This window comes from Mesorhizobium sp. 2RAF21 (assembly GCF_052115345.1).
Taxonomy (GTDB): Bacteria; Pseudomonadota; Alphaproteobacteria; order Rhizobiales; family Rhizobiaceae; genus Mesorhizobium; species Mesorhizobium terrae.
Genome location: NZ_JBFRGM010000011.1, coordinates 284,448 through 329,953, shown reverse-complemented (window position 1 = coordinate 329,953; position 45,506 = coordinate 284,448). Strand labels below are relative to the sequence as shown.

Here is a 45,506-nt window from a genome sequence, read left to right as displayed (position 1 = left end):
CCGCCATTCGCGGCAGCCGGGTTTTTCCAGGGCCCGGACTTAGGGCTCGTCACCAGACAGCGCCACCGTTAGCGCTGCCAGTCYGGCACCGGCGCCCTCCCTGATACCCGGTGCGCACCAGGTTCCCGTGAGGGCGATGGGCCGATTGTGGCGTGTGCCCCGAACGTGTGGACAAATCCGGGCGTGGTTTTCGTGCGGTTTTCGGCAAGGGACTGAACGGACAACGTTCTTTCTTTGAGCTTGCGTCTTCCTCCACGCATCCAATCCACATCCTGCACCGCGCCGACGCATCAGCGCTCCGGCATGGATTCCCGACACGCTCCGCTCGTTCCTCGCTCACGCGGTCGGGAATGACGGAGTTTTGCGGGGTGCGCCACGTGGCGCCACGCTTGTGCGGGGGGGAGTCGCGTCCGCCGCGTCGGTCCGCGGCGACTGCCTGCGCGGGCCGTCGCCCACGTCGGCAAAGCCCGCGACGCGCCGCCGCGCTTGTCTGCCGCTGCCGCCCGTCTATCCTGCCGCGAAACAGGGGAGACGATGATGGACTGGAAACTGCCGAGACAAGGCGCCTGCCGCTGCGGGCGCGTCAAGATTACGGTGAGTGCGGCACCCTTGGTGACCATGGCCTGCCACTGCACCGGCTGCCAGAAGATGAGCTCTTCGGCCTATTCGCTGTCGGCCGCCATTCCGGCCGAGGGTTTTGCCGTCACCGAGGGCGAGCCGGTGATCGGCGGCCTGCACGGCGCCGACGCGCACCATTATTTCTGCAGCCACTGCATGAGCTGGATGTTCACGAAAGCCGAGGGCATGGACTGGTTCGTCAATGTGCGCCCGACGCTGCTCGAAGGCGCGGGCGACTTCGCGCCCTATATCGAGACCTGGGTGGGTGAAAAACTGCCCTTCGCCGAGACGGGCGCGGTGAAAAGCTACGAGGCGCTACCGCCGATGGAGGATTATGAGGGGTTGATGAAGGAGTTTAGGGAGTGGGGGTGAGTAGATAGAAAGCGTACTAAATCCCTACATAGAAATCAATCAATCTCGGTATAATCCAGGTAAATAAACTATACTACATCTCTGCGCACCCAATTGATTGTAGCTTATATAGTATTATTGGTGAAAATTAACCGACGAGATAGCTGTATTAATTTTCAAGTACCTACAAAAAAAGCTCATGCATTGAGAACTATTTCGGCTACTAAATGATTCATGCTGGATGAATTGCCAAAATACTTAAGTCTATGATTTCGAGAGATTTTCTTCAGCCCTCTCGATCCCACTGCAGATGACCATGCCAACCAATCAGATTGCCCGCTGACGAGATAATCATTTCGTAACTCCGGCAATCCAAATCGTGTATCCGGTATCTCTAGAATCTTTGCCTTGGATATAGAAGTTGCGGAGGTGTGATTGAACAATTTGTCTATTAATTCTGCCGTGTTTTTCGTTTGCATTAAGAAATCTTCAAGTATTGAAGATATCCAAAATAGTTGAAATTCCATTAGTCTCCTTTTTGGCTTTAATACGGAAAGTATTGTTTCAGAAAGAAGCTCTTTATCTTTGACCGATGCGCAAAAATTATAAACGCTCTTTGTGAGGTGTGGAAATCTTTCCAATATATACGGAAGTCTTTTCTCGACTTTACCGGAATTTTCTCTCATAATTGTTAGTATTAATTCTGCATCTTCTTCTTCTATGGTTTGATTTTCGAGTATTGTATTTATGTAGTCCATTTCCTTTTCGCTTAAGGGGGATTTGAAAAGATGTTCCTTCAGTATCTCGTTGCCGGACTCGTCGTATCCTTGCGTTATAAGTATCCTTCGTCTCTCTAGGAGTTTCTGTTTTACCTCATCGATTTCGTTCTCCATTTTTAGGAGAGTGGCGTTGCCCTTGTGGGTCTTAAGCGGGTTTACTGATAAGTTCTTATCGCCGAGGAGGCGTTGAATGGCTTGGAAATCGTCGTCAAGGTCTTCAGCTCTATCGGAAAACAGATAGAAGTCATCCATAAAGCGAACAATTTTCTTGGATCTAAGCCCGTGATAATTATCAACAAATCGAATGAAGTCGTTTCCAATCATTTTGGTTGGGTATAAGCCCTGCGGGAGGCAGTCGACAGATATCCCAGATTTTATCTGTCTGAGCATCTGGCCTAGGCCTTCGGCGTCCGCATCGGATGCGCCAAGTTCGGAAAACCAACTTACGAGGTCGTGATGGTAGATGTTGTTAAAATATGACGCAACATCGAAGCTCATAGAGTATTCGTATTCACTCGTATACTCAGATATAGCGCCCTTGAAGGCTTTGTAAGCGGACGTCGGCGATATCGGCGCCCCTTCCTGAAAACGGTATCCGTAGTGAGACCTGCTTATTATGTGAGGTTTGCGAAATAAATTCTTATTCCGAAATATTATGTCATATATATAATATTCAGATATAGCATCCAATTTTACAGTTCTTCTCAGGTGATTTTCCGGTTTCGCACCGTAAACTCTTATTTGTGATATAAAAGAGTAATGATTATTGTCCTTATCTAGGCATTTGTTGATATAATCTTTAACTAAGCTCTCTCCATTGTTGATAAGAAACTTGTTCGTGTTCAATGGAAACAGTGTTCTGCCGAAATCTTCGTTGTAGAACTCCAGCGTGCTTCCCATCGGTATAGTAGGCGATTTCGACGAGAGGGTTTTCGCTGGTTTAGCGGGTTTCGATTTTGCTGCTGTATTTGACTTGGCAATCATACGGAACTCCACGAACATTAATCCCAATGTATCCGACCTATTTTTCCCTATCAAGTTTTATAAATACTGATGTTTTACTTGGTGATGATGGGTGCCCCCCCCTCTTTGCGTTCCAGGTACCTGTCACGGGCTTGATCGTTCGCGGCACGAGTATCCGTTGGATGAATGAGCACCCTACGTACATTCTATACGAACGCTACTTTCCAGCCTTGTAGATTCGGGACGTTCATCGCTCGAAAAGCCAAGCAACTGGCTTTTCGTTCGCTGCGCAGACCGCTCTTCACCTCGTGAAATGAGGCGCTCACGGCGCTCTTCCTCCTCCCCTTGTGGGAGAAGGTGGCTCGACGCGTTAGCGTCGAGACGGATGAGGGGTGTTGGACGGAGCGCTTGCTCGAAAGATCGAGGCGATGTGAGGTGCCGTTGCGAAACGTCCCGTTTCTTCCAGCACCCCTCATCCGACTTCGCCAGCGGCGGCTTTGCCGCCGGGCTCGGTCACCTTCTCCCGCAAGGGGAGAAGGGAAAGGGCTCAAAAATATTCCTGCAGCGGCCGCACTTCCAGCGAGCCGGCGCGCAGCGCGGCGATGGCTTCGGCGACGGCGCCCATGCCGGCGAGCGTCGTGTAATAAGGCACTTTCTGCATCAGCGTGGCGCGGCGCAGCGATTTTGAGTCCGACACCGCCTTCTGGCCGTCGGTGGTGTTGAAGACGATCTGCACCTGGCGGTTGCGGATGGCGTCCTCGATATGCGGGCGGCCTTCCAGCACCTTGTTGATCTTCTCGGCCTCGACGCCGTTTTCCTTCAGGTAGCGCGCGGTGCCCGAGGTGGCGAGCACCCGGAACCCCTGGCCGGCCAGGCGCTTGACCGCCGGCAGCATGCCTGCCTTGTCCTCGTCGCGCACCGACACGAACAGCGTGCCCGAACGCGGCAGGTCGACGCCGGCGCCGAGCTGGCTCTTGGCGAAGGCCATGGCGAAATCGCGGTCGAGGCCCATCACCTCGCCGGTCGACTTCATCTCCGGCCCGAGCAGGATGTCGACGCCGGGGAAGCGGGCGAAGGGGAACACGGCTTCCTTGACCGCGACATGGCCGGGCCGCCTGGGGTCGGGCTTTTCGCCGTAATGGGCGAAGGCGGCGTCCAGGGTCTCGCCCGACATGATGCGCGCGGCGATCTTGGCGATCGGCTTGCCGACGGTTTTGGCCACGAACGGCACGGTGCGCGAGGCGCGGGGATTGACCTCCAGCACGTAGATCACGCCATCCTTGATGGCATATTGCACGTTCATCAGGCCGCCGACATTGAGGGCGCGGGCGAGCGCCGACGTCTGCCGCTCCAGTTCGTCGACCAGTTCGGTCGACAGCGAATAGACCGGCAGCGAGCAGGCGCTATCGCCCGAATGGATGCCGGCCTCCTCGATATGCTCCATGATGCCGGAGACGAAGGTGGCGTTGCGGTCGCACAGGCAGTCGACGTCGACCTCGATGGCGCCCGACAGATAGGTGTCGAACAAAAGCGGGTTTTTTCCCAGCAGCGTGTTGATCTGGCCGGTCTTGTCGTTGGGGTATTTCTGCTTGATGTCCTCGGGCACGAGGCCGGGCACGGTGTCGAGCAGATAGGTCTGCAGCATGCCCTCGTCATGGATGATCTGCATGGCGCGGCCGCCGAGCACATAGGAGGGGCGCACGACCAGCGGGAAGCCGAGCTCGCCGGCGACGGTGCGAGCCTGTTCGACCGAATAGGCGATGCCGTTCTTCGGCTGCTTCAGGTCGAGCTTGTGCAGCAGCTTCTGGAAGCGGTCGCGGTCTTCGGCCAGATCGATCATGTCGGGCGAGGTGCCGAGGATCGGGATGCCGGCCTTTTCCAGCGCATCGGCCAGTTTCAGCGGGGTCTGGCCGCCGAACTGCACGATGACGCCGTGCAGCGTGCCGGCGGCCTTTTCGGCGCGCAGGATTTCAAGCACGTCCTCCGCCGTCAGCGGCTCGAAATAGAGGCGGTCGGAGGTGTCGTAGTCGGTCGACACGGTCTCCGGGTTGCAGTTGACCATGATCGATTCGTAACCCGCCTCGCGCAGCGCGTAGGCGGCGTGCACGCAGCAATAGTCGAACTCGATGCCCTGGCCGATGCGGTTCGGCCCGCCGCCGAGGATGACGACCTTTTTCCGGTCCGAGACCTTGGCCTCGTCGGCCAGCGCGCCGGCGAAAGGCGTCTCGTAGGTCGAATACATGTAAGCCGTCGGCGAGGCGAATTCGGCCGCGCAGGTGTCGATGCGCTTATAGACCGGGTGCACGCCTAAGGCGGTACGGCGCTTGGCGACCGCGTCGGCGTCGGTGCGGGTCAGCGAGGCGAGGCGGGCGTCGGCGAAACCCATGGCCTTCAGCATGCGCAGATTGGCGGCGTCTTCCGGCAGGCCGTGTTCGCGGATGCGCGCTTCCATGGCAATGATGCCGGCGATCTGCTCGAGGAACCACGGGTCGATTTTCGAGATGTCGTGCACCTCTTCCAGCGAGGTGCCCATGCGGATCGCCTGCGCCACCATGCGCAGCCGGTCCGGCGTCGGCGTGCCGAGGGCTGCGCGAATAGCGTTGCGGTCGTCGGCGCCGCCATTGCCGCCGAGGCCGGGGATCTCGATCTCGTCGAGGCCGGTGAGGCCGGTTTCCAGTCCGCGCAGGGCCTTCTGCAGCGATTCCTGGAAGGTGCGGCCAATCGCCATCACTTCGCCGACCGACTTCATGGCGGTGGTCAGCACCGGCGAGGCGCCGGGGAATTTTTCAAACGCAAAGCGCGGGATTTTCGTGACGACGTAGTCGATGGAGGGCTCGAACGAGGCGGGCGTAGCACCTCCGGTGATGTCGTTCTCCAGCTCGTCCAGCGTGTAGCCGACCGCGAGCTTGGCGGCGATCTTGGCGATCGGGAAGCCGGTCGCCTTGGAGGCCAGCGCCGAAGAGCGCGACACGCGCGGGTTCATTTCAATGACGACAAGGCGGCCATCCGCCGGGTTGACGGCGAACTGCACGTTGGAGCCGCCGGTTTCGACGCCGATCTCGCGCAGCACCGCGATCGAGGCGTTGCGCATGATCTGGTATTCTTTATCCGTCAGCGTCAGCGCTGGCGCGACCGTGATGGAATCCCCCGTGTGCACGCCCATCGGGTCGATGTTTTCGATCGAGCAGACGATGATGCAGTTGTCGGCGCGGTCGCGCACGACTTCCATCTCGTATTCCTTCCAGCCGAGCACCGATTCCTCGATCAGCACTTCGGTGGTGGGCGAGGCGTCGAGGCCGGAGCCGACGATCTCGAAGAATTCGGTGCGGTTGTAGGCGATGCCGCCGCCGGTGCCGCCCATGGTGAAGGAGGGGCGGATGATGGCCGGCAGGCCGACATGGTCGAGCGCCTGGGCGGCGATCGCCATGGCGTGGTTGATGTAGCGCTGCTTGCGGTCGCCTTCGCCGAGGTTCCACTGGGTTTCCAGCGCATCGAGCGCCGCATCGAGATTGGCGGCGCCCGAAGCCTTCAGCGCGGCGCGCTCGGCCTCGTGCTTCTTGCGGTCCTCGTCCTTGACGGCGGACGCATTGGCCAGCATCGAGCGCGGCGTCTCCAGGCCGATCTTGGCCATCGCCTCGCGAAACAGCGAGCGGTCCTCGGCCTTGTCGATGGCGTGCGCATCGGCGCCGATCATCTCGACATTGTAGCGGTCGAGCACACCCATGCGGCGCAGCGACAGCGCCGTGTTGAGCGCGGTCTGGCCGCCCATTGTGGGCAGAAGCGCGTCGGGGCGCTCCTTGGCGATGATCTTGGCGACGACCTCGGGCGTGATCGGCTCGATATAGGTGGCGTCGGCCAGCTCCGGGTCGGTCATGATGGTGGCCGGATTGGAGTTGACCAGGATGACGCGGTAACCCTCCTGCCGCAGCGCCTTGCAGGCCTGGGTGCCGGAGTAGTCGAACTCGCAAGCCTGGCCGATGACAATGGGACCGGCGCCGATGATCAGGATGGACTTGATGTCGGTGCGTTTTGGCATTGTCTCGGTCCGTTCTAACTCTTTGTTTTGTCACATGATCTTGTCCGAAAAGTCTGCAACTTTTCGGGATCATGCTCCAGCCTGCGCCAAGAACCGGGACGGGGGCTTCTCCATTTCGCGCGCTGGCGCGCGCAGAGACCCGGCCGGGTTGCGCAGGAAAGGATTCTTGTATCAGGCTAGGCGGGCCTTATAGGCGAGAGTTTCGGCCGATGTAACCCCGAAAATGACAAGGGCGCGATGGTGTTGTTGACGCATGCCGGCGTGCGGCGCATCGGCGGCGGGCAGGTGCCTTTCAACGGTGGCATCGCGGCAGGCTGGCTGCCGGGTATCTTGTGCCATGGGCAGTTCACATCGTTCGCTGCGGTGGCCGGCCGCCGGTCGTCATCGAGCCAGACGTGATGGCGTCCGTGCAATGGCGCTTCCGATCGGGATCGTTGAGATGTGGATCGGCGATCTCTTGTTCGAGGCGACTGCCAAGTGAGTGAGGTCAGAAGCGGCGAGTTGATCCCGCTCAATCTAGCAACGTTGAAGGAGCAGCACCACTCAGCTAACACTTCACCATAAATGCAGTGGGAGGCAATGTTGTCGAACGGTGTCCGTGACAGTTTTCGCGGAGTGTTAGTTTGGCTCTACGAACGCAAGGCCCTGCTGCTTGCCGCAGCTTTCGTGGCCCTCTGTAATTTCTACTATTTTGATATCAGGTATTTTTCCGCGCTTCATCCCGGTCTTTGTCAGCCTCCTGAGCCCGTTTGGTCCCGGTTTAACAATAGCCCAGATGCGGTAGCTCTACCTCGCGCCTTTCTGTTCCTGCTTTTGGCTGTCGCAATGTTTGCAGTCTATCGGGGCGGCAGAAGCTATCCTTCGTTCTGGAGGTTTGTGTTTCCCAGATTGTATGAGTGGTTCATGACGCTCCCTCGCGTGCGGCCAATTGCCCTAAGTACATCGTTGACATTGTTTGCTCTGGGATTGTCGTCCATGGCCGCCATGGTCGCCGCTTGTTCGTAGACAGGTCACAGTCATCTATGCGGACCAGCTCAGCTTCGGCTGGATAGATGTTTTTCGTTTGTGGATCGGGTTTCTGGTCCGACGTGTGCCAACGACGGTCATGGATTGGAGTACGGGCCGGTCGGCTGGGTCCAGTCTTTAGCCGGCCACCCCGGCAGCGGCTGATCTGATGGTTCGGCTGCGTGATTTTCACGACAAGCCTCTCCGACATTGGGGCTGAGCCCAATTAGTTGCGATCCGTCTTTTTTGTTCGCGCAGGGGAGCGATCGAGATTTGACATCGCTTGGCAAGATCGCCGCTTCAGTTGCGTCATTCGATAGCTTGGGCTTGTCCGCAGGAGGCATTATCGTCCTGCAATTTGCCGGCAATGGATTGTTGCTGCAGACTTGCTTCCCGGTCAGCAGATCAAGTGAATCCAGACTGGTAACCAGCTTCATCTTCAGCATGTTCTGCGGCACCAACTGATGAATGGCGCTGGCCGGGGTGTTTTTCATCGTAACGAGCACATCCTGTTCGACGCCCATCTCTTTTAGGTAGGCACCAAGCTTTTTCTCCAGCGACTTGCTCATCTTGTAGGTTTTGTAGCTGCCGGCATTGTCTTGGGTGCTCGTTTCCGTGGTGATTTTGTACCTTTTGCCCCGCACGGTACGATAGGTGGTTCGGTAATGTCTTATGATGCGGGTGTGGGTCGTCGTAACTTGGTGGACGCCGAGAAAGGCTTGGTTGCCGACCAGACGCCTGTTGCCGCCGGCAAACATCAGCGGACAGGCGGAATTGCATATGGCACCGTGGTCAAAAAGGTTGCCAACATACTGAGTAATCACACCTTCGCCGGTTGCGATGCAGCTTGAGCTGTAGGACGAGCTACCGTCGCAATGGGTTTTGCCAACGGCGATATCGAGCTTGTTCTTGCGGATCAGTCGGCCTAGCGCCATCGCGGCATTAACATCGCCGCCGGGAGAATCGATGATGATCGGCAGCTTTCTTCCATCGAGTATCTTGAGAACGCGCTTGAACAGAGCCGGTGTGCTTGCCTGAATTGCGCCTTCGGCCGATATCCATTCAGGACAGGTCGGCTCACAACCCGGCGCATTGCTCCGGACAATGCCGAATTGCATTGTTGAGCCTATAAAGTCAGGCAAATCTTCCGCGGATGCAGCATTTCCCGTTACCAGCGGCGCCAGAAGCCAGACATGCCGCAGTGACCACAATAGCCAACGATGCAAAAAAGCCCCCCCCTCAGTACCCCGACTAACGCCCCATAATGCAACCAGAATAATCTACGGTTAGGCGCTTGCAATCTGCGTCTCGACTTCGCGGCAATCTGGCGGTGTAAAAATGAATCGTTGTGCAGCTAAGGCAGGGAAGAGTGGTTGGAGAGCCGTTCGAATGGCCGCCTGATCGCGGAGGAGGAGCCCCGACCTTTCGACCGGGGTTCCCAAGCTTGCGGCTACCAGCGTGGACCCCAGCCCCGTTCGCGCCAGCACCGAACGTGCGTTCGGCCGTGGCGCCAGTATCGGCGGCATACACGCCGCCAGCCTGGGCGCCTCGGCCGGTGATGCCCGTGCCGTCGACCCCAATGGCGGCGATCCCAGTGTCGTCGGTGGCCTCGGCCATGATCGACCAACTCGACTTCGGCGCTGTCTTCGCCATCGAATACGGCGGGTTCTGCTTTATCGAGTTCATCCAGGATGCCGCCACGAGCGGAAGGCACGCCGGCAAGGGCCTCGCCTGGGCGAAGTGTCACCGCAACCGCAGCGGCGCCGGCAAGGCCGAGTATTCCGGTCAGAAATAGCCGTCGATCCATTTTCTCCTCCGTCAACTGCACCCCCAACATACCACTCAACCCGGGGCCTGCTGAATGGTTCCTGAACGTATCGGGACGATAGGGCACACGAACCTGTGACGGGCGCATTCCGGACGGAGCCAAGAAGGACTGAATAGCGGGCCAGCGGGAAACCAAGTTGCCGGTCCATGACGCATCCGATATTCGGGATGTCGGGCGCTCTGGCCCGCCAACGGGAATGGGAGAGGCCCACCATGACACGCACGACGGTTCTCAAGTTCGGCAAGGTGGAAAACGCCGATACCAGCGACCTGCCGGGCTGGGTTGTGGTCGAGGGAAAGCCCACGATGAAGACCGCCGTCCAGCACACCACCAAGGACGGCAAGGTTCTGTCGGGAACCTGGCAGGCGACCCCGGGGACCTATCACGCGACCTACACGGACTATGAATTCGTCCACATGATCGCCGGCCGTATCGTCATCACTCCCGATGGCGGCGAACCGGTTGAGGTCGGGCCCGGCGACGCCTTTGTCGTGGAAGCGGATTTCAAAGGCACATGGAAGATCGTCGAGCCGGTGACGAAACATTTCGTCGTCACGGTTGGATCGTAAAAGCGCTCCGCTTTCTGGTGGCGCCGTTGGCGCTACACCTTAAACCGCTTCCCTTTCAGCCCCCTGGGCTTCATGCCGTCCGCGGTTTCCACGAATTGAGCCACGGTGTCGATCCACGCCGCCGTCTTTGGCGGGATCTCCGCTTCTTCCGTCAGCCACGCCTTGCCTGCGACACAAGCTGAACGACCAGGCGCTCCTGCGTTCTGGTGCTTCCGACCCAGGAGCGCCGGCAGTCATCTTCGGCTGTAGATGCCGCTGGCCTCGCCTCCGGGGTCGACCAGCGACAATTGCCCGTCTTCCAATTGCCAGTCGAACGAGACAGGCTTCAGGTCGCCGGTGCCGAATTTCCAGCTGCCGGTGAGGTCCGGCCGGCAGCCATTGACGGATTTGTAGCTTCCCGCCTTGGGCATGAAGAGCAGGGTCGAGCCGTTCACCGTCACCGTGCCGGTCTTCAGCGTCAGTGTCTGGACCTGGCCGCAACCGTCGATCAGCGACGATTGAAACAGCGAATATTCGGCGCGGCCGTCCTGGCGGAAGGTGAAGGAGATGCTGCCGCCGCTGCCGGGCGCGCAGGCGCCGAGAGGGTCGCAATATTCGCCGGAGGTGGCGGCAAAACCCCATTTGCCGACAAGTGCCACGGGCACCGCCCCATGGCGGGCGCGTATCGCCGGTCCCTTGCCCAGGCCGGCGGCCTCGGTCGCGCCGAAGGTCAGCCACCCGGCCAGGACGATGAGCGCCGCGCCGTATGCATGGTGCGACAGGCCCCTCAGCATCCCTTGCTCCCGATCAGCTGTTTCAGATAGGCAAGCCGGGTGCCGATGACCTGATTGACGATCGCCATCTTGCCGGCCGGCGCCATGCCGCCATATTTCTTCGGCGCCGGGCCAGCACCTTGGGCCATCTCGTAGTTTGACGTCAGTTGCCGCAAATCCGCACAGGACATGTTGGCATATTTCGCCTGCTCCTGCGGGCTGATGACGGCCGACTGCGCCATGCCGATCGAGTTGGCGGCGGCCATGCCGGCCATGCCGACGACGGCCGAGACAGGATTGACGCCGACGCAACCGGCAAGGCTGAAACAGACAATTGGAGCCGCCAGGACTGTACCTCTCAGGCTCATGGCTGACGCTCCCCGACGCGCGGCGGCAGCTTGAGGTCGCGATGGTCGGCGACGGTTTTGCCCAACGCGATGGGAAGCAGGTAGACACGCGCATTGAAGCCCGCCGAGGCGAGGGCTGACAGCGTCTTGACTATTTGCAGATAAAACATCGGACTCCCTTGTGATCGTTGCCAATGCGCTCCGGGTTTGGAAACGCGCCGCAAACTAGGTTGAGTGGGAGGAGGCGGCTTGGACGGAACGGCCCTAAAAGCGGCCAGAACGGCCCTGTATTGACGTTTTGAGGGGCTGGGCGCATATCAGCGCGCTTCTTGGCAGGGGATGCGACAGTGGGCCCATCCGCCTCGTTTCGGCTGGTGACGGACGCAATTCCGGCGCGGGATCGTGTCGAGATCATGCGCGAGGTCTACGGCCGCACGGTCTTGAAAGTTGACCTCGATCCGCTTGCGCCGACACAGGTCGACATGCGGGTGCGCGCTCTACCAGGCCTCGGCATCGCCACCGGCAGCTGTTCGGAATTCAGGGTGCATCGTTCGACGCCGTTGATCGACAATGACGACTTCGTCCTGCTGGCGGCGCTCGACGGGGTGAGCGTCATGAAGCATCGCGGCCGCGAGGAGCCGGTCGGCAACGGCCAGGCGCTGATGATGAGTGGGGACGAGGTTGGCCTCAATGTGATCCAGCCCGGCGGTCTTCGCTTCGTCAATATGAGCTTTTCGCTGAAGCAGCTTTCACCGTTGATCGGCGATCCCGCAGCGGTGCTGATGCAGCCGCTGGCGACCGGCGGCTGGGCGATGCGGCTTCTGCTCGACTATGTCCAGGCGGTCCAGGATGCGGGCGACGGGCTGACGCGCGAAGCGTCGCATCTGGCGACGACGCATATTTTCGATCTTGCCGCACTTGCGATCGGCGGGACCAGGGATGCGGTGGAGATCGCGCGCGGCCGTGGCGTGCGCGTGGCGCGGCTGCGCGCCATCAAGGCCGACATTGTCGCGCATGGCGGCGATCTGTCGGTCGACGATGTCGCCAAACGTCACCGGCTTTCGGCACGCTACATACGCAAATTGTTCGAGAGCGATGGCATGTCACTGTCGGATTTCATGCTTGGCCAGCGACTGCTGCGCGCGCATCGCATGCTCTGCGATCCGCGCTGCTGTGGCCGCAACATCACGGCCATCGCCTTCGAGGCCGGCTTCAACGATCTGTCCCATTTCAACCGGGCGTTCCGACGGCGCTTCGGGACCACGCCGTCCGACGTGCGCGACACAGCCTCGCGGGCATAGGGCGTACCCTTTCCCGGCAAGCCCGGAACAGGGTTCCATCTACTGTTTGAGCAAAACGTTTCCGGGAACCGGATTCCATTTTTCGGGCCGGTTTGGATGAGCCGCCTGGGTGTTCTCCTGACCGGTGCGCCTGCGCCCCTACAGCCAGCCGCCGGTGAAACCGGCGCGGCGCAGGCCGGTGACGATATAGGGCGATTGGCGCATCAGGTTCCAGATGAGGCCGGTCCAGTGGTTTTCGATCATCACGGGGATGGGGCCCTGGTTGATGCCGACATGGTCGGGCGAAACCCAGCCGGTGTGGTGGCGCCCGGTCAGCGTCGGATTGTAGCTGGCGACGAAGCCGTAAGGATTGTCGTCCTTCAGGTCGATCTCGTGATAATAGCGCAGCACCGGCAGCACGATTTCGGGCGCGAAGGGCAGCGAGGCGATCGCCGCCCAGGGCGAGACGGTGCCGTCGTCCGGTCCATAGGGGGCGCCGCGCGCCCGGTAGTCATAGAAACGCCGCTTGACGCCCTTGATGACGCGTTTGCTGTAGCCGGGACCGTCGGACGCGGTGATGCCCCAGCAATGGGCCTTGTAGCCGGCGAAGCCGTGCGGGTTGCGGATGGCGTATTCGCGCTGGACATAGGTGGCGCGGCGGCTGTTCTCGAAATAATCGAGGCCCTTTTCGCGCATGAAAGCGTCGCGCAGATCGCGGAAGTCGATCCAGACATGCGACATCTGATGGATGAAGAGCGGGCCGGCATAGACGAAGTGCTGGCCGTAGATCGTCTTCCAGCGATAGGTGGCCAGCCAGGCCGCGTAGCTTTCGGCCGGCAGCGGGAAGGTGGGCGAACCGAGGCCGAGGATGTAAAGCAGCAGGGCCTCGCTGTAGCCCAGCCAGCGATAGGAGATGAAGCCGGTTTCCGGCTTCCAGCCGAGCGAGACGGCGGCGCCGCCATTCAGCGCCCACGCCCAGTCGACGCGCCGGTAGAGGGCTTCGGCCAAAGTGCGGATCTCGGCTTCCTGTGGCTCATCTTCCCGGAAATAGGCGCCGGCGGCGATGACGCCGCCGAACAGCAAGGCGGTGTCGATGGTGGAGAGTTCGCAGTTCCAGACCCTGCGGCCGGTCTTCATGTCGAGGAAGTGGTAGTAGAACCCCTTGTAGCCGGTGGCGTCGGGCTCGGGCCCTTGCCGGCTGTTCCAGAAGAAGCGCAGCGTCGCCAGCGTGCGCTCGCGCGCCTCCTGCCTGGTCATGAAACCGCGCTCGACACCGACGGGATAGGCGGTGAGCGCCATGCCGACGGCTGCGATCGAGGCGGGCGAACCTTGCCTCGTGCGGTCGGCGACCAGGCCGTTTTCGGGATTGGCCTCGATCAGGAAATAATCGAAGGCGGCACGCTGGAAGAAGGCCAGCAGCTCGTCGTCGGAAGACGGCGCGGCGGTGCCGTCGACGGCGGTCCTCGATGGGTGCTTGGCGGCCGCCATGGTCAGCCGGCGGGCCCGGCTTGATCGTGGCGATGCACGATGCAAGCGGGTTGCTTCGGCGTGGTGTCGGCCATGCGGCAAGGGATATCAGGCGCTGTCGCGGCCGGCCAGTCAAAAGGAGGGGAGGCTGACTGGCCGGCTGCGATGGCGTCAGCGGTCGGCCAGCCTGACCAGCATCTTGCCGGTGTTGTCGCCGGAGAACAGGCCGAGGAAGGCTTTCGGCGCGTTGTCGAGGCCTTCATGGACGGTGTCGCGCGACGTCACCTTGCCGTCCTTCAGCCAGCCGATCATGGCGGCCGAGAACTGCGGGTAGAGGTCGTAGTGGTCGAGCACGATGAAGCCGCGCAGCGACAGCCGCTTGACGATGATCGAGGCGAGGTTGTGCATGACTTCCGCCGGCTGCTCTTCATTGTAGCCGGCGATCATGCCGCTGATGACGACGCGCGCCGAATTCTTGGCGACGGCCAGCGCCGCATCGAGATGATTGCCGCCGACATTGTCGAAATAGACGTCGATGCCTTCGGGGGCTGCCTCGCGCAGTGCCGCCGTCAGGTCGGTGGCGGTCTTGTAGTTGACGACGGCGTCGGCGCCGAGTTCACGCAGCCAGGCGGCCTTTTCCGCGCTGCCGACCGAGGCGATGACGCGCGCGCCCTTGGCCTTGGCGATCTGCACGGCCATCGAGCCGACCGCGCCGGCCGCCGCCGAGACGAAGACGGTCTCGCCTGCCTTGAGGCCGCCGATGCGTTCGAGGCCGATATAGGCGGTGAAGCCCGGCACGCCGAGCGGCCCGAGCCAGGCTTCGGCCGGCGCGGCGTCAAGATCGACCTTGGTGACGCCGGCGGCGTCGATCACGGCATGGTCGCGCCAGCCGGCGAAGTGGCTGACGACATCGCCCTTGGCGAAGCCTTCGGCGCGGCTCTCCTCGACGACGCCGACGGCCGAACCTTCAAGCGGCTCGCCGACCTGGAAGGGGGCGATATAGCTCGGCTGGTCGCGCATGCGGCCACGCATATAAGGATCGACCGACATCCACAGCGTCCTGACCAGAAGCTGCCCTTCACCGGGCGCCGGCAGCCTGCGTTCGGCCTTGCGGAATGTGTCGAGAGTGGGGGTGCCGGCGGGGCGGCTGTTCAAGAGGATTTCACGGGCTACAACAGACATGGGTTCTCTCCTATATTACTGATCGTAAATTACCCTTGGTAAGTTACTGATGGTAACATAAGTGGCCACCAACGCCGATCAAGCGGCTGGCCAAAATAATTCGCGACGGTGACGGGCATGAACGAAGGCGTGACGAAAAGACTGGCGAAAGCGGACCGTCGCCTGCAATTGCTGGAGACGGCGCGCGCCATCATCGCCGACGAGGGCACCGACGGGCTGACGCTCGGCCATGTGGCCGAACGCGCCGGCGTGTCCAAGCCGATCGCCTACGAACATTTCGGCACGCGCGCCGGCCTTTTGGTTGCATTGTGCGACCAATACAACGACCGCCAGCTGGCGGCGCAGGCGAGGGTTCTGGAAGCCGGCGGCGACACGGTGGAAGCTGTTTCGCAGATCTTTGCCTCGTCCTATGTCGGGTGCGTGCTGGACATGGGCCCCGAAATGGGCGCCACATTTGCCGCCCTTGCCGCGACGGAGGAGACGGCGGCATTCCGCCAGGTGCTGCGCGACGGCTATGTCGAGCGCTACCGCAAGGCCTTTGTCGGGCTGATCGACATGGCGCCGGCCGATGCCGACGTCCTTTACAAGGGGCTGCTGGGCGCCGCCGAGGCGCTGGCGCAGGATGCCGTTGCCGGCCGCGTTTCGCGCGAGGAGGCGGTGAGGGCGCTGACCCGCATCTTCGCGATGACGCTGAAACCCTATGAGCGCAGGTGAGGCGGGTAGGGTTTCAGGCGCAAGGCAGGCCGTTGGTCGCGACGGCTAAGCCATTGGTGTTCCTGTTCGATCGCTTGATTGGTAACGTCTCAGTAAGAACGGCCGCATAGTCTCTTCTCCAGGCGTGTACTGGGGCAGCCGCATGACGATCGAGACGGTTGAGCGAGGACGGCTCACGGGCGTTACGGCTGTTCATCAGCTCGTCCTGTTCGTCGCGGTTTGGTGCCTGGTCAGCTTTACCGTATCGCCGAGGGCCTATCTCGACCTGACCGCCTGGCACCTGGCGATGATGACGCTGGCGTCGCCGGTCATCGTGGTCATCGCCCTTGGGGTACCGTCCCTCATTGCCGGTTGGGACAGCCCGGTTCGTTATGTCCACGACAAGGTGAACTCTCGCTGGGCGAACGCGCTTTTCGTGGCCGTCGGTTTCGCGTTGTGCCTGGCGGCGTTTTCGACGCTGAAGACGACGTTCCCCGAGGTGGTGCCGTTCTGGGCCGACAAGTGGCTGGCGAACGCCGACAAGTCGCTCTACGGGCACTCGCCATGGCGCTTTGCCCATGCCGCGGTAGGCCGGTTCTGGGCGGGATGGCTGTTTAACGCCTATGAATATCTGTGGACGCTGGAGTGGCTCTGCGTGCCGATCGCGCTCGCCTTCTGCGCCAGCGTCCGGACCCAGCTTCGTTATTACTGGGCGCTGGCGCTGACCTTCGTGATCGGCGGCCTGATCGTCGCGGCGATTTTCTCGTCCGGCGGGCCGATCTTCTACGATCGCATCCTGGGCTCGACGCGTTTCGCCGAACTCGACGCCAAGCTGATCGGCCTGGCGAATATCGGCGGCGCGGCCTCGTTCTCGGACTATCTCTACAGCCTCTATCTGTCCGGCCACGCCGATCTCGGCAGCGGCATTTCGGCCATGCCCAGCATGCATGTCGCCGTCGCCTGCCTGAACGCCTGCCTGCTTGCCTCCATCAACAGATGGGCGGGGCTCGCCGGCTGGCTGTTTGCCGCGGTGATCATGTTTGGATCCGTCTATACCGGCTGGCATTATTCGCTGGACGGCTATGCGTCGATCCTGATCGTTTCGGCGATCTGGTATGCGACCGGCCGCTGGCTGCAGCCAACGACCCCGGCCTGAGTGCTGCGCTGCGACGGCGCCCGGTCACCGCGTGGTGACCGGGCTGTCCTTCGTTATTCGGTGATGGTGTAGTCGCTCATCTGGCAAAGATCCTGGGTGTCCTCGAGATCGTCGAGATCATCGCCCTGGAACTCGAAGCGCATATCGTATTTGCAGGCGCGGCGACCGTCCTTGATGGTGATGGTGACGCTGCCGCCGGGCGCCAGCGCGTTTTGCCCGAACACGTCCTCCTCCCAGTTATCCTCGCCGACCGGCGAGGTGTAGAAGGCATTGAGGACGGAGTTGGTGCCGTTCTTCAGTGTAAACACCAGATCGTCGGCCTTAGCCGATCCCATGACGGCAAGCGTCAGCGCCGCCGCTGAGGCGGCGATTGTCCAGTTCTTCATTTCAAGTATTCCCCAGCCCGAAATTGAGCCATTGTTGTTATAGGCAGGCGCCGCGCGCGCCGCCAGCCCGTCTCGAATGGGCCAAGGCGAACAATTTTGATCCCCCGGCGGCGCTGCGCGGCGGCCGGCTGGCGGGTTTGCCTGCCACGTGGGTGCAAACCTCGCGCGGGGCTTCTTCGGGCTAGTTGGGGCAGGTGGCGGGCTGGCCGTTGAGGCCTTGCGCTTGCCTGGCGAAGGTGGCGGCGGTGTCGCCGCCCTTGCGGCTGAGCTTGACCACATAGATGCCGTCGAAATCGTCGCCCTGCCATTTGGGCACGCTGTCGGGATCGCCGTCGTGATCCTTCATCAATTTGCGCGCCAGCTTGACGAGCTGCTTGTGCTCCCAGGCGACGAGAACAAGCGCATTGGCGTAGGCCTTGTCCTCGAGCCTCGCCTGCAGCTTCGAAATGTCCTCGACGCCGATGCCGGCATTGACCGGCAGGCCGAAGGCGATCGCCGTCGGTTCGACGGTGGCAAGCGGCCTGACATAGTCATAGGCCTCGCCCTGGTCGGTCTTCTGATCGGCCGGATTTGGCGCGAAGATGGCGGCCGGCACCCCGAACCGCGCCTTGACGACCGCCGGCAGGCGCAGCGACCGGTTCAGGCCCTGGCAATTGAGCTGTCCCAACCCCTGCGGCGGTTTTTCGCCGTGGCGGATCAGCACGATGGTCTCGGTGCCGTCGGCGGCGCTGGCGGGGGTCGTCGATGGTAGAAGCGCGAAGGCGAAAGCCACGCCGGCGCTGATGGCGAATACGGTCCGGCGAACGGCTTTGATGGGCATGGTTTCGCTACCTTCCTGTTCGAACTGGCGCTTATCCCGCCTGCCGCCTGCGTCGGAAGCTAACTCTTGGCATAGATGCCGGTGCCGAGCGAGGCGTTGTCCGCTTCCCACGGCATTGCCCAGCTCATCACATAGTCGGTGCCATTGATGGAGCCGAGGCCAAGAAACGTCCCGGCCTGGCGTTGGGCAAGCCAGTAATCCTTGTTGAATTCCGAATAACCGGCGCCGCCGATCTTGTTTCCGCCGCTGTAGAGATCGACCTGAACGGTACGGTAGCCCAGTTCCGGGATTTCCGAAGCTCGCTGGATTTTCAGCGTGCCATTGGCGAGCGCCTCGGAGAAACCGGCCAGCCTGGCGGTGCCGTTTTGAGCGGCATTGGCCATAACCTGCTCGCGCAATTCGGCATCGCCGAGTTGAGGCTGGTCCTTCACGACCCAGCTGTCGGCCCCGAGCGACTGCAGCCATTTCGCTTTTTCCGCCGAGACGATCGCTTTGGCGAGATTGCCGCTCTCTTGCGCGCTGCCTGAAACAAGCTGCTGAATTTTCAACAACGCGTCGGACACAGTGGGAGACAGCGAGCGCGTGGAAACCGGGTTGAGACCAGAAGCAATCCGCCCAACAGGGGCTGGGCTGCCTGCCGTCGTGACACTCATCAGCTTTAGCGCCGCAGTGGCCGTGGTGGAAACCGTATTCACCAAAACCATGATTACCCCCTCCGTACTTTCCCATTCCAGAGTATAGCGGGAACGTTAACTGTCCATTCTCTCAGGCGCTGGGGCTGTGATGCAGGCCCCGAAGCGCTGTTGCTTGTCGGTCAGCGCCATGTGTGATTTTCTTGGCCTCGTCTCATCTGGGAGGGGGAACCATGAGAACGCGCTTCTTCGCTTTGGCCGCGAAACTGCTGGCCGCAACGTTTTCATTGCTTGTCGGCGCCACCAATTTCAGTTTCGCCGACGCAACCGTCCCGACGGCAGACATTGACGGCGCTTCCGACAATGCCCTCGTCAAGCGCTATGAAGGGTCCTTCATCGTCTCGTATGAGAAGCTGGCCTATACCGACTTCAGCCTGCCGCTGTCGCCGCTCAAGGTGAGCCAGGATCCCGACGCGCGCGACAAGAACAACAACCGCGTTTTTGCTCCCGACAAGAAGATCGACGCGGAAGGCGCCCTTACCCGCATCGCCTATGTGCTGCCGGCCCAGCGTTCGCCGCTGGAGGTGCTTCGCAACTATGAGGACGTGATCGCGCAAGGCGGCGGCGAAGTGCTGTTCCAATGCAAGAAGGAGGAATGCGGCGGCGCCTCGGATCGCTCGTCCGATGGCGGCGGTGGCGATATGAGCCTGACCATGTATTCCTTTTCGGCATCGGACCTTAAGGACGCCGATTTTAGCAACGGCAAATGCGCGTTGGCGTCCTCGATTGCCGACCAGCGCTATTTCACAGCCAGGATGCCCCAGGACGGCGGTGACGCCTATGTGGCCGTCCAGACCTACACGCTGATGGACACGCTCTATTGCAAGGAACTCAACGGTCGAACCATTGCCATCGTCCATGTGCTGGAACCCAAGGCGCGCGACAAGAAGATGGTTGTCGTCGAGGCCGCGAAAATGCAGGAGAGCCTGACCGCCAACGGCTCGATCTCGCTCTATGGCATCTATTTCGATACCGACAAGGCCGACATCAAACCGCAGTCCGATCCGACGCTCAAGGAGATCGCGACGCTGCTCTCGAACGAGCCGAAGATGGCGGTTCTGGTGGTTGGCCATACCGACAACCAGGGCAGCTTCGATCACAATGTCGATCTGTCGTCGCGCCGGGCGAATGCGGTCAAGTCCGCGCTGGCAACCCAATATGGCATCGACACCAACAGGCTGACCGCGGCCGGGGCCGGCATGATGGCGCCCGTTGCTTCAAACGACACCGATGACGGCCGCGCCAAGAACCGGCGCGTGGTGCTGGTCAAAGCCAATTAGGGGACGCAGGCGGCCGACTGCTCCAAACCCATCCCGATCACGATTGTCGCCGGCATCCGATTGCCTTTGGCGGCCTTCCGGGCCATGCGGTTCCATGGCAGGCAATAAGAGCGATTGCCGCATCAGGCGCAGCCGGGGAGGGCGGAAATGTCCGAAAGCATCCAGCCGAAAATGGCCAGGCACGAGGTTGCCAGGGATTATGTGGACTTCCTCAGGACAGCGCTGACGGTCTTCACCTGGACGGCGCTGTGCACGGCGGTGACCGTCTTCGCCTGGAGCCCGGCGCTGATGGAGTACGGTCTCCTTGCCAAGGGGCTGGCGGTGGTGGTTTCTTTCGTCGCGCTGACAACCACGATCGGCGGTGCCTACAGCCTGGTGCTGGCCGCCTATGCCCTGCGCAAGAAGATCGTGCGCCACGCGCCCTGGGCCATCCTGCTGCCGGTGGCCTTTTTCGGCCCCATCGCGCTGTGGGCATTCGGGCTGGTGGCGGTGGCGATATTCCTGGTGCCGATGATCAAGAACATCGCCCAGTTCTAGCCCGTGGGGATGGCTGTCGCGTGTCTTCTGTCCGCATTCGGAGAGGGCTTCGAAGAGCGGGGGAGGGCGGGACGTGAAGCTAATCGTGTATCGTGGGGACGAATAATGCGCTGAGCGAGGGGGCTGGTGAGCGCTGTTCAATCGCACATGCAGCCGCTGACGACCGAGGACATACCGCGCGGCGAACGGCTGGCTTTCGTGCATGATTTCATCGGCCGTCTTGATTTGAACCCGCGCGGGTCGCAAGCGCCATCATAGACATCGCCTACGAAGCCGGCTTCTCCGACATCTCGTCGTTCAACCAGGCCTTCCGCCGCCGCTTCGACGCGTTGCCTTCGGCGGCCCGGATACCTCGGCCTGCCTCGCAGAGGCATGGGAAGTTCGGGCGCCTCGCCGGCGTTGCCACTTTGGCGAGCTTTTGCTTGTCGGCCCGGATCGCATGTGGTTTCTTGAATTTGACAAGTTTCCCGGGCGTGGGGCCTCCGCTGGAATGGAACAAGAGGAGGGCGCTATTCCGTCAAATATCTCGATCGATTCCGACAACTTTCAATCATCCCGGCATGTTCATGCCAGGAGCTCGACAAACGTTTGGGAGGCTAAGATGAAGAAACTTGTTTGCGCGTCTTTTGCTCTGTTTGCGATCGGATCGGCGGCATCTGCCGAAGAGTTGCACGAAAGAAATATCTCTTTGGCAACGGCAACCGAACTGGCTCAAGAAGGCGTCGCGGCGTGCAGTGCCAAGGGCTACAATGTCTCGGTCGCGGTGGTCGACCGCGCCGGCTTGCTCCGGGCGCTTTTGCGGGCCGATGCCGCTGGTCCTCACACCGTCGGTGCCGCGCAGGCAAAGGCGTTCACCTCGGCTTCTTCTCGTTCGCCGACGAGCGCGATAGCAAAAACGGTGCAGGAAAATCCCGGGGCCGCCGGCGTGGCCGACATTCCCGGATATCTGGTCCTCGCCGGTGGCGTTCCCATCAAGATCGGCGATGAAACCATCGGTGCGATTGGCATCGGCGGCGCCCCTGGCGGGAACCTGGATGAAGAATGCGCCGTGGCTGCCTTGGACAAGGTCAAGGACAAGTTGAAGTAGATTCTGCCTGGGCTGTTTGCATTTTCATCCGCCGCCCGCCTTCGCGCCGGCGGCGGAGTTCGTTTTTCGCTTCTTCGCCCAGGAGAACACCGCCTGCGGCCCGCTCGGCTCACCCGCCGTCTTGCCCTTTGCCGGCGCTTGGACAAAGATTTCACAAGAGGCATTGGGGGAGTGGACGTGGCGGGCCTTCAACGTGAGCATGGCAGAAATGCCCGGGATGTTTCGCTACTCGTGCATAGTTTGCTGTGGGCGGCGCTGTCGGTTGCGGCGTTTTACACTGCTGGGCCGTATTCGTTCGCGAGCTGCTGGGTGGTAATCCCGATATACATACGACCACTCGTCTGGATGTATTTTGCGTTCGCCGCTTATTGTGCCGGGACACTTCTGTTGTCGGCGGCAATCCCCACGCTGCGGCAGACCAGCTACTTCCAAATCGCCGGACACGGCATAATTGCAGTCCTCGGAATAGTTGTTTGCGGGCTGGCTGCGACTGCTGCTGCCGGGCAGGTAAGCTGTCTCTAGGCACCCCAAGTGCCGCTCTTTCATGTCTGAATCCTCCGAAGTCTTTGCGTGATAGTTTGTAGTGCTCGACAGCAATAGGACCGCGTGATTTGCTCTCCCAAAGAATCGGGGGAAAAAGCATGGGGAAAACGTTTTCGCTCAACCTGTCGATACTGGCGTTACTCTCGGCTCTAGCAATTGCCGGGTGTCAGTCATCTAGTGAGGTTTCTCATGGACCCGCGAAAAGCGCGGGCGGTTGGCTCCAATATGACGCCGCCATGCGTCAGGCCGACAAAATGCGCGCCCGCAACAAGTTGCCAGTTTCCATCCAGTGCAGGGTCGTCGGTGGAACATCTTCCGATCCTGTTCGCGCTGTCAAAGTCAAATGGTCTTCGACCGACAAGGCCATCCGGTGGACGTGGGCTGTGGGCAATGATCGTGATTTTGCGAACGCAAATGCCGCCGCCGCCGCTAACGGCCTTAGAATAGCGTCCAAATCTCGTACGATCGATGAGCGAACCAACCTACCCTCGGTCTGCGCGATCTGGCACAGCAGACCAGGAAAATGAGAGATACCAAGCCGCGTGCTTCTGGCGCCGAGCTTAGCCTGTCATCTTTCAGCGACCAGTCTCTCACGAGGCCTTTGCGCACACTTAACCGAGACGGCAATCTTCGGCGGCCGTTGCCTACCAGCGCGCGTAGAGGACTATGTGCCTTTGCGGGAGACTAGTCGCGGCGTGTCAAACTCCGAAGGTTCGTTAACACGCTGCGAAGTGAAATCCGATGCGTTCAAAAGCCGCCCAAGACGCGCCTCTATGCAGCCTATGCAAAGGAACTCTTCGTCGGTCAGGCCGTGCTCGTTGGGAACCATAGGCGGCATGCCCGCTTGGGCCCATATCTCAGGTAGCACCATGTACCACTCCCAAGTTCCCTTGGTTACCGGGCGCGGCGTCGTATCTAGCCCGCAATCCTGGCAAATGGCCCCCATCCGCAACGCCTCTCTGAGAATCCAGCCAGGGCGGATGCCACGGCTTTGGCCAAGATATCAGATGGCTCCTAAAATCTCGCGCCGGGCTACCCTCCCGACTGGCTGCTGGCCATGGCCCGAAGCCATGATCTCCAAGTGTCGAGGCGCAGCAGCTTACCCTGCTAGCTCTAAGCCGCCTGCTTCTGGCGCTTCAATCTGCTTTCGATCTAACGCCGCGTAAGGGTTTAGTTGCGATCCGAAGGCCGAATCTATCGATACAGCGTTGGATCTCTGGCCTTTTCAGTTCTGCAATCCCCCGCTCGCTGGACGGCGATCGCAAAAGCCCTCTCGTAGACGTGGATGGCTTTCTGGAACTTAGACCGATCTGGCGTCAGATGCTTATCCATCCCGTCGTACAAAATGACGGGGAGAGCAAGCATGGCTCTACCACCTTCAGTCGGCTCAAACCGGCATCTCTGCGTCACGGCGACCATATCGCCGGCCATTGTCGCAGCCTTGCTCAAATAGGCGTCACTCTTCCCAGCCAAGAAATTGATGTTGTTTCGCTCCCCTTGTCCGGCTGAAGCAGACGACGCAGCGAAGCAAATTCCTGCACAGAATGCAGCGACAGCGAGCCCAAATTTCATTAGTCCCCCAAAATTATCTCCGGAACTTACGTTCCCGCATAGGTGAATAGCTGTCAAAGTTTTCCGCTGCGGGGCTCTCGGCAAAAAACTAGTTTTATTTAACGCAATAAATATGGGCTAAGTGACGATTTCCCCGAAAAGGTTGCCGTCTTGCCCTTTGCCAGCACCTGGGCAAAGCTTTCATGACGGGCATTGAGGAGAATGGGCATGACCAAACCAATGGATCTGGGCAACCCGGAAGACGCATGGCAGTTGCGGGCTACGAGCGTTACGCAGAGTTTCGGTGTCGCATTGCGTGAGCTGCACGACAGCAACCCCTGGCCTGACCAACCCTTCCTGCCTTTGGCCATCAATCACCTGATGACCGAATTGTGGGATCAGCGGTTCAGCCAAACAGATATACGGGAAGCTTTCGAGACGGCGATTGCGGACCTGCCGAGATATGCGGGCGGACAGGAGCGCAGGCGTTAGCCACGATCTCGCAAAGTCTCCGCGCCACGCCCAACCCACCACCGCCGCCCGCGATCTTGAGGGCGACGACAACTATTAATAATTTCGCATCGTTTCGATTGCCGAGCAACGGAAGACGGAATACTGCTTCCCGATGAAGAAATTTTGGCCCTTGTTCTTTGCTGCCAGTCTGGGATGCCTGATCCTGGCCGGGTACAGCCTGTACACGGGTGGTAGCGTTGCGTCTCCCAGGGAAGCGCAATGCTCTCGTATCCTTCAAAGATACGCCAATGAGGGACAGCCGCCCGAGCGGGGTACTGTCGACTATTTCGAATATGCGGATTGCTATCGCATTATCTGCGATCCCGAACCGAGTTCCTGACCTTTCGCGGGGTAGCGCTATCAGCCGCCCGATTGCGGCGTCTGTCTGCCCTGCCGCCCCTCAACCCGCTTCGAACGCTTCCTCGATGCGGGGGATGGCTTCCAGGCCGGCGCCGGCGATGATGCTGTCGAGCAGGCCGGGGAAGCGGCTGTCGAGATCGGCGCGGCGCAGCGTGATGAGGCGGCTGGTGCCGACCACTTCGGTGCGGGTGATGCCGGCTTCGCGCAGCTTGGCCAGGTGGTAGCTGAGATTGGTCTTCGAGCCGAGCGCCAGGAAGCGGCTGCAGTTCATCGGCACGCCCTCGCGGCGGGCGAGGTGGGCGACGATGGCGAGCCTGGTCGGATCGCCGAGCACGGAGAGCACCAGCGGCAGGCTGATCTGGTCGGTGGTGGGGTGCGGCAGGGTCATCGACATGCGCCCAAGGTAAGGCCTGTTTCGGCCCGGTTCAATGCGCCGGCAAACCGCCGGTTGCGCGGTCCACTGACATGAGGCTGACAGGAGCCTTGTGGCATGGAATTGACAAATCGCCAAGTCAGGTTCAATTGTTCAATGATTTTTGAACAAAGGATCATGCCATGGACAAGCGCATCTTCTGGCTCGCGCTCGGTTCCTTCACCATCTCGACCGAGGGGTTCGTCGTCTCCAGCCTGTTGCCGGAGATCGCCACCGACGCCGGCATCTCGGTGCCGCTGGCCGGCACCCTCATCACCGCCTTCGCGCTGGCCTATGCGGTCGGCGCGCCGGTGCTGGCGACGCTGACCGGCGACTGGGACCGCCGCCGCGTCATCCTGTGGACGCTGGCCTTCTTCGTGCTCGGCAATGTCGTGGCCGGGCTGTCCTCCTCCTTCGCCGTGCTTCTGGCCGCCCGCATCGTGATGGCGCTGGCGTCCGGCCTGTTCGCCGCGACCGCGCAAGCGACAGCGGTGGCGATGGTCGACAGCCATCACCGCGCTCGCGCCATCGCCGTCGTCGTTGGCGGCACAACGGTGGCGGTGGCGATCGGCGCACCGCTGGGCGCATTGCTGGCGACCTTCGCCGGCTGGCGCGGCACCTTCTTCGCCATTGCCGCCTTCGGCGCGCTGGCCGGGCTGGTGCTGGCATGGCGGCTTCCACGCGGCATGACCGGCACGCGGCTGTCGCTGCAGGCGCGGCTGGGCGCCGCGCTGCGCCCCGGCGTGCTGCCGGTGCTGGCGACGACGCTCTTGGCGCTGACCGGCGCCTTCACCGTGTTCTCCTACATCGCGCCTTTGGCCATGCAGGGCGCCGGCCTCGGCGAGATCGCGCTGCCGGCGCTGCTGCTCGCCTTCGGCGTCGGTGCGGTCGCCGGCAACATCGCCGGCGGCCAGCTGGCCGACCGCATCGGCGCAACGCGCACGGTCGGCGGGTCGCTGGCGCTTTTGACCGGCATCATGGCGCTGTTGTCGGCGGTGCCGGCGTTGCCGCCCGCGCTGGCGGTGCCGCTCTTGTTCGCGCTGATGGTGCTGTGGGGCCTGATCGGCTGGGCGCTACCGCCGGCGCAGGCCAGCCGCATCGTCAAGCTGGCGCCGGACGCTGCACCCATCGTGCTCTCGCTCAACGCCTCGGCACTGTATTTCGGCGTGGCGCTGGGCGCCGTGGTGGGCGGCGCGGTGCTGCGCTTCGGCGGGCCGGTCGACCTCGGTGTCGTCGCCGCGCTGTTCCCGCTGGCGGCGCTCGGCGTGCTGCTGGCCAGCCGCCGTGGCGCCGAGCCGGCGGCGGTGCCGGCGGAGTAGGTCGCGTTTAGTTCGGCCTGCCGTTTGCCGTAAGGCTCCGCGACGAGAACCAGACATCGCCGAAGATGGCGGTGGCGGTCTTGTCCGGGGCCTTTTTCGCGGTCAGCACCAGCGAGCGGCTGTGCTCGGCTTCTGCGCGAGTGGGAGCCTTGGTGGCGGCATCGCTGTGCGAGGCGCCGACGCAGGGGATGAACCAGGAGCGCATGAACGGATCGCAGGCAAAGCCCTTGTCGAGGCGCGTGACCATGACGGCGAGCCCGATCGCCTCGGACGGCCGCCAGGGGAAGACCAGCCGGCCACCGGGCTTGAGCGCCTGCAGCCATGATGCCGGCGGTGCCACGACACCGGCGCAGACATAGACGATGTCGGCGGCGGGCAGCTCCGCTTGCACGGCGTCGGCGTGGATCACGGTGACGTTGTCAAAGCCGGCGAGGTTTTCGCGCGCCCGCTTGGCGAGATCGGCTTCGAGCTCATAGGCCGAAACGCTGCCGCCGGGCGCGACCAGCTTCGACAGGATGGCGCTGTAGTAGCCGGTGCCGGCGCCGACATGGACGACATGTTCGCCGGGCCTGGGCGCCGCCCTGGCCATCCACATGGCGTGCAGCAGCGGCTCGCCATTGTTGATGCCCTTGGCATGGTCCAGCGCAACGAGGTTGTTCTGGTAGATGTAGACGGGATCGGCGCTCGGCGTTTCGACGGGATGCTTGAAACCGGCGACGATGGTCCACGGGCCGGGGCCAAGGAAGGCTTCGCGCGGTACGGTGGCGAAGGCCTTTTCCAGGCGCGGGTCCTGGGCGCCTGCCTGCAAGGCGAGCAGGCGGGCATAGAAGCGGCGGACTTCGGCGATCTTGGTCATGGCGCTCGGTCAAAAATTTGCGGCGGCGCGGAATTGCTTCCGCGCCGCCGTTCATCCTAGCGCATTTTCGCGAATTGCAACCGGGCTTAGCCGAGCCCGATGATGGTGTCGTAGAGCAGCTTGAAGTTGAGGCCGAGGATGAGTGCTGCCACCACCCAGGCCAGCACCGCGACGCCGCGCGAGATGGCGAAGGAACCCATCTTCTCGCGGTCCGAGACGAAATGGACCAGCGGGATGACCGCGAAGGGAAGCTGCATGGACAGGACGACCTGGCTGAACACCAGAAGCTCGGCCGTGCCCTTTTCGCCATAGAGCGCGGTGACGACGACCACCGGGATGATGGCGAGGCCGCGGGTGAGCAGCCGGCGCGCCCATTGCGGGATGCGCAGATGGAGAAAGCCCTCCATGACGATCTGGCCGGCGAGCGTCGCAGTCACCGTCGAATTGAGGCCCGAGGCGAGCAGGGCGACGGCGAACAAGGTCGAGGCGATGCTCAAGCCCAGCAGCGGCGACAGGAGCTGGAAGGCCTGGCCGATCTCGGCGACGTCCTGGTTGCCGCTGCCGTGGAAGGCGACGGCCGAGACGATGAGGATGGCGGCGTTGACGAACAGCGCCAGCATCAGCGCGATGGTGGAATCGAGCGTCGCCCATTTGATGGCGTCGCGCTTGCCGGGTTCGGTGCGCGGATAGGCGCGGGTCTGCACGATGGAGGAGTGCAGGTAGAGATTGTGCGGCATGACCGTGGCGCCGATGATGCCGATGGCGACATAAAGCATGGCCGGGTTGGTGACGATCTCGGACGAAGGCACGAACAGGCCATGCAGGATCGAGCCGGCCGGCGGCGCTGCGGCGAAGATCTGCACGGCGAAACAGCCGAAGATGACGATGAGCAAGGCGATGACGAAGGCTTCGAGATAGCGGAAGCCCTTGTTCATCAGCAGCAGCACCAGGAAGGCGTCGAGCGCGGTGATCAGCGCGCCGCCGATCAGCGGGATGCCGAACAGAAGGTTGAGCGCGATGGCGGTGCCGATGACCTCGGCGAGGTCGCAGGCGATGATGGCGAGTTCGCAGGCCACCCACAAGGCGTAGGCGACGGGCTTGGGATAATAGGCGCGGCAGGCCTGGGCGAGGTCGCGGCCGGTGGCGATGCCGAGGCGGGCGGCCAGCGCCTGCAGGAGGATCGCCATCAGGTTGGACAGCATGATGACGAAAAGCAGCGTGTAGCCGAACTGGGCGCCGCCAGCGAGGTCGGTGGCCCAGTTGCCGGGATCCATATAGCCGACGGAGACCATGTAGCCAGGGCCCATGAAGGCGAACAGCCGGCGGAACCAGACGCCGGTGGTTGGCACGGCGATGGTGGAATTGACCTCCGGCAGGCTCGGCCTGGCATCGCCCATCGGCCGGAAGAATTGCCTGCCGGCGGATAGCGTGTCGGCGGTCTCGGCGTCTTGCATGCTTATGATCCTGCGGGGAATGTATGAACTGGCAGGGTGAACTTATGCCCATGCTCAACATTATGCAATATGCTATATTTCATTGTCTTGGCTTTTTGATTGTGCCAGCTTTTTCGCTTAAGGGGCGACTAGAGCGCTGTTCCGCTTCGGGTGGTGCAGCACGAAAAAGGGCGGGTTTCCGGTACGTTCGGCGTGGCGGCATAAATGTCCCTGAAAAATCAAAGCCCATGCTATAAAAGCGGAAGGCCGGATCAGTCCTGGGAGAAACGATTGGCGTCGAGACCGAAATCCGTTCCGCGCGACGAGCCGCTGCCGGATGCCGAAGTGCATTCGGAAGGTTTTCGCCAGACCCGCGAAGCGCGCCGCAGCGCGCTGGTGGAGGATTATGTCGAGCTGATCGCCGACCTGATCGAGGACGGCAACGAGGCGCGCCAGGTTGATATCGCGGCGCGGCTGGGCGTGGCGCAGCCGACGGTGGCCAAGATGCTGACCCGGCTGTGCGCCGACGGGCTGGTGTCGCGCAAGCCCTATCGCGGCGTGTTCCTGACCGACGCCGGCCGCAAGGTGGCCGAGGAAAGCCGCGACCGCCACCAGACGGTGGAGGCTTTCCTGCGCGCGCTGGGCGTGAGCGCGGAGACGGCGCGCATCGACGCCGAAGGCATAGAGCACCATGTCAGCGCCGAGACGCTGGGAGCCTTTCGCAAGGCGATGGCGAAGGGGTTGTAAGGGCCGCGGGCTACAGGCCCCGGGAGCCCCGCTTAGTTTTTAAAGTAGCCCGGCCCGTCGACATCGGCGATCAGCCCCGGCTGGTTCGGGTGCCAACCAAGCCATTCCCGGGTCTGTGCGCTCGACGTCGGATTGTCCATCGCCGCGAAATGCGCAAGCCAGCCGAAATGGGCGTTCGCTTCCTCGTGCGACAGGCTGACGATAGGGAGCTGCAAGCGGCGACCGACGACCTCGGCAATCTCGCGGAACGGAATGCCTTCCTCGGCAACCGCGTGGTAGCGGGCGCCGGCCGAACCCTTCTCAACCGCCAGCCGGAAAAGTCGTGCGGCATCGATGCGGTGTACGCCCGGCCAGCGGTTCTGTCCGTCACCCACATAGGCCGACGCGCCTTTGCGGCGTGCAAGATCGATCAGCATCGGCACGAAGCCGTGATCCCCCTCGCCATGCACCGAGGGCGCGAGGCGCAGAACCGAAACATTGATGCCCCGGCTTGCAAGCGCTGCAGCGGCTTCTTCCGACGCGACACGCGGATTCGGGCCGGAAATGGCCGCATCGTTTTCGGTGGCGAGCGGGCGTCCCTCAAGCAGGCCGGTCGCCGAGGTGACGACCAAGGGGCGACCGGAACCGGAAAGCGCCGAGCCGAGCGCGTCGATGACACGCCGGTCGGTCTCGCAGCTCTCCTTGAATTTCGAGAAGTCGTGGATGAAGCCGGTGTGGATCACGCCGTCGGCGGCCGCCGCGCCACGGCGCAGGCTGTCGAGGTCATCGAGCGAGCCGCGATGCGCGGTGGCTCCAGCCGCCGTGAGGGATGCAGCCGCACCCTCGGAGCGGGCGAGGCCGATGACCTCGTGTCCGGCCGCGAGGAGGTCCTGAACCACGGCGGAACCGACAAAGCCGGTGGCACCAGTAACGAATATACGCATGAAGATGGTCTCCTGACTGGAATGGAGACCGATGTGGATCAGTGTGATATCCTGGTAAAGTAGTGATGTTATACAGGTATAATAACTAACAGGACGAACATGCCGGTCGTTGGCGAAAATCAGACGAGCGTGGTCTGCATGGCGGAGAATGCGCTCGGCAACTATCTGAAGGGGCTGCGGGCGAAGCTCGATCCGGCAGCCTTCGGTCTTTCAGGCGCGCGGCGGCGCACGCCGGGCCTGCGGCGCGAGGAGGTGGCGCAGCGCGCCAACATCAGCGCCACCTGGTACACCTGGCTGGAGCAGGGGCGGGGCGGTGCGCCTTCGGCCGACGTGCTCAACCGCATTTCGCGCGCGCTGATGCTGACCGATGTCGAGCGCGAACACCTGTTCCTGCTCGGGCTCGGCCGGCCGCCGGAGGTCCGCTACCGGCCATCGGAAGGCGTTTCGCCGCGCCTGCAGCGCGTGCTGGACGCGTTCGAGATCAGCCCGGCCTACATCAAGACCGCGACCTGGGACGTGGTGGCGTGGAACGCGGCCGCGGCCGCGGTGCTGACCGACTACGGCATGCTCGCGCCCGAACAGCGCAATATTCTGCGCCTCGTCTTCCTCAATCCACGCGTCCGCGCAAAACAGACGGACTGGGAAGGCGTCGCCCGGTTCGTCGTGGCGGGTTTCAGAGTCGATGCCGCGCGTGCAGGCGCCGGCGAAAACGTCCGGGCGCTGGTGCAGGAACTCAGCCTGCTGAGCCCGGAATTCGCCGAGATGTGGCGCGAGACCGACATCCGCGCTCATTTTGAAGGCGCCAAATATCTGCAGCATCCCTCCGGCGGCATGATCGCCCTGGAGTTTTCGGCCTTCGCCGTCGACGGCAGGCCGGACCTCGGCATGGTGGTCTACAATCCGGCGACGCCGCAGGACGAGGAAAAGGTGCGGGCCCTGATCAAGGCAAGCGAAGCGGCAAGGAAGGCTCCGGCCGAACCCGCCTGAGCGCACCCGTTACAGCGTCGAAGCCAAAAGTGAAGATTGGCGTCCCGGCGCGGCCGTCTGTGCCAGAGTTGGGATGGGATTTTTCGGGCTTTCGCGCATGCCCGCCAAACCAAAAATCCTGTGACTTGCCACAACCGTTGCGATAACACTGATCGCATTCGGCCAAGCGGCCGAAGCGCTATTCAATACGAGGACTTGCCATGCTCTGGAGAGGTCGCCGTCAGAGTGACAATATCGAGGACGATCGCAGCGACAGCGGCGGTGGCACGCCCGGCGGCCTGGGTGGCGGCCCCGGCCAGTTTCGCATCCCGATCGGCGGCCGCGCCGGCGGCGGCGGTCTCTCGGGCATCATCATCCTGGTGGTGCTCTATTTCGGGCTGAAGTTCCTCGGCATCGATCCGATGCAGGTGCTGGGCGGCGGTGGCGGGCTGCTGGACAGCGGCAGCGGCAACGGCCAGTACACGCAGTCCGGCCAGCCCGGGCAGGGCGCGCCGGCCAATGACGAGATGAAGCAGTTCGTGGGAACGGTGCTGGCCGAGACGGAGGACGTCTGGAACGGCATCTTCAAGGCCAATGGGCTGACCTACGAGGAGCCGAAGCTGGTGCTGTTCAGCGGCCAGATCCGTTCGGCCTGCGGCTTCGCCTCGGCCGCTTCCGGGCCGTTCTATTGCCCGAGCGACCACAAGGTCTATCTCGACATGGCCTTTTTCGATCAGCTCGCCAACCAGTTCGGCGCATCAGGCGATTTCGCCAATGCCTATGTCGTGGCGCACGAGGTCGGCCACCATGTGCAGAACCTCACCGGCATCCTGCCCAAGTTCAACCAGATGCGGCAGCGCATGAGCGAGGTGGACGCCAACCACATGTCGATGCAGGTCGAACTGCAGGCCGACTGCTTCGCCGGCGTCTGGGGCCACTACACCGCGCAGAAGGGCCTTCTGGAGAAGGGCGACCTGGAGAGCGCGCTGAACGCGGCCAAGCAGATCGGCGACGATACGCTGCAGAAGAAGATGCAGGGTTACGTCGTGCCCGAAAGCTTCAACCACGGCACCTCCGCGCAGCGGCAGAAGTGGTTCAAGGCGGGTTTCGATTCCGGCAAGCTTTCGAGCTGCGACACCTTCAACAACCCGATCTGACGGCAGGCATAAATGGCGATTGAACGACGCATCGCGCTTGGCGCGGAGCTTTCCCTGTCGCGTCTGGTGTTCGGTGCCTGGCGGCTGCTGGATGGGCCGGAGCGGCCGGACGCCGAGGCGGTGGCGCGGCTGATCGGAACTGCCGTCGATCTCGGCCTGACCAGTTTCGACCATGCCGACATCTATGGCGATTACGAAGTGGAAGCTGCCTTCGGCGCCGGGCTGGCGCGCTGGAAGGGCAGGCGCGAGGCGATCCAGCTCGTCACCAAATGCGACATCATGCTGATCTCGGCCAACCGGCCGGACAACTGGATCGAGCACTACAACACCGATGCGGCGCATATCGCGGCCTCGGTGGAGCGTTCGCTCGTCAATCTTCGCACCGACTATCTCGACCTTCTGCTTTTGCATCGGCCCGACCCGCTGACGCAGGCCGACGAGACGGCGCGGACGCTTGAGGATGTGGTGCGTTCCGGCAAAGTGCGCGCCATCGGTGTTTCCAACTTCACGCCGTCGCAGTTCGACCTGCTTGCCTCGCGGCTGCCGTTCCCGATCGTCACCAACCAGATCGAACATTCGGTGCTGGAGACCTCGGCGCTCTATGACGGCCGGCTCGACCACGCGCAGCGGCTGCGCTACGCGCCGATGATCTGGTCGCCGCTCGGCGGCGGTTCGCTGTTCACCGGCAAGGGCGAACGCGAGGAGCGGGTGCGCAAGGCGCTGGCGCGGGCGGCGGAGGCGCATGGCGTCAACGACATCTCGGCGATGGCGATCGCCTGGCTGCTGCGGCATCCGGCCAGGCTGGTTCCGGTGCTGGGCACGATGAAGCCGGAACGGCTCGGCCAGCTGGTCAAGGCGCTCGACATCGATCTCGACCGCCAGCACTGGTTCGCCATTCTGGAAGCCAGCGAAGGCCACCCGGTGCCGTAAGGCTGACCGCCTGGCGGATTGCATCGCGAAAACGGCCTCGTCCTGGCGGCTGCTGTCAGGAGAAATGGCATGAGAACGTTCTTCCATTGTTCCTGTGACAAGCTTCGCCTATAAGGACCGTCCCGCCGCGGCCCGGCGGATGAGGGATGCGCGATCATGCTTGAAGCCAAGACCGCAAGGCGGGGTTTGATCCTCGTCTTCACCACGCTTTTGCTCGATATCATCGGCTTCGGCATCATCATGCCGGTGCTGCCTGCCTATCTGCAGGAACTGACCGGCGTCGGTGTCAGCGAGGCGGCGATCGAGGGCGGCTGGCTGTTCTTCGCCTATGCCGCCATGCAATTCGTGTTCGCGCCGGTGATCGGCGGCCTCAGCGACCGTTTCGGGCGCCGGCCGGTGCTGCTCGCCTCGGTACTGACCTTTTCCATCGACAATCTGATCTGCGCCATCGCCTGGTCCTATCCGATGCTGTTCATCGGCCGTGTGCTGGCCGGCATTTCCGGCGCCAGCTATTCGACCACCTCGGCCTATATCGCCGACATTTCGAACGACGAGAACCGGGCCAAGAATTTCGGCCTGCTCGGCATCGCCTTCGGCGTCGGCTTCGTCATCGGCCCGGTGCTGGGCGGCCTGCTTGGCACGTTCGGGCCGCGCGTGCCGTTCTATTTCGCGGCGGGCCTGGCCTTCCTCAACTTCCTCATCGCGCTGTTTTTGCTGCCGGAAACGCTGGATGAGAAACACCGCCGCCGCTTCGAGTGGAAACGGGCGAACCCGGTCGGCACTCTGCTGCAGATGCGCAATTATCCGGGCATCGGCTGGATCGGGCTGGTGTTCTTCCTGATGACGCTCGGCCACATGGTCTATCCGGCGGTGTGGTCGTTCGTTTCCAGCTACCGCTATGGCTGGAGCGAAACGCAGATCGGCCTGTCGCTCGGCGCCTTCGGCCTGTGCGGTGCCATCATCATGGCAACGGTGCTGCCGCGCGTCATTCCGGCGCTCGGCGAGTGGCGCACAGCGGCGATCGGCCTGAGCTTCACCGCCGCCAGCGCCATCGGCTACGCCTTCGCCATGCAGGGCTGGATGATCTACGCCGTCATCGTGGCGGGCTGCCTGGAGGCGCTGGCCGACCCGCCGCTGAGGAGCCTGGCCGCCGGCAAGGTGCCGCCTTCGGCGCAAGGCGAATTGCAAGGGGCCATGACCTCGATCTTCTCGATCACCTCGATCATCACGCCCTTGCTCTATACGGGGATCTTCTCATGGTTCACCGGGCCTGACGCGCCAGTGACGTTTGGCGGCGCGCCCTATGTGCTGGCGGCGTTCTTCCTGGCGCTGGCGGTGATCGTCTTCGTTACCAAGGTGGCGAGGCCGACGCCGAAGGAAGTGGAACAGATGCATCCGCAGGAAAGTGCTGCCGGCGGGCATTGACCCCACGGCGAACGGGCATGGAAGGAAAGGCGGCTTCGGCCGCCTTTTTTGTTTTTTGTTTTTTGTTTTCCTGGCGGCATTTACGGTGTTTCGGGACGCGGCGAATTTTTATTCAACCAATTGGTTGACAACAAAAGTACCGCTCCGTATATTCAACTCATCGGTTAACAACTGAAAGGTTGAATGAATGGCAACGGACCCTCTCTCGCTCACCTTCGCCGCCCTGGCCGATCCGACGCGGCGCGCCATCCTGGCGCGTCTCGCCCAGGGGCAGACAAGCGTCGGCGAGCTCGCGGCGCCGCACCAGATGAGCCTGGCGGCGGTTTCCAAGCATATCAAGGTGTTGGAGACGGCCGGACTGATCAGCCGCGAGAAGGACGCCCAATACCGCTACTGCAAGCTCCAGGCCGGACCGCTCAAGGATCTGGACGGCTGGGTGGCAGCCTACCGGGACCTGTGGCGGGACAATCTCGACCAGCTCGACGCCTATCTCGCCGAGATGCAGCGCGGCGACGACACCAACAAGCAGTGACATTCCAGAAAAGCATAGGGAAACCGAAATGAACAAGATGCACGTCGAGGCCCCCGAGGGTGAGCCAATCGTCCGCATGACCCGCACCTTCGACGCGCCGCGCGCGCTGGTGTGGCGGGCCTGGACCCAGCCCGAACATGTCGCCCGCTGGTGGGGTTCACGCGCCATGGGCACCACCAAGGTGATCAAGCTCGATCCCCGTACCGGTGGCGAATGGCGCTTCGAGCACACCATGCATGACGGCTCGATCTTCATCTTCTTCGGCAAATATCTGGAAGTCGACGAGCCGGGCAAGCTGGTCAACACCTTCGCGCTGGAAGGCATGTTCGAGGACAGGCCGGTGATTGAAACCCATCGCCTCGAGGAGGTCGACGGCAAGACCCACTACACCGGCATTTCGCGCTTCGAGAGCATCGAGGACCGCGACGGCATGGTCGCCTCGGGCATGGAAGCCGGCGCGCAGGCCACCATGGACCAGCTCGAAGAACTGCTCGGCGAACTGGTAGCCGCCTGATTACTGGCCGCCTGATTTCAGGCTGCCGGACCTCTGGTCGGCCTTCGGGCCGGCACTTTCCGAACCTCTAGCGTACCCAACCGGCCGCATACGGTCCGGTTGGGGACCGCTGATCCCCCAAAAACACAGGAACATCCCATGAAACCGCTATCCATCGCGGGCGCGGCCTTGCTCGCGCTTTTTTCCACCCTCGCACCTGCCTCCGCGCAGGAGGCACCGGCACCGCAGCCGATCGAACTGCATCACCAGATCCGGGGCGAGGGGCCGCCGCTGGTGCTGCTGCATGGCGCCTTCATGACCATCGAGACCAACTGGGCGGGCAGCCTTGCCGAGCTTGCCAAAACCAACAAGGTGATCGCGGTGGAGTTGCAGGGCCATGGGCGCACCGCCGATCGCGACGGTGCGCTCAGCCACGAGGCGATGGCCGACGACGTCACCCGCCTGCTCGACAAGCTTGGTGTCGAGAAGGCCTCGGTGCTGGGCTATTCGATGGGCGGCAATGTCGCTCTGCAGATGGCGCTGCGTCATCCCGATCGTGTCGAACGGCTGGTGGTGGTGTCTGCCGCCGCCAGCGACAAGGGCCTCGCCGCCGGCCACAAGGAGATGGTGCAGCATCTTTCGGCCGATATGTTTGCCGGTACGCCGATCGTCGGCGAATACCAGAAGCTGTCGCCGAAGCCGGACTTCCCCGGACTGGTCGCCAAGATCAAGCAGCTCGAGCTGAAGCCGTTCGATCTGACGGCCGAACTCAAGGCGGTGAAGGCGCCGACATTGCTGATCGCCGGCGACGCCGATGTCGTGACACTTAGCCATCTGGCCGAAATGCACGCGGCCCTTGGCGGCCATGCCAATGGCGACGTCAACGGACCGTCCAGGGCGCAGATGCTGGTGCTGCCCGGCACCACCCATATGGGCGTGTTCGCCTATCCGGCGAAAGCGCAGCAGGTGGCCGCTGCCGCCAACGCCTTCCTCAGCGCGCCAGCGCCAAAGTAACCGCAACACGACATTGAGAACCGGTGTACCCGGCAAACAAAAGGCCCCGCGATACGGGGCCTTTTTCATTGCGTCATCAGTTGGCGCGGGCTGTTCAGCGCTCGGCCAGTGCCGGCTCGCCCTTGTTGGCGCGGATGAGGTTGGCGAAGCGGCGGAACAGGTAGTGCGAATCCTGCGGGCCGGGCGAGGCTTCCGGATGGTGCTGCACGGAGAACACCGGGCGGCCCTTCAGCGTGATGCCGCAGTTCGAACCGTCGAACAGCGAAATATGAGTCTCCTCAACGCCTTCCGGCAGCGACTTGGAGTCGACCGCGAAGCCGTGATTCATCGACACGATCTCGACCTTGCCGGTGGTGTGATCCTTGACCGGGTGGTTGGCGCCATGGTGGCCCTGATGCATCTTTTCGGTCTTGCCGCCGAGCGCCAGCGCCAGCATCTGGTGGCCGAGGCAGATGCCGAACACCGGGATGTCGGTCTTGAGCAGGTCCTTGATGACCGGCACGGCGTATTCGCCGGTGGCGGCAGGATCGCCGGGACCGTTGGAGAGGAAGATGCCGTCCGGCTTCATCGCCAGGATTTCGTCGGCACCGGTTTTGGCCGGCACCACGGTGACCTTGGCGCCGAGGCCGGCGAGCAGGCGCAGGATGTTGCGCTTCACGCCATAGTCGACGGCGACCACATGCATGGTGGGCTCGGCCTGTTCGCCATAGCCGGCGCCCCAGGCCCAGGGCGTTTCCTTCCACACCGACGACTGGCCGGAAGTGACCTCCTTGGCGAGGTCGAGGCCGAGCAGGCCGGACCATTCGGCGGCGCGACGCTTCAGGTCGGCGACGTCGAACTCACCGTCCGGCGCATGGGCGATGACGGCATTGGGCATGCCCTTCTCGCGGATCAGCGCAGTGAGTGCGCGGGTGTCGATGCCCGACAGCGCGACGATGCCGCGCCGCTTCAGCCACTGGTCGAGATGACCGGCGGCGCGGTAGCTGGAAGGGTCGGTGACATCGGCCTTGAAGATGGCGCCGACGGCGCCTGCGCGCGCGGCCGGGTTGAGGTCCTCGATGTCCTCGTCATTGGTGCCGATATTGCCGATATGCGGGAAGGTGAAGGTGACGATCTGGCCGGCATAGGACGGGTCGGTGAGGATTTCCTCGTAGCCGGTGAGCGCGGTGTTGAAGCAGACTTCGGCGACGGCCGAGCCGGTGGCGCCGAGGCCGCGCCCTTCGATGACCGTGCCATCTGCCAGCACCAGAAGGGCGGTCGGCTTTTCGGTGGTCCAGGGGGCAGTCGTGGCCATGGCGGCTCTCCATCAAGAGGCGGACAAGATGTAACCAAGCCGGCAATAGATTGCGCGCCAAAAAGCGCCGGGCAATCCTGCCCGCGCCAATCCATGTAACCAGTTTGGTTGCAAGGCCCTCCCATAAGTGAAGGGGCGGGCAGGGTCAATCGTTGCGGGCCGGGCGAAGGCGGGATTTGTGCCGCAAGCTTGTGATTTCGGCCGAAATGCCATTTATCAGGTCAAAACCAAGGAGCAGGACGATGCGCGAGAAGGTCACCGAAGAGGTCAAGGCAGCCATGAAGGCCGGCGACAAGTCGCGGCTGACCACGCTGAGGCTGATCCAGGCCGCGATCAAGGACCGCGACATCGCCAATCGCGGCACTGGCAAGGACGCGGCCAGCGACGACGAAATCCTGCAGCTGCTGGCCAAGATGGTGAAGCAGCGCGAGGAATCGGCCAAGGCCTTCGAGGATGGCAACCGACCGGAACTCGCAGCCAATGAGCGCGCCGAGATCGTCATCATCCGCGATTTCATGCCGACGCAGATGGATGCGGCGGCGACCGAGGCGGCGATCCGCGCCGTGATCGCCGAGACCGGTGCCGCCGGGGTCAAGGACATGGGCAAGGTGATGGCCGGCTTGCGCGAAAAATTCGCCGGGCAGATGGATTTCGGCAAGGCCAGCGGGTTGGTGAAGGGGCTGTTGGGCTAGGCTTCTTCGACTGCGCGGGCCGGCCGGAATTTTTTCCGAGAAAATTTTTCGGGCGATGTCGAATCCAGGCGACGGGGTTCGACAATGGGCGTCAACAACGCACCTGAAGGAGATGACCCGTGCGCTATATCTGCCTGATCTATTACGATGCCAGGAAGCTGTTCGACGGTAGCGCCGAATCCAATGCGGCCCTTGGCGAATGCGCCAACCATGACGAGAAGCTCAAGGAAAGCGGCCATTTCGTCACCGGCGAGGCGCTGGAACTGCCGTCGAGCGCGATGACCGTGCAGGTGCGCGACGGCAAGATGTCGTCCACCGACGGGCCGTTCATGGAAACCCGCGAGATGCTGGGCGGCATCATCGTCATCGACGCCCGCGACCTCAACGAGGCGGCCAGGGTGGCCAGCACCCATCCGCTGGCGCGCATCGGCGCCATCGAAGTGCGGCCGACGGTCGATTTCTCGTCGCCAATTCCCACGCTAGCCGACCTTTGAGCCTGCGGTGACCGACGCCAACGCACGCGCCGCCGTGGAGGCGGCCTATCGCGGCGAGAAGCGGCGCGTGCTGGCGACGCTGATCCGCCTGCTTGGCGGGTTCGAAGCGGCGGAGGAGGCCTTGCACGAGGCCTTCGCCACTGCTGCGCAACGCTGGCCGGTCGAGGGCGTGCCGGCCAATCCCTATTCCTGGCTGGTTTCGACCGGGCGCTTCAGGACCATCGACCGCTGGCGCCGGCAGGCAAGGCTCGCCGCTGCCATGCCGGACCTGACCGCGCTGGCCGACGCCACGGTCGAGACCGTGTTGCCGGAGGAAATCCACGACGACGAGTTGCGGCTGATCTTCACCTGCTGCCACCAGGCGCTGGCGCCGGACGCGCGCATCGCGCTGACGCTGCGCGAGGTGGGCGGGCTGACGACGGAAGAGATCGCGCGCGCCTATCTGGCGCCGGCACCGACGATCGCGCAACGCATCGTGCGGGCGAAGGCGAAGATCCGCGACGAGGCGATCCCCTATGAAGTGCCCGGCCGCGCCGAACTGCCGGCGCGCACCGAAAGCGTGCTCAAGGTGGTCTACCTCGTCTTCAACGAAGGGTATGCCGCGACCGAGGGGCCGGAGCTGACCAGGACCGATCTTTCGGCCGAGGCGATCCGGCTCGGCCGGCTGGTGGTGGGCCTGCTCGACGAGCCGGAGCCGCTCGGGCTGCTGGCGCTGATGCTGCTGCACGAATCCCGGCGCGCCGCGCGTGTCGACGCCACCGGCGACCTGGTGCTGCTGGAAAATCAGGATCGTTTGTTGTGGGACAAAAGCCTGATCGCCGAAGCCTTCGGCCTGATCGAGCGCGCCTTCGCCATGCGCAGGGCAGGGCCTTATCTGCTGCAGGCGGCGATCGCGTCGGTCCACGCCGGCGCGCCGAGCGTCGATGAGACCGACTGGGCGCTGATCGTCGGGCTCTATGACACGCTGCTGCGCGTCGACCCTTCGCCGGTGGCCGCGCTAAACCGAGCCACCGCTATCGGCAAACGCGACGGGCCGGCGGCAGGCCTGGCGGCGGTGGAGGCAGCGCTTCGCCAGGGCGGTCTCGACAGCTATCATCTGGCGCATGCGGCGCGGGCCGACATGCAACGCCGGCTCGGACAAACGGAGGCAGCGCGCGCCTCCTATCGGCGCGCGCTGGAACTGGCGCGGCAACCGGCCGAGCGACGGTTCCTCGAGGCACGGCTGGCGGAACTCGGCGGAAGCTGAGGCCCACCTATCCGCCCTGTTTGACGATCCACTCCGGCGGTTCCTTCTCGGTGCTGCCGTCGATCTTGATGGTGTTGTCCCTGGCCCAGCGGTAACCCCACATCGGGCCGAATTTGGTCGCGGCTGTCAGCGGCTTTTGGTAGGCGGGGTCGGCCTGCGCCGCCTCCAGCGTGGTGAAGCCGTATCCGGCCTCTTCGAAGAGGGTGAGGATGCGGTCGAGGGTGACGGCATTCAGGCGATTGACATGCAGGAGCATGATCGCCGGCGGCTCGTAGCCCAGCACCTGGCGGTTGAGGTTAGCATAATAGACGATCTGTTCCCGAGTGTGGTCGAGATAGGCGGCGACGATACGTTCGGTCGTCGCCTTGTCCTTGGCGGCGAGCGCCTTTTCATAGGCGCGGTCGAACAGATAGTCCGACGTGTCGATGGTCGAGGCGGCAAGGGTGTAGCCGTGTTTGGCAGCGAGTGCGGCAATCGCCTCCTGCTTCTCGGGCGTGTTGCCGAGGTGGTTGTAGGGGAAGCGCAGGAAACGCGGCTTCCGAGCGGCCGACCGGAACAGGAAGGGGCCGATGCTGCGTTCGCCATCGACGATTTCCTTCTCGATCGCGGCCAGGTCGAGCGCGTTGCTGTCGGCATGGGAAAAAGTGTGGTTGCCAAGGTCGAGATTGGCGTCGACCCATTCCTTCAGGATTTCCTGGCCAAGCGGGCCGATCTCCTCGACGCGTTTTTCAACGACGAAGCCGGTGGCCGGGGTATTGTGCGCCTTCAGCGCGCCGAGAATGTCGCGGTTTGCCTGCCGGACGGCGTCGAGCGTCGGCGGCACCGGTGCCTCGGGATCGGCTGCATTGGCATGCGGCAGGTCATCGAAGGTGATGGCGACGGTGCGGGCGGCGGGCTGTTCGGCAGCCTCGGAGCCGCCGGGGCCGCACAGGGATACCAGGGCGAAGCCGAAGAGGATCGCGGCGGCGGCGCCAAGCCTGCCCTGGGTAATTGTCTTTTCCGTCTCGGTCATCGCTCTTCTCAGTGTCCCGTTCGTCGGTTGTCGGCCGCGTATTGGGACAGCTTCATTGCGCCTGCATTGCAATGCGAAGGGGCATGTTCGATGGCGGAGCGGTCGGGATACCGCGCCCGTTCAGGCGCGGTATCCCTTGTCATGAGCGGTCAGTCGGTCTCGGCCGCGCGCTGTCTCTCGACGATGGCCTTGAAGGCGGCATCGCCGGTCAGACCCTGCAGCGCCCAATAGTCCTCCAGCCATTCGGCCTCGCCATCCCAGCCGCCGTCGACAAGCCGTTCAAGGCTGGCAAGGGCGCGCGTCCGGTCGCCGAGGAGAGCCCAGGCGCCGGCGGCATGGAAGTTGTACCAGCCGATCGTTTCGGCGGCCGCTTCCACATGACGGGCCCAGTCGAGGCAGGTGTCACGATCAAGGTCGCCGACATTCTCGGCCGGCAAGCTGCCGCTATAGGCAACGTGACGGTCGAGCTCGACCAGTCCGATCTGGCGCGCGACGGCAAGCGAGCCCCGGTTGGAGGCGTGCGAATGCCATTCGATGTCAGCGATGCCGCGGCGTAGGCATTCCGCGACCGCGGCTGCCGCCGCCGCCCGGCCGAGGCCGAGACGGCGGTAATCGGGCTCAGTGCCGACGCCGAGTTCGCAGCGGCTGGCGGCGACGCTGTCGGACAGGCAATGGCTGACCACCTTGCCGTCATGCAGCACGCAGAAGCCGACACCCTCGTCCAGGAAGCGCTTTTTGGAGCGCCACTGGCCGATGCCGTCCAGCGCATCTGCGGCGCCGGGCACGGTGTCGAGCAGCGAACGGCTGATCCGCCTGAGACTGAAGCCGTCGGGCAGCGGCGGCGTGGCGGGGAGCGGGGATGAGCCGGACGCAAGGCCCATGCGCACCCTGGGATGCGGCCGCGCGAAGGGGTTGGCCCAGACTTCGCCGAGGAGGTCCGTCCACGGCTCTTCCGCGAACAGATAGGCCCAGGCCGGAATGCGTCGCTTCAAGGCGCTGAAGCGGCGCCGGTCGGGCGTGCCGGCCAGGAAATAGCCGTCGCCGGCGCTCAGCAGCGCGATGGTCGGCGCTGTCCTGTCGTCCACCCACAATTCGGCGTCGGTAACGCCCTCCAGTGCCGCGACGACCGCGACATGGATGGCGGCAAGGTCTTTCAGAAGGGGTTGAGCGGCCGCAAAGGCCTTTCGCTCGAGTTTTTGCATGAATGTGCAATCCAATCAGGGCGCCTCGTGGCGAGGTCGCCCATATCAAACAGAGAAGAAACGGCAGCGCCGTTCCCGAAGAAGCCGGCATCAGCCCGCCGGCGCCTGGCGCGTGGTGCTGTCATGCTGCTACCTCTCTGTTCAGGTGGCCGGAACGGCCAAGGGATTGCAAAGGGCCGCTCCGCGATCGGCGAAGCAGCGGAACGCGGTGCGTCGGCCGCCGATTTGTTTTTCGAATATGGCGGATCGGAGGCGGCCCAGTCCTGTTTCGCAAAGCTCATGGAGAGGCGATTGGAGGCGTTGGCCATCGCCTCGCCGACTGTCGCGGTTGCCGCTGTTCGAATTGAATTAGGCGTTGCCGTTCCGACGCTTGGCGCTCATGGCGCGCAACATCTCGTCCATGGCGTCGCGCGCGGCGAGGTTGACCCTCGCCATATCCTTCAGCCGCGCCTTGATCTTGTCGGAAGGACTGGCCTCTGCGCCCTTCAGCAGCTGATTGGCCAGCGCTTCGAGGAGCCGGTTCTGCTGGCCGAGCATCTCCTCGTAGTTTTCAGAAACCTCGTAGAGGATGCGCTTGGTGCCGCGAATGCTGCGGCGGCGGGCGAGGGTGTATTGTTCCAGGAGGCGCGCGGCGACGCTGGCGCTGCTCTTGCTGATTTCGAGATCGGCCGAAATGCGGTCGAGATCGACGGCGTCCGGCATCAGGAGCAGATAGCCGTAGAGACGCGCAGCCGTCAGCGGCACGCCCCAGGGCACGAAAAGCCGGGCGATGTCGTCGATGAAGCGTTGCTGATCCGCGTCCATAATTGACATATTCGATATTTTCCGAATATACTTGATTTGCTGAAAATTTATACCGGTTCGGCCGGTTCACGGCAATCCGGCCCGCGGCGCAGCCTTTCCCCGCGACGGTACGGTATCCCTGGAGGCATCCCATGTCCGGCCCACCCGTAGCTGAAGCGCGTACGCGGGCGTTTGCCCGTGTCATCGGCCCTTTCGTATTGCCGCGCCACGCGGCGACGGCTCGAGGCAATGAGGTGGTGAGATGACGCTGGACGAAAAAAGCGGGCGGACCATGCTCGGCTATTATCTGCAGTTGACGCTCTGGACCCTGTTCCTCGCGGTGGTCACTTTCCTCGCCGCCGGAACGCTTGCCTATCCGGGCGGCTGGGCGATGATCGTGCTGTTCGGCGGCGGCGGTGTCGTCATGGTCGCGTGGCTGTCGCGCCGCAGCCCGCAATTGCTGCGCGAGCGCATGAGCCCGCCCATCCAGAAACATCAGGAAAGGTGGGACAGGATCTGGCTTTCGCTGTTCATCCTGGCGTTTCTCGTCTGGTTCGCCTTCATGCCGTGGGACGCCGCGCGCCGGGATTTTACCGCCGTGCCGCTTTGGCTGCAGGCGGTGGGCGGGCTGCTGATCGTGGCCAATTATGCCGGCACCTTCTGGACCTTCAATGCCAACACCTTTGCCGCGCCGGTGGTGAAGATCCAGGAAGGGCAGACGGTGATCGACACCGGCCCCTATGCGCTGGTGCGCCATCCCATGTATGCGAGCGCGTTGCTGCTGTTCCTCGGCATGCCGCTGCTGTTCGGCTCGTGGAGCGGCCTGTGGGGCACGGCGGTGCTCGGCATCGCGCTGGCCTGGCGCAGCGTGCGCGAGGAAACGGTGCTGCGGCGCCAATTCGCGAACTATGACGACTACAGCCGCCGCGTGCGCTACCGGCTGGTTCCGCTCGTCTGGTAATGCAGGCGGGGCCTGTCCGGCCTTATTCCGCGGCGCCTGCAGGCAAAGGCGGCCTGATGCCGCTGCGGCGCTCGGCGGTGTAGGAGATCAAGGCCACGGCAACGCCGACCACCATGGCGGCGGCGCCCAGCACCGGCAGCGCGCGGTAGCCGTAACCGGCACTCAGCATCACGGCACCGACGGAGGAGGCGAGGGCGATGCCGACATTGAAGCCCGAGGGGATCAAGGACGAGGCAAGGTTGGAGGCATCCGCCGTCCACGACAGGATGCGGGCCTGGATCGGTGCGCCGATGGCGAAGTTGAGCGCGCCCCACAGCGTGATCGCGACCACCATCGGCAGTGGGTTCGGGCTGACCGCGTAGATGACGGCAAGCATCACCGCCTGCAGGGCGAACAGGGTGATGATCGAGGGCATCAGCTTCCAGTCGGCCAGCCGTCCGCCGACGAAGACGCCTATCGTGGCGCCGACGCCGTTGAGCAGCAACACCCATGGCACTTGCGCCTTGCTGAGACCGGTGACCTCCTCAAGGAAGGGCGTGATGTAGGTGTAGAGCGTCATCTGGCCCATCATCAGCATCAGCATCAGGATGAGCGAGGTCCACACCTGCTGGCGTCCCAATGCGCGCACCTCGCGCGCCAGGCCGGCCGACTTGGTCGAGGCGCCGGTGGTGCGCGGCAAAAGGGCGGCTATCGCCAAAAGCGAGACGACGCCCAGAATGCTCATCACCCAGAAGGTGGCGCGCCAGCCCCACAGATTGCCGATTGCCGTGCCGACCGGCACGCCGATGATGTTGGAGACGGTGAGGCCGGACAGGACCAG

Annotated in this window: 47 protein-coding genes (1 of these 47 only partly in view); 26 read left to right on the top strand and 21 right to left on the bottom strand. The window is 62.9% G+C overall.

Features of this window, described 5'->3' with window-relative positions:
• Positions 1-534 precede the first annotated feature (534 nt).
• The gene (locus AB4136_RS19930; protein WP_024923715.1) at positions 535-990 is read left to right on the top strand and encodes a GFA family protein; all 456 of its coding nucleotides are present in this window, start codon (positions 535-537) and stop codon (positions 988-990) included.
• A 176-nt stretch (positions 991-1,166) separates the two neighbouring features.
• Here the strand turns inward: AB4136_RS19930 and drt5 are convergent, their stop codons facing one another.
• The gene (gene drt5 / locus AB4136_RS19925) at positions 1,167-2,732 is read right to left on the bottom strand and encodes an antiviral reverse transcriptase Drt5 (protein WP_161773051.1); all 1,566 of its coding nucleotides are present in this window, start codon (positions 2,730-2,732) and stop codon (positions 1,167-1,169) included.
• A 526-nt stretch (positions 2,733-3,258) separates the two neighbouring features.
• On the bottom strand, positions 3,259-6,747 hold the full coding sequence (gene carB, locus AB4136_RS19920) for a carbamoyl-phosphate synthase large subunit (RefSeq protein ID WP_024923713.1): 3,489 nt from the start codon (positions 6,745-6,747) through the stop codon (positions 3,259-3,261).
• A gap of 237 nt (positions 6,748-6,984) precedes the next feature.
• Between carB and AB4136_RS19915 the strand changes: the two genes are divergently transcribed.
• The gene (locus tag AB4136_RS19915) at positions 6,985-7,146 is read left to right on the top strand and encodes a hypothetical protein (protein WP_161773050.1); all 162 of its coding nucleotides are present in this window, start codon (positions 6,985-6,987) and stop codon (positions 7,144-7,146) included.
• 704 nt (positions 7,147-7,850) lie between these two features.
• Here the strand turns inward: AB4136_RS19915 and AB4136_RS19910 are convergent.
• A complete protein-coding gene (locus AB4136_RS19910) occupies positions 7,851-8,870 on the bottom strand; it encodes a hypothetical protein (RefSeq protein ID WP_051504761.1) in 1,020 nt (339 codons plus the stop codon).
• Between the two features lie 446 nt (positions 8,871-9,316).
• Here AB4136_RS19910 and AB4136_RS19905 point away from each other — a divergent pair, with 446 nt between their 5' ends.
• Positions 9,317-9,547, top strand: a complete 231-nt coding sequence (locus tag AB4136_RS19905) for a hypothetical protein (RefSeq protein ID WP_161773049.1) — start codon at positions 9,317-9,319, stop codon at positions 9,545-9,547.
• Between the two features lie 245 nt (positions 9,548-9,792).
• The gene (locus tag AB4136_RS19900) at positions 9,793-10,149 is read left to right on the top strand and encodes a cupin domain-containing protein (protein ID WP_024923709.1); all 357 of its coding nucleotides are present in this window, start codon (positions 9,793-9,795) and stop codon (positions 10,147-10,149) included.
• A gap of 233 nt (positions 10,150-10,382) precedes the next feature.
• Here AB4136_RS19900 and AB4136_RS19895 read toward each other — a convergent pair whose 3' ends face one another.
• Genes AB4136_RS19895 through AB4136_RS19885 form a run of 3 tightly spaced genes read right to left on the bottom strand, consistent with a single transcriptional unit; the run spans position 10,383 to position 11,418 of the window.
• On the bottom strand, positions 10,383-10,922 hold the full coding sequence (locus tag AB4136_RS19895; RefSeq protein ID WP_024923708.1) for a hypothetical protein: 540 nt from the start codon (positions 10,920-10,922) through the stop codon (positions 10,383-10,385).
• Positions 10,916-11,269 (bottom strand): hypothetical protein, encoded by a 354-nt coding sequence (locus AB4136_RS19890; protein ID WP_024923707.1) that lies wholly within the window; start codon positions 11,267-11,269, stop codon positions 10,916-10,918. The genes AB4136_RS19895 and AB4136_RS19890 overlap by 7 nt, the downstream gene beginning before the upstream one ends.
• Complete coding sequence (locus tag AB4136_RS19885; RefSeq protein ID WP_162835300.1) at positions 11,266-11,418, bottom strand: hypothetical protein; 153 nt, start codon at positions 11,416-11,418, stop codon at positions 11,266-11,268. Before AB4136_RS19885 ends, AB4136_RS19890 begins: the two co-directional genes overlap by 4 nt.
• A 177-nt stretch (positions 11,419-11,595) precedes the next feature.
• On the opposite strand from AB4136_RS19885, the gene AB4136_RS19880 reads away from it, so the two are divergent.
• The gene (locus AB4136_RS19880) at positions 11,596-12,549 is read left to right on the top strand and encodes a helix-turn-helix transcriptional regulator (RefSeq protein WP_244431124.1); all 954 of its coding nucleotides are present in this window, start codon (positions 11,596-11,598) and stop codon (positions 12,547-12,549) included.
• Between the two features lie 138 nt (positions 12,550-12,687).
• Here the strand turns inward: AB4136_RS19880 and AB4136_RS19875 are convergent, their stop codons facing one another.
• A complete protein-coding gene (locus tag AB4136_RS19875) occupies positions 12,688-14,016 on the bottom strand; it encodes a glucoamylase family protein (RefSeq protein WP_024923705.1) in 1,329 nt (442 codons plus the stop codon).
• Positions 14,017-14,166: 150 nt separating this feature from the next.
• Positions 14,167-15,177: an NADP-dependent oxidoreductase gene (locus AB4136_RS19870; protein WP_024923704.1), complete on the bottom strand. Its 1,011-nt coding sequence runs from the start codon at positions 15,175-15,177 to the stop codon at positions 14,167-14,169.
• A 117-nt stretch (positions 15,178-15,294) separates the two neighbouring features.
• Here AB4136_RS19870 and AB4136_RS19865 point away from each other — a divergent pair, with 117 nt between their 5' ends.
• Together AB4136_RS19865 and AB4136_RS19860 are read left to right on the top strand one after the other, a co-directional pair.
• Positions 15,295-15,891, top strand: coding sequence for a TetR/AcrR family transcriptional regulator (locus AB4136_RS19865; protein ID WP_036254288.1), 597 nt, complete (start codon positions 15,295-15,297; stop codon positions 15,889-15,891).
• 142 nt (positions 15,892-16,033) lie between these two features.
• Entirely contained in the window at positions 16,034-17,026 is a 993-nt protein-coding gene (locus tag AB4136_RS19860) for a phosphatase PAP2 family protein (RefSeq protein WP_137901924.1), read from the top strand.
• 53 nt (positions 17,027-17,079) lie between these two features.
• On the opposite strand, the gene AB4136_RS19855 is transcribed toward AB4136_RS19860, so the two are convergent.
• The 3 genes from AB4136_RS19855 to AB4136_RS19845 form a co-directional block, all read right to left on the bottom strand.
• Positions 17,080-17,412, bottom strand: coding sequence for a hypothetical protein (locus AB4136_RS19855; protein WP_024923701.1), 333 nt, complete (start codon positions 17,410-17,412; stop codon positions 17,080-17,082).
• Positions 17,413-17,593: 181 nt separating this feature from the next.
• Complete coding sequence (locus AB4136_RS19850; RefSeq protein WP_024923700.1) at positions 17,594-18,232, bottom strand: hypothetical protein; 639 nt, start codon at positions 18,230-18,232, stop codon at positions 17,594-17,596.
• Between the two features lie 59 nt (positions 18,233-18,291).
• Entirely contained in the window at positions 18,292-18,936 is a 645-nt protein-coding gene (locus AB4136_RS19845; protein ID WP_024927821.1) for a hypothetical protein, read from the bottom strand.
• A 161-nt stretch (positions 18,937-19,097) separates the two neighbouring features.
• On the opposite strand from AB4136_RS19845, the gene AB4136_RS19840 reads away from it, so the two are divergent.
• The 4 genes from AB4136_RS19840 (at position 19,098) to AB4136_RS19825 (ending at position 21,828) form a co-directional block, all read left to right on the top strand.
• On the top strand, positions 19,098-20,204 hold the full coding sequence (locus AB4136_RS19840; protein WP_024923698.1) for an OmpA family protein: 1,107 nt from the start codon (positions 19,098-19,100) through the stop codon (positions 20,202-20,204).
• A gap of 147 nt (positions 20,205-20,351) precedes the next feature.
• On the top strand, positions 20,352-20,741 hold the full coding sequence (locus AB4136_RS19835) for a hypothetical protein (RefSeq protein ID WP_024923697.1): 390 nt from the start codon (positions 20,352-20,354) through the stop codon (positions 20,739-20,741).
• A gap of 126 nt (positions 20,742-20,867) precedes the next feature.
• A complete protein-coding gene (locus AB4136_RS19830) occupies positions 20,868-20,999 on the top strand; it encodes a hypothetical protein (RefSeq protein WP_275040842.1) in 132 nt (43 codons plus the stop codon).
• A gap of 343 nt (positions 21,000-21,342) precedes the next feature.
• The gene (locus AB4136_RS19825; protein ID WP_024923695.1) at positions 21,343-21,828 is read left to right on the top strand and encodes a GlcG/HbpS family heme-binding protein; all 486 of its coding nucleotides are present in this window, start codon (positions 21,343-21,345) and stop codon (positions 21,826-21,828) included.
• 24 nt (positions 21,829-21,852) lie between these two features.
• Here AB4136_RS19825 and AB4136_RS19820 read toward each other — a convergent pair whose 3' ends face one another.
• Positions 21,853-22,029 carry a hypothetical protein gene (locus AB4136_RS19820; protein WP_161773048.1) on the bottom strand — a complete coding sequence of 59 codons (177 nt, stop codon included), beginning with the start codon at positions 22,027-22,029 and terminating at the stop codon, positions 21,853-21,855.
• Between the two features lie 440 nt (positions 22,030-22,469).
• On the opposite strand from AB4136_RS19820, the gene AB4136_RS19815 reads away from it, so the two are divergent.
• Together AB4136_RS19815 and AB4136_RS19810 are read left to right on the top strand one after the other, a co-directional pair.
• Positions 22,470-22,898 (top strand): hypothetical protein, encoded by a 429-nt coding sequence (locus tag AB4136_RS19815; protein ID WP_137901925.1) that lies wholly within the window; start codon positions 22,470-22,472, stop codon positions 22,896-22,898.
• 1,252 nt (positions 22,899-24,150) lie between these two features.
• Positions 24,151-24,414, top strand: a complete 264-nt coding sequence (locus AB4136_RS19810) for a hypothetical protein (protein ID WP_024923693.1) — start codon at positions 24,151-24,153, stop codon at positions 24,412-24,414.
• Between the two features lie 421 nt (positions 24,415-24,835).
• On the opposite strand, the gene AB4136_RS19805 is transcribed toward AB4136_RS19810, so the two are convergent.
• Complete coding sequence (locus AB4136_RS19805; RefSeq protein ID WP_024923692.1) at positions 24,836-25,183, bottom strand: ArsR/SmtB family transcription factor; 348 nt, start codon at positions 25,181-25,183, stop codon at positions 24,836-24,838.
• A 167-nt stretch (positions 25,184-25,350) separates the two neighbouring features.
• On the opposite strand from AB4136_RS19805, the gene AB4136_RS19800 reads away from it, so the two are divergent.
• Positions 25,351-26,526 (top strand): MFS transporter, encoded by a 1,176-nt coding sequence (locus tag AB4136_RS19800; protein ID WP_024923691.1) that lies wholly within the window; start codon positions 25,351-25,353, stop codon positions 26,524-26,526.
• Positions 26,527-26,533: 7 nt separating this feature from the next.
• On the opposite strand, the gene AB4136_RS19795 is transcribed toward AB4136_RS19800, so the two are convergent.
• A complete protein-coding gene (locus tag AB4136_RS19795; protein WP_024923690.1) occupies positions 26,534-27,382 on the bottom strand; it encodes a protein-L-isoaspartate O-methyltransferase family protein in 849 nt (282 codons plus the stop codon).
• An 86-nt stretch (positions 27,383-27,468) separates the two neighbouring features.
• Entirely contained in the window at positions 27,469-28,779 is a 1,311-nt protein-coding gene (locus AB4136_RS19790) for an Nramp family divalent metal transporter (RefSeq protein ID WP_244431138.1), read from the bottom strand.
• Positions 28,780-29,106: 327 nt separating this feature from the next.
• Between AB4136_RS19790 and mntR the strand changes: the two genes are divergently transcribed.
• Complete coding sequence (mntR, locus tag AB4136_RS19785) at positions 29,107-29,562, top strand: manganese-binding transcriptional regulator MntR (protein WP_024923688.1); 456 nt, start codon at positions 29,107-29,109, stop codon at positions 29,560-29,562.
• Between the two features lie 32 nt (positions 29,563-29,594).
• Here mntR and AB4136_RS19780 read toward each other — a convergent pair whose 3' ends face one another.
• Entirely contained in the window at positions 29,595-30,485 is an 891-nt protein-coding gene (locus tag AB4136_RS19780; RefSeq protein WP_024923687.1) for an SDR family oxidoreductase, read from the bottom strand.
• 99 nt (positions 30,486-30,584) lie between these two features.
• Here AB4136_RS19780 and AB4136_RS19775 point away from each other — a divergent pair, with 99 nt between their 5' ends.
• The 7 genes from AB4136_RS19775 to AB4136_RS19745 all read left to right on the top strand — a co-directional run bounded on the left by AB4136_RS19775 (position 30,585) and on the right by AB4136_RS19745 (position 37,002).
• Complete coding sequence (locus tag AB4136_RS19775; RefSeq protein WP_024927238.1) at positions 30,585-31,472, top strand: MmyB family transcriptional regulator; 888 nt, start codon at positions 30,585-30,587, stop codon at positions 31,470-31,472.
• A gap of 200 nt (positions 31,473-31,672) precedes the next feature.
• Entirely contained in the window at positions 31,673-32,608 is a 936-nt protein-coding gene (ypfJ, locus tag AB4136_RS19770) for a KPN_02809 family neutral zinc metallopeptidase (protein WP_024923685.1), read from the top strand.
• 12 nt (positions 32,609-32,620) lie between these two features.
• Positions 32,621-33,538 carry an aldo/keto reductase gene (locus AB4136_RS19765; RefSeq protein ID WP_024923684.1) on the top strand — a complete coding sequence of 306 codons (918 nt, stop codon included), beginning with the start codon at positions 32,621-32,623 and terminating at the stop codon, positions 33,536-33,538.
• Between the two features lie 156 nt (positions 33,539-33,694).
• Positions 33,695-34,963, top strand: a complete 1,269-nt coding sequence (locus AB4136_RS19760) for a TCR/Tet family MFS transporter (protein ID WP_024923683.1) — start codon at positions 33,695-33,697, stop codon at positions 34,961-34,963.
• 187 nt (positions 34,964-35,150) lie between these two features.
• Entirely contained in the window at positions 35,151-35,495 is a 345-nt protein-coding gene (locus AB4136_RS19755) for an ArsR/SmtB family transcription factor (RefSeq protein ID WP_024923682.1), read from the top strand.
• 28 nt (positions 35,496-35,523) lie between these two features.
• The gene (locus AB4136_RS19750; protein ID WP_024923681.1) at positions 35,524-36,009 is read left to right on the top strand and encodes an SRPBCC family protein; all 486 of its coding nucleotides are present in this window, start codon (positions 35,524-35,526) and stop codon (positions 36,007-36,009) included.
• A gap of 138 nt (positions 36,010-36,147) precedes the next feature.
• Complete coding sequence (locus tag AB4136_RS19745; protein ID WP_137901926.1) at positions 36,148-37,002, top strand: alpha/beta fold hydrolase; 855 nt, start codon at positions 36,148-36,150, stop codon at positions 37,000-37,002.
• A 94-nt stretch (positions 37,003-37,096) separates the two neighbouring features.
• Here the strand turns inward: AB4136_RS19745 and carA are convergent, their stop codons facing one another.
• The gene (gene carA / locus AB4136_RS19740) at positions 37,097-38,296 is read right to left on the bottom strand and encodes a glutamine-hydrolyzing carbamoyl-phosphate synthase small subunit (RefSeq protein ID WP_137901927.1); all 1,200 of its coding nucleotides are present in this window, start codon (positions 38,294-38,296) and stop codon (positions 37,097-37,099) included.
• 242 nt (positions 38,297-38,538) lie between these two features.
• On the opposite strand from carA, the gene AB4136_RS19735 reads away from it, so the two are divergent.
• The 3 genes from AB4136_RS19735 to AB4136_RS19725 all read left to right on the top strand — a co-directional run bounded on the left by AB4136_RS19735 (position 38,539) and on the right by AB4136_RS19725 (position 40,728).
• A complete protein-coding gene (locus tag AB4136_RS19735; protein ID WP_024923678.1) occupies positions 38,539-38,988 on the top strand; it encodes a GatB/YqeY domain-containing protein in 450 nt (149 codons plus the stop codon).
• A 119-nt stretch (positions 38,989-39,107) separates the two neighbouring features.
• Positions 39,108-39,482, top strand: coding sequence for a YciI family protein (locus tag AB4136_RS19730; RefSeq protein WP_137901928.1), 375 nt, complete (start codon positions 39,108-39,110; stop codon positions 39,480-39,482).
• Positions 39,483-39,489: 7 nt separating this feature from the next.
• Positions 39,490-40,728, top strand: a complete 1,239-nt coding sequence (locus AB4136_RS19725; protein WP_024923676.1) for an RNA polymerase sigma factor — start codon at positions 39,490-39,492, stop codon at positions 40,726-40,728.
• Positions 40,729-40,735: 7 nt separating this feature from the next.
• Here the strand turns inward: AB4136_RS19725 and AB4136_RS19720 are convergent, their stop codons facing one another.
• The 3 genes from AB4136_RS19720 to AB4136_RS19710 form a co-directional block, all read right to left on the bottom strand.
• The gene (locus AB4136_RS19720; RefSeq protein WP_024923675.1) at positions 40,736-41,740 is read right to left on the bottom strand and encodes a polysaccharide deacetylase family protein; all 1,005 of its coding nucleotides are present in this window, start codon (positions 41,738-41,740) and stop codon (positions 40,736-40,738) included.
• A 149-nt stretch (positions 41,741-41,889) separates the two neighbouring features.
• Positions 41,890-42,942, bottom strand: a complete 1,053-nt coding sequence (locus tag AB4136_RS19715; RefSeq protein WP_024923674.1) for a GNAT family N-acetyltransferase — start codon at positions 42,940-42,942, stop codon at positions 41,890-41,892.
• 348 nt (positions 42,943-43,290) lie between these two features.
• Positions 43,291-43,755 (bottom strand): GbsR/MarR family transcriptional regulator, encoded by a 465-nt coding sequence (locus tag AB4136_RS19710; RefSeq protein ID WP_036254285.1) that lies wholly within the window; start codon positions 43,753-43,755, stop codon positions 43,291-43,293.
• 232 nt (positions 43,756-43,987) lie between these two features.
• Between AB4136_RS19710 and AB4136_RS19705 the strand changes: the two genes are divergently transcribed.
• Positions 43,988-44,686 carry a methyltransferase family protein gene (locus AB4136_RS19705; protein ID WP_244431122.1) on the top strand — a complete coding sequence of 233 codons (699 nt, stop codon included), beginning with the start codon at positions 43,988-43,990 and terminating at the stop codon, positions 44,684-44,686.
• Positions 44,687-44,708: 22 nt separating this feature from the next.
• On the opposite strand, the gene AB4136_RS19700 is transcribed toward AB4136_RS19705, so the two are convergent.
• Positions 44,709-45,506, bottom strand: the 3' portion of a protein-coding gene (locus tag AB4136_RS19700) for an MFS transporter (RefSeq protein ID WP_024923671.1). 390 nt of this gene lie beyond the right edge of the window; 798 of the gene's 1,188 nt are visible here — the last part of the coding sequence; its start codon lies off the right edge, out of view; it ends in the stop codon at positions 44,709-44,711.

What these genes read in the sequence shown, in the direction of transcription:
- AB4136_RS19930 (WP_024923715.1), top strand. Translation starts at nt 535, where the DNA reads ATGATGGACTGGAAACTGCCGAGACAAGGCGCCTGCCGCTGCGGGCGC.
- drt5 (WP_161773051.1), bottom strand. Translation starts at nt 2,732, where the DNA reads ATGATTGCCAAGTCAAATACAGCAGCAAAATCGAAACCCGCTAAACCA.
- carB (WP_024923713.1), bottom strand. Translation starts at nt 6,747, where the DNA reads ATGCCAAAACGCACCGACATCAAGTCCATCCTGATCATCGGCGCCGGT.
- AB4136_RS19915 (WP_161773050.1), top strand. Translation starts at nt 6,985, where the DNA reads ATGGTGTTGTTGACGCATGCCGGCGTGCGGCGCATCGGCGGCGGGCAG.
- AB4136_RS19910 (WP_051504761.1), bottom strand. Translation starts at nt 8,870, where the DNA reads ATGCAATTCGGCATTGTCCGGAGCAATGCGCCGGGTTGTGAGCCGACC.
- AB4136_RS19900 (WP_024923709.1), top strand. Translation starts at nt 9,793, where the DNA reads ATGACACGCACGACGGTTCTCAAGTTCGGCAAGGTGGAAAACGCCGAT.
- AB4136_RS19895 (WP_024923708.1), bottom strand. Translation starts at nt 10,922, where the DNA reads ATGCTGAGGGGCCTGTCGCACCATGCATACGGCGCGGCGCTCATCGTC.
- AB4136_RS19890 (WP_024923707.1), bottom strand. Translation starts at nt 11,269, where the DNA reads ATGAGCCTGAGAGGTACAGTCCTGGCGGCTCCAATTGTCTGTTTCAGC.
- AB4136_RS19885 (WP_162835300.1), bottom strand. Translation starts at nt 11,418, where the DNA reads ATGTTTTATCTGCAAATAGTCAAGACGCTGTCAGCCCTCGCCTCGGCG.
- AB4136_RS19875 (WP_024923705.1), bottom strand. Translation starts at nt 14,016, where the DNA reads ATGGCGGCCGCCAAGCACCCATCGAGGACCGCCGTCGACGGCACCGCC.
- AB4136_RS19870 (WP_024923704.1), bottom strand. Translation starts at nt 15,177, where the DNA reads ATGTCTGTTGTAGCCCGTGAAATCCTCTTGAACAGCCGCCCCGCCGGC.
- AB4136_RS19865 (WP_036254288.1), top strand. Translation starts at nt 15,295, where the DNA reads ATGAACGAAGGCGTGACGAAAAGACTGGCGAAAGCGGACCGTCGCCTG.
- AB4136_RS19860 (WP_137901924.1), top strand. Translation starts at nt 16,034, where the DNA reads ATGACGATCGAGACGGTTGAGCGAGGACGGCTCACGGGCGTTACGGCT.
- AB4136_RS19855 (WP_024923701.1), bottom strand. Translation starts at nt 17,412, where the DNA reads ATGAAGAACTGGACAATCGCCGCCTCAGCGGCGGCGCTGACGCTTGCC.
- AB4136_RS19850 (WP_024923700.1), bottom strand. Translation starts at nt 18,232, where the DNA reads ATGCCCATCAAAGCCGTTCGCCGGACCGTATTCGCCATCAGCGCCGGC.
- AB4136_RS19845 (WP_024927821.1), bottom strand. Translation starts at nt 18,936, where the DNA reads ATGGTTTTGGTGAATACGGTTTCCACCACGGCCACTGCGGCGCTAAAG.
- AB4136_RS19840 (WP_024923698.1), top strand. Translation starts at nt 19,098, where the DNA reads ATGAGAACGCGCTTCTTCGCTTTGGCCGCGAAACTGCTGGCCGCAACG.
- AB4136_RS19835 (WP_024923697.1), top strand. Translation starts at nt 20,352, where the DNA reads ATGTCCGAAAGCATCCAGCCGAAAATGGCCAGGCACGAGGTTGCCAGG.
- AB4136_RS19825 (WP_024923695.1), top strand. Translation starts at nt 21,343, where the DNA reads ATGAAGAAACTTGTTTGCGCGTCTTTTGCTCTGTTTGCGATCGGATCG.
- AB4136_RS19820 (WP_161773048.1), bottom strand. Translation starts at nt 22,029, where the DNA reads ATGCTCACGTTGAAGGCCCGCCACGTCCACTCCCCCAATGCCTCTTGT.
- AB4136_RS19815 (WP_137901925.1), top strand. Translation starts at nt 22,470, where the DNA reads ATGGGGAAAACGTTTTCGCTCAACCTGTCGATACTGGCGTTACTCTCG.
- AB4136_RS19810 (WP_024923693.1), top strand. Translation starts at nt 24,151, where the DNA reads ATGACCAAACCAATGGATCTGGGCAACCCGGAAGACGCATGGCAGTTG.
- AB4136_RS19805 (WP_024923692.1), bottom strand. Translation starts at nt 25,183, where the DNA reads ATGACCCTGCCGCACCCCACCACCGACCAGATCAGCCTGCCGCTGGTG.
- AB4136_RS19800 (WP_024923691.1), top strand. Translation starts at nt 25,351, where the DNA reads ATGGACAAGCGCATCTTCTGGCTCGCGCTCGGTTCCTTCACCATCTCG.
- AB4136_RS19795 (WP_024923690.1), bottom strand. Translation starts at nt 27,382, where the DNA reads ATGACCAAGATCGCCGAAGTCCGCCGCTTCTATGCCCGCCTGCTCGCC.
- AB4136_RS19790 (WP_244431138.1), bottom strand. Translation starts at nt 28,779, where the DNA reads ATGGGCGATGCCAGGCCGAGCCTGCCGGAGGTCAATTCCACCATCGCC.
- AB4136_RS19780 (WP_024923687.1), bottom strand. Translation starts at nt 30,485, where the DNA reads ATGCGTATATTCGTTACTGGTGCCACCGGCTTTGTCGGTTCCGCCGTG.
- AB4136_RS19775 (WP_024927238.1), top strand. Translation starts at nt 30,585, where the DNA reads ATGCCGGTCGTTGGCGAAAATCAGACGAGCGTGGTCTGCATGGCGGAG.
- ypfJ (WP_024923685.1), top strand. Translation starts at nt 31,673, where the DNA reads ATGCTCTGGAGAGGTCGCCGTCAGAGTGACAATATCGAGGACGATCGC.
- AB4136_RS19765 (WP_024923684.1), top strand. Translation starts at nt 32,621, where the DNA reads ATGGCGATTGAACGACGCATCGCGCTTGGCGCGGAGCTTTCCCTGTCG.
- AB4136_RS19760 (WP_024923683.1), top strand. Translation starts at nt 33,695, where the DNA reads ATGCTTGAAGCCAAGACCGCAAGGCGGGGTTTGATCCTCGTCTTCACC.
- AB4136_RS19755 (WP_024923682.1), top strand. Translation starts at nt 35,151, where the DNA reads ATGGCAACGGACCCTCTCTCGCTCACCTTCGCCGCCCTGGCCGATCCG.
- AB4136_RS19750 (WP_024923681.1), top strand. Translation starts at nt 35,524, where the DNA reads ATGAACAAGATGCACGTCGAGGCCCCCGAGGGTGAGCCAATCGTCCGC.
- AB4136_RS19745 (WP_137901926.1), top strand. Translation starts at nt 36,148, where the DNA reads ATGAAACCGCTATCCATCGCGGGCGCGGCCTTGCTCGCGCTTTTTTCC.
- carA (WP_137901927.1), bottom strand. Translation starts at nt 38,296, where the DNA reads ATGGCCACGACTGCCCCCTGGACCACCGAAAAGCCGACCGCCCTTCTG.
- AB4136_RS19735 (WP_024923678.1), top strand. Translation starts at nt 38,539, where the DNA reads ATGCGCGAGAAGGTCACCGAAGAGGTCAAGGCAGCCATGAAGGCCGGC.
- AB4136_RS19720 (WP_024923675.1), bottom strand. Translation starts at nt 41,740, where the DNA reads ATGACCGAGACGGAAAAGACAATTACCCAGGGCAGGCTTGGCGCCGCC.
- AB4136_RS19715 (WP_024923674.1), bottom strand. Translation starts at nt 42,942, where the DNA reads ATGCAAAAACTCGAGCGAAAGGCCTTTGCGGCCGCTCAACCCCTTCTG.
- AB4136_RS19710 (WP_036254285.1), bottom strand. Translation starts at nt 43,755, where the DNA reads ATGTCAATTATGGACGCGGATCAGCAACGCTTCATCGACGACATCGCC.
- AB4136_RS19705 (WP_244431122.1), top strand. Translation starts at nt 43,988, where the DNA reads ATGACGCTGGACGAAAAAAGCGGGCGGACCATGCTCGGCTATTATCTG.